This window comes from Bacillus sp. ISL-47, assembly GCF_018613175.1.
Classification (GTDB): Bacteria; Bacillota; Bacilli; order Bacillales; family Cytobacillaceae; genus Cytobacillus.
In genome coordinates this window covers 1-57,671 of the sequence record NZ_JAGGQS010000026.1, presented here as the reverse complement: position 1 = coordinate 57,671, position 57,671 = coordinate 1, and the positions used below count along the sequence as shown (strand labels likewise).

At 41.6% G+C, this 57,671-nt stretch carries 57 protein-coding genes (1 of these 57 running past the window's edge); all 57 read right to left on the bottom strand.

The genetic code is table 11. From position 1 onward, the window contains the following. Positions 1-623: the 5' portion of a protein-glutamate methylesterase/protein-glutamine glutaminase gene (locus J7I93_RS10320; protein ID WP_214725782.1), read on the bottom strand. It extends 478 nt beyond the left edge of the window; only the first 623 of its 1,101 coding nucleotides appear in the window; the start codon lies at positions 621-623; its stop codon lies beyond the left edge, outside the window. A 5-nt stretch (positions 624-628) separates the two neighbouring features. After that, positions 629-1,504, bottom strand: coding sequence for a MinD/ParA family protein (locus tag J7I93_RS10315; RefSeq protein ID WP_214725781.1), 876 nt, complete (start codon positions 1,502-1,504; stop codon positions 629-631). Beyond that, on the bottom strand, positions 1,501-2,670 hold the full coding sequence (flhF, locus tag J7I93_RS10310; protein ID WP_214725780.1) for a flagellar biosynthesis GTPase FlhF: 1,170 nt from the start codon (positions 2,668-2,670) through the stop codon (positions 1,501-1,503). The genes J7I93_RS10315 and flhF overlap by 4 nt, the downstream gene beginning before the upstream one ends. After that, positions 2,667-4,703, bottom strand: coding sequence for a flagellar biosynthesis protein FlhA (gene flhA, locus J7I93_RS10305; RefSeq protein ID WP_214725779.1), 2,037 nt, complete (start codon positions 4,701-4,703; stop codon positions 2,667-2,669). Before flhA ends, flhF begins: the two co-directional genes overlap by 4 nt. Before the next feature lie 112 nt (positions 4,704-4,815). Beyond that, on the bottom strand, positions 4,816-5,901 hold the full coding sequence (flhB, locus tag J7I93_RS10300; RefSeq protein ID WP_214725778.1) for a flagellar biosynthesis protein FlhB: 1,086 nt from the start codon (positions 5,899-5,901) through the stop codon (positions 4,816-4,818). Between the two features lie 4 nt (positions 5,902-5,905). Next, the gene (gene fliR, locus J7I93_RS10295) at positions 5,906-6,682 is read right to left on the bottom strand and encodes a flagellar biosynthetic protein FliR (RefSeq protein WP_214725777.1); all 777 of its coding nucleotides are present in this window, start codon (positions 6,680-6,682) and stop codon (positions 5,906-5,908) included. A gap of 4 nt (positions 6,683-6,686) precedes the next feature. Beyond that, complete coding sequence (gene fliQ / locus J7I93_RS10290) at positions 6,687-6,956, bottom strand: flagellar biosynthesis protein FliQ (protein WP_110065678.1); 270 nt, start codon at positions 6,954-6,956, stop codon at positions 6,687-6,689. A gap of 17 nt (positions 6,957-6,973) precedes the next feature. Further along, positions 6,974-7,639, bottom strand: a complete 666-nt coding sequence (gene fliP / locus J7I93_RS10285; RefSeq protein WP_214725776.1) for a flagellar type III secretion system pore protein FliP — start codon at positions 7,637-7,639, stop codon at positions 6,974-6,976. Continuing rightward, positions 7,636-8,298: a flagellar biosynthetic protein FliO gene (locus J7I93_RS10280; protein WP_214988124.1), complete on the bottom strand. Its 663-nt coding sequence runs from the start codon at positions 8,296-8,298 to the stop codon at positions 7,636-7,638. The genes fliP and J7I93_RS10280 overlap by 4 nt, the downstream gene beginning before the upstream one ends. A gap of 29 nt (positions 8,299-8,327) precedes the next feature. Continuing rightward, positions 8,328-8,690, bottom strand: coding sequence for a chemotaxis protein CheY (locus tag J7I93_RS10275; RefSeq protein ID WP_053436464.1), 363 nt, complete (start codon positions 8,688-8,690; stop codon positions 8,328-8,330). Positions 8,691-8,712: 22 nt separating this feature from the next. Further along, a complete protein-coding gene (gene fliY / locus J7I93_RS10270) occupies positions 8,713-10,017 on the bottom strand; it encodes a flagellar motor switch phosphatase FliY (RefSeq protein WP_214725818.1) in 1,305 nt (434 codons plus the stop codon). Then, positions 10,004-11,005: a flagellar motor switch protein FliM gene (gene fliM / locus J7I93_RS10265; protein ID WP_214725775.1), complete on the bottom strand. Its 1,002-nt coding sequence runs from the start codon at positions 11,003-11,005 to the stop codon at positions 10,004-10,006. Before fliM ends, fliY begins: the two co-directional genes overlap by 14 nt. 40 nt (positions 11,006-11,045) lie before the next feature. Further along, on the bottom strand, positions 11,046-11,474 hold the full coding sequence (fliL, locus tag J7I93_RS10260; protein ID WP_214725774.1) for a flagellar basal body-associated protein FliL: 429 nt from the start codon (positions 11,472-11,474) through the stop codon (positions 11,046-11,048). Continuing rightward, complete coding sequence (locus J7I93_RS10255) at positions 11,464-11,685, bottom strand: flagellar FlbD family protein (RefSeq protein WP_214725773.1); 222 nt, start codon at positions 11,683-11,685, stop codon at positions 11,464-11,466. Before J7I93_RS10255 ends, fliL begins: the two co-directional genes overlap by 11 nt. 52 nt (positions 11,686-11,737) lie before the next feature. Further along, positions 11,738-12,586, bottom strand: coding sequence for a flagellar basal body rod protein FlgG (gene flgG, locus J7I93_RS10250; protein ID WP_214725772.1), 849 nt, complete (start codon positions 12,584-12,586; stop codon positions 11,738-11,740). A gap of 76 nt (positions 12,587-12,662) precedes the next feature. Beyond that, positions 12,663-13,052, bottom strand: a complete 390-nt coding sequence (locus J7I93_RS10245) for a TIGR02530 family flagellar biosynthesis protein (RefSeq protein WP_214725771.1) — start codon at positions 13,050-13,052, stop codon at positions 12,663-12,665. Between the two features lie 105 nt (positions 13,053-13,157). Next, a complete protein-coding gene (gene flgD / locus J7I93_RS10240; RefSeq protein ID WP_214725770.1) occupies positions 13,158-13,613 on the bottom strand; it encodes a flagellar hook assembly protein FlgD in 456 nt (151 codons plus the stop codon). A 12-nt stretch (positions 13,614-13,625) separates the two neighbouring features. Beyond that, entirely contained in the window at positions 13,626-14,885 is a 1,260-nt protein-coding gene (locus tag J7I93_RS25525; protein WP_214725769.1) for a flagellar hook-length control protein FliK, read from the bottom strand. Between the two features lie 307 nt (positions 14,886-15,192). Then, positions 15,193-15,801, bottom strand: a complete 609-nt coding sequence (locus J7I93_RS10230) for a MotE family protein (protein ID WP_214725768.1) — start codon at positions 15,799-15,801, stop codon at positions 15,193-15,195. An 8-nt stretch (positions 15,802-15,809) separates the two neighbouring features. Then, positions 15,810-16,253 (bottom strand): flagellar export protein FliJ, encoded by a 444-nt coding sequence (fliJ, locus tag J7I93_RS10225; RefSeq protein WP_214725767.1) that lies wholly within the window; start codon positions 16,251-16,253, stop codon positions 15,810-15,812. Between the two features lie 3 nt (positions 16,254-16,256). Next, positions 16,257-17,573, bottom strand: a complete 1,317-nt coding sequence (fliI, locus tag J7I93_RS10220) for a flagellar protein export ATPase FliI (protein WP_214725766.1) — start codon at positions 17,571-17,573, stop codon at positions 16,257-16,259. Continuing rightward, complete coding sequence (gene fliH, locus J7I93_RS10215) at positions 17,570-18,355, bottom strand: flagellar assembly protein FliH (protein ID WP_214725765.1); 786 nt, start codon at positions 18,353-18,355, stop codon at positions 17,570-17,572. The genes fliI and fliH overlap by 4 nt, the downstream gene beginning before the upstream one ends. After that, entirely contained in the window at positions 18,339-19,355 is a 1,017-nt protein-coding gene (gene fliG, locus J7I93_RS10210) for a flagellar motor switch protein FliG (RefSeq protein ID WP_214725764.1), read from the bottom strand. Before fliG ends, fliH begins: the two co-directional genes overlap by 17 nt. 13 nt (positions 19,356-19,368) lie before the next feature. Further along, entirely contained in the window at positions 19,369-20,967 is a 1,599-nt protein-coding gene (gene fliF, locus J7I93_RS10205) for a flagellar basal-body MS-ring/collar protein FliF (RefSeq protein ID WP_214725763.1), read from the bottom strand. 176 nt (positions 20,968-21,143) lie between these two features. After that, positions 21,144-21,449, bottom strand: coding sequence for a flagellar hook-basal body complex protein FliE (fliE, locus tag J7I93_RS10200; protein ID WP_214725762.1), 306 nt, complete (start codon positions 21,447-21,449; stop codon positions 21,144-21,146). A gap of 12 nt (positions 21,450-21,461) precedes the next feature. After that, positions 21,462-21,914, bottom strand: a complete 453-nt coding sequence (flgC, locus tag J7I93_RS10195) for a flagellar basal body rod protein FlgC (protein ID WP_214725761.1) — start codon at positions 21,912-21,914, stop codon at positions 21,462-21,464. A gap of 2 nt (positions 21,915-21,916) precedes the next feature. Beyond that, on the bottom strand, positions 21,917-22,312 hold the full coding sequence (flgB, locus tag J7I93_RS10190) for a flagellar basal body rod protein FlgB (RefSeq protein ID WP_214725760.1): 396 nt from the start codon (positions 22,310-22,312) through the stop codon (positions 21,917-21,919). Between the two features lie 424 nt (positions 22,313-22,736). Then, positions 22,737-23,516 (bottom strand): GTP-sensing pleiotropic transcriptional regulator CodY, encoded by a 780-nt coding sequence (gene codY / locus J7I93_RS10185; RefSeq protein WP_214725759.1) that lies wholly within the window; start codon positions 23,514-23,516, stop codon positions 22,737-22,739. A 142-nt stretch (positions 23,517-23,658) separates the two neighbouring features. Beyond that, positions 23,659-25,065 (bottom strand): ATP-dependent protease ATPase subunit HslU, encoded by a 1,407-nt coding sequence (hslU, locus tag J7I93_RS10180; protein ID WP_214725758.1) that lies wholly within the window; start codon positions 25,063-25,065, stop codon positions 23,659-23,661. Between the two features lie 18 nt (positions 25,066-25,083). Beyond that, positions 25,084-25,626: an ATP-dependent protease subunit HslV gene (gene hslV, locus J7I93_RS10175; protein ID WP_110065700.1), complete on the bottom strand. Its 543-nt coding sequence runs from the start codon at positions 25,624-25,626 to the stop codon at positions 25,084-25,086. Between the two features lie 74 nt (positions 25,627-25,700). Then, positions 25,701-26,603, bottom strand: coding sequence for a tyrosine recombinase XerC (xerC, locus tag J7I93_RS10170; protein WP_214725757.1), 903 nt, complete (start codon positions 26,601-26,603; stop codon positions 25,701-25,703). A 62-nt stretch (positions 26,604-26,665) separates the two neighbouring features. Further along, positions 26,666-27,973: an FADH(2)-oxidizing methylenetetrahydrofolate--tRNA-(uracil(54)-C(5))-methyltransferase TrmFO gene (gene trmFO, locus J7I93_RS10165; RefSeq protein ID WP_214725756.1), complete on the bottom strand. Its 1,308-nt coding sequence runs from the start codon at positions 27,971-27,973 to the stop codon at positions 26,666-26,668. A gap of 222 nt (positions 27,974-28,195) precedes the next feature. Next, on the bottom strand, positions 28,196-30,271 hold the full coding sequence (gene topA / locus J7I93_RS10160) for a type I DNA topoisomerase (protein ID WP_214725755.1): 2,076 nt from the start codon (positions 30,269-30,271) through the stop codon (positions 28,196-28,198). A 694-nt stretch (positions 30,272-30,965) separates the two neighbouring features. Further along, entirely contained in the window at positions 30,966-31,841 is an 876-nt protein-coding gene (gene dprA, locus J7I93_RS10155) for a DNA-processing protein DprA (RefSeq protein WP_214725754.1), read from the bottom strand. Between the two features lie 139 nt (positions 31,842-31,980). Beyond that, positions 31,981-32,883: a succinate--CoA ligase subunit alpha gene (gene sucD, locus J7I93_RS10150; RefSeq protein WP_214725753.1), complete on the bottom strand. Its 903-nt coding sequence runs from the start codon at positions 32,881-32,883 to the stop codon at positions 31,981-31,983. 137 nt (positions 32,884-33,020) lie between these two features. Continuing rightward, complete coding sequence (sucC, locus tag J7I93_RS10145; RefSeq protein ID WP_214725752.1) at positions 33,021-34,181, bottom strand: ADP-forming succinate--CoA ligase subunit beta; 1,161 nt, start codon at positions 34,179-34,181, stop codon at positions 33,021-33,023. 324 nt (positions 34,182-34,505) lie between these two features. After that, the gene (locus tag J7I93_RS10140; protein ID WP_214725751.1) at positions 34,506-34,802 is read right to left on the bottom strand and encodes an EscU/YscU/HrcU family type III secretion system export apparatus switch protein; all 297 of its coding nucleotides are present in this window, start codon (positions 34,800-34,802) and stop codon (positions 34,506-34,508) included. Further along, the gene (locus tag J7I93_RS10135; RefSeq protein WP_214725750.1) at positions 34,799-36,703 is read right to left on the bottom strand and encodes a hypothetical protein; all 1,905 of its coding nucleotides are present in this window, start codon (positions 36,701-36,703) and stop codon (positions 34,799-34,801) included. Before J7I93_RS10135 ends, J7I93_RS10140 begins: the two co-directional genes overlap by 4 nt. Positions 36,704-36,714: 11 nt before the next feature. Continuing rightward, positions 36,715-37,494, bottom strand: coding sequence for a ribonuclease HII (locus J7I93_RS10130; RefSeq protein ID WP_214725749.1), 780 nt, complete (start codon positions 37,492-37,494; stop codon positions 36,715-36,717). 86 nt (positions 37,495-37,580) lie between these two features. Beyond that, a complete protein-coding gene (gene ylqF / locus J7I93_RS10125; RefSeq protein ID WP_214725748.1) occupies positions 37,581-38,453 on the bottom strand; it encodes a ribosome biogenesis GTPase YlqF in 873 nt (290 codons plus the stop codon). Positions 38,454-38,522: 69 nt separating this feature from the next. Then, a complete protein-coding gene (lepB, locus tag J7I93_RS10120; protein WP_214725747.1) occupies positions 38,523-39,074 on the bottom strand; it encodes a signal peptidase I in 552 nt (183 codons plus the stop codon). 507 nt (positions 39,075-39,581) lie between these two features. After that, a complete protein-coding gene (gene rplS, locus J7I93_RS10115; protein ID WP_009330779.1) occupies positions 39,582-39,926 on the bottom strand; it encodes a 50S ribosomal protein L19 in 345 nt (114 codons plus the stop codon). Between the two features lie 167 nt (positions 39,927-40,093). After that, positions 40,094-40,834, bottom strand: coding sequence for a tRNA (guanosine(37)-N1)-methyltransferase TrmD (gene trmD / locus J7I93_RS10110; protein WP_214725817.1), 741 nt, complete (start codon positions 40,832-40,834; stop codon positions 40,094-40,096). Continuing rightward, positions 40,834-41,355: a ribosome maturation factor RimM gene (gene rimM / locus J7I93_RS10105; RefSeq protein WP_214725746.1), complete on the bottom strand. Its 522-nt coding sequence runs from the start codon at positions 41,353-41,355 to the stop codon at positions 40,834-40,836. Before rimM ends, trmD begins: the two co-directional genes overlap by 1 nt. A 14-nt stretch (positions 41,356-41,369) precedes the next feature. Then, complete coding sequence (locus tag J7I93_RS10100; RefSeq protein WP_214725745.1) at positions 41,370-41,756, bottom strand: YlqD family protein; 387 nt, start codon at positions 41,754-41,756, stop codon at positions 41,370-41,372. A 412-nt stretch (positions 41,757-42,168) separates the two neighbouring features. Next, positions 42,169-42,399, bottom strand: a complete 231-nt coding sequence (locus tag J7I93_RS10095) for a KH domain-containing protein (protein ID WP_009330783.1) — start codon at positions 42,397-42,399, stop codon at positions 42,169-42,171. 11 nt (positions 42,400-42,410) lie between these two features. Then, complete coding sequence (gene rpsP / locus J7I93_RS10090; RefSeq protein WP_026585563.1) at positions 42,411-42,683, bottom strand: 30S ribosomal protein S16; 273 nt, start codon at positions 42,681-42,683, stop codon at positions 42,411-42,413. 120 nt (positions 42,684-42,803) lie between these two features. Then, positions 42,804-44,156, bottom strand: a complete 1,353-nt coding sequence (ffh, locus tag J7I93_RS10085; protein ID WP_214725744.1) for a signal recognition particle protein — start codon at positions 44,154-44,156, stop codon at positions 42,804-42,806. 12 nt (positions 44,157-44,168) lie between these two features. Beyond that, complete coding sequence (locus J7I93_RS10080) at positions 44,169-44,501, bottom strand: putative DNA-binding protein (RefSeq protein WP_214725743.1); 333 nt, start codon at positions 44,499-44,501, stop codon at positions 44,169-44,171. 431 nt (positions 44,502-44,932) lie between these two features. Beyond that, positions 44,933-47,716, bottom strand: coding sequence for a VWA domain-containing protein (locus J7I93_RS10075; RefSeq protein WP_214725742.1), 2,784 nt, complete (start codon positions 47,714-47,716; stop codon positions 44,933-44,935). Then, on the bottom strand, positions 47,700-49,472 hold the full coding sequence (locus J7I93_RS10070) for a vWA domain-containing protein (protein ID WP_214725741.1): 1,773 nt from the start codon (positions 49,470-49,472) through the stop codon (positions 47,700-47,702). Before J7I93_RS10070 ends, J7I93_RS10075 begins: the two co-directional genes overlap by 17 nt. Before the next feature lie 7 nt (positions 49,473-49,479). Then, positions 49,480-50,346: a DUF58 domain-containing protein gene (locus J7I93_RS10065; protein WP_214725740.1), complete on the bottom strand. Its 867-nt coding sequence runs from the start codon at positions 50,344-50,346 to the stop codon at positions 49,480-49,482. Next, positions 50,346-51,350, bottom strand: coding sequence for an AAA family ATPase (locus tag J7I93_RS10060; RefSeq protein ID WP_214725739.1), 1,005 nt, complete (start codon positions 51,348-51,350; stop codon positions 50,346-50,348). Before J7I93_RS10060 ends, J7I93_RS10065 begins: the two co-directional genes overlap by 1 nt. A 5-nt stretch (positions 51,351-51,355) precedes the next feature. Continuing rightward, positions 51,356-52,957: a hypothetical protein gene (locus J7I93_RS10055; protein WP_214725738.1), complete on the bottom strand. Its 1,602-nt coding sequence runs from the start codon at positions 52,955-52,957 to the stop codon at positions 51,356-51,358. A gap of 50 nt (positions 52,958-53,007) precedes the next feature. Continuing rightward, entirely contained in the window at positions 53,008-53,856 is an 849-nt protein-coding gene (locus J7I93_RS10050; RefSeq protein ID WP_214725737.1) for an ABC transporter permease, read from the bottom strand. After that, a complete protein-coding gene (locus tag J7I93_RS10045; protein ID WP_214725736.1) occupies positions 53,853-54,788 on the bottom strand; it encodes an ABC transporter ATP-binding protein in 936 nt (311 codons plus the stop codon). Before J7I93_RS10045 ends, J7I93_RS10050 begins: the two co-directional genes overlap by 4 nt. Further along, the gene (locus tag J7I93_RS10040; RefSeq protein ID WP_214725735.1) at positions 54,785-57,166 is read right to left on the bottom strand and encodes a hypothetical protein; all 2,382 of its coding nucleotides are present in this window, start codon (positions 57,164-57,166) and stop codon (positions 54,785-54,787) included. Before J7I93_RS10040 ends, J7I93_RS10045 begins: the two co-directional genes overlap by 4 nt. Positions 57,167-57,671: the final 505 nt, after the last annotated feature.

Here is a 57,671-nt window from a genome sequence, read left to right as displayed (position 1 = left end):
GGAGCATTCAGGTCTCCTGGGAGCTTTGTTAAAACCTTTTGAAGGGCTCTTGGGCCGCCGGTTGATGTGCCGATACAAATAATTCGTTTATCATGTGTACTTGATTTAATAGCAGCACCAATTGATTGATCAATAGACTTATTTAGTTCTATTTTACTATAATTCCGCTCGATTTCCTTACGATTTTTTCCAAGAGAAGAAATAATACCCAGATTCGTTATATTGGCTTTGCTTGCCGACACGACTTTCTCTGCTAATTCGGCTTTTATTTTATGTAAATCCAGAGAGAGCGTTCCTGATGGCTTCGCAATAAAATCCACTGCACCATATTCCATGGCGGCGAATGTATTATCAGCGCCTTCCTTCGTAGTACTGGAAAGCATCACAACCGGAACTGGCCGTGATTTCATAATAATCTTTAAAGCTGCAAGCCCATTAAGGACAGGCATTTCAACGTCCATGGTTACAACATCCGGATTTAATTCTTTTATCTTCCTTAGTCCGTCTTCTCCATTTCTTGCTGTGCCCACAACATTCAGTCGGGGATCCTGAGATAAAAAATCGGCAATAAGCTTCCTCATAAAGGCCGAATCATCTATAATAAGCACGTTGATTCTCTTCATGTGATTCACTGCCTTTCAAAAAGAAATTTCTTTAGCTTTGATATAAATTGGTAGGAATGATTTTTCCCTGCTGCCGAATCGGCTGGCCGGCAGCCCATTTTATCAGCCATATGTTGAATAGCTTTCGCAGCAGGAGATTTTTCATGGTAGAGGATAAAAGGAATTTGTCTTTTTACCGCCTGCTGGATGTATCGGTCATCAGGCAGAATACCAAGTAAAAAAGATTCTCTTCCTAGGAATCTTTTTAAAACATCAGAAAGTCTTTTAAACGTATCCTGACCTTCCTTTTCTCCTTGTGCCCTGTTTAAGACTATATAAAAAGGGATACTGTCATCCAGCAGATGTATTTGCTTCATAGCCGAATAGGCATCAGTAATCGAAGTAGGTTCAGGTGTTGTAATCACTGCAATTTCCTGTACTGAGAGGATGAATCTTGCTGATTCCTCAGTAATGCCCGCACCCATATCAAAAATCACATAATCATAGTTTCCCATGAGGGCAGCCAACTCCTCAGTAAATCTTGAAATTTGTTCATCCTCAAGTTTTACTATATGGGAAAGCCCCGTTCCCCCGGCAATATAGCGGAGTCCATTTGGGCCTTCTGCTACAATATCGTTTAAAGATCGATTCTTTTCAAAAAAATCGGCTATAGAGTAAGTAGATGTTCTTCCCATTAGGATATCAAGGTTGCCCATTCCAATATCCATGTCAAATAATAAAACTTTATCGCCTTTTTGGCACAGGGAAATAGAAAAATTCAAAGAGAAATTTGATTTCCCCACGCCCCCTTTTCCGCTGACAACTGCTATTGTTTTGGACATGGGGCGTTTGCTGCTTTCCTCGAGCAGCCTCGCTCTCAGCTTCTCTGCCTGGTCGTTCATTTTATCGTCCCCAATAACTGCTTTACAATAACATTTGGCTCTGCAGCAAGGATATCATCCGGGACATCCTGGCCATTTGTTATATATGCTGCACCTTTTTTATATTTATGGATTAAGTTATACATTGCTCCATAGGTTGAGGTTTCGTCTGCTTTCGTAAAGATCAGCTTATCAATATCGATGATGGAAAATTGCCTGTAGATATCCTCCATATCCCTCTGTTTCGCTGTAAGCGAGAGAACTAAAAAGGTTTCCATATCATTTTTAAAATCAATGACATTTAGCAAATCTTCTACATACTGTTTATTTCGGAAATTCCGGCCAGCTGTATCAATTAAAATTAAATCATTTTCTTTAAGCTTTTCTGCTGCTTGCTTGAAATCTTCTATTGTATAGCAAACCTCCAGAGGAACATTTAATATTTTGGCATAAGTTTTTAATTGATCGATAGCCGCTATTCTATAGGTATCTGTTGTAATAAACGCAACCTTTTTTTTATGCTTAATTACACACTCTGCTGCCATTTTTGCAAGTGTGGTTGTCTTGCCGACCCCAGTTGGCCCTGCAACATTGATATATTTTTTGGTAAAAGATATTCCCCCAAAAGGAATTCCATCTATCTCTCTCTCCAGCTCTGTTTCCGTCCACTCCAACACTTCAGAATCCCCTGCACCTGCTCCGCTCTGATGCCATTTTTCAAGCAATGCGACAAGAGCTTGATCCTGAAGGTTTTTCTCCAGTTCTTGCTCATTAAGAATGGCCTGAACTTTCTTGATTGCTTCAGGATAGGATGGACCGCTTTGTTGGGTGGCAGCCAAATTGGACATCATTCTTTTCAGGTCGCTAATTTCCTTTATCATTTCATCCGATGGCTTGATATCTGATTGCAGGTTTGCTTTTCTTGTTTGTTCCTCTGCTTTCTTCTGAGATTGGTATGAAGAAGTCCTTTTCTGTGGAGAAGCAGGATTTATTAGAGGCTTCTTCTCTATTTCACGTTTTGGATCTACCGCTGCCATCACTTCTATGCTTCTTTTTTTAAAAAAGCCGAGTACTCCGCCAGTATGAACAACTCTTGAATTTAAAATAACAGCCTCATTCCCAAGCTCTGCCCGAATTTGTTTCATTGCATCAGGCATTGAAGATGCTATATATTTTTTTACCTTCATTCAACATTCACCACCCCAACACTTTGAACCTCCGCATTTGCTTCAAGCTCGTTATAGGAAAGAATCGGTATTTGCGGAAAATACCTTTCCGTTAATTGCCTTACATACATTCTTACAGCCGGTGAACATAGCACGATCGGTGTCTGCTCCATTAGCGAAAGCTGCTCCACCTGTGAGGCAATGGACTCCAGTATGTTCTGGGAGGCTGCTGGGTCAAGAGATAAATAATTCCCATGCTCGGTCTGCTGGATGCCATCTGCAACTAATTTTTCAACCTTGCCGGAAAGGGTCACCACTTTTATCGAGTCACCCTGCTGTGAAAACTGGTTTGTGATTTGCCGTGCCAAGGACTGACGGGCATATTCTGTGAGCAAATCTGTATCGCTCGTCGTTTTAGCAAAATCAGCAAGCGTCTCAAAAATCACAGGAAGATTCCGTATTGAAATGTTTTCTCTTAAAAGTTTAGCCAATACCTTCTGAACTTCACCCACTGATAACGGATTTGGCGTAATCTCTTCGACAAGGATCGGATAACCTTCCTTCACATGATCAATCAGCTGCTTTGTCTCCTGTCTCCCTAACAGCTCATGGGCATTGCTCTTGATCACTTCTGTAATATGTGTCGAAACTACAGAAGGTGGATCTACAACCGTATAGCCAAAGATCTCTGCCTGTTCCTTCATTTCTTCGGTTATCCATTTAGCCGGTAAACCAAAAGATGGTTCTATCGTATCTATCCCTTCAATGCTGTCATCCTCAATACCGGGGCTCATCGCCAGGTAATGATCAAGCAAAAGCTCCCCCCGTGCCATTTCATTTCCTTTAATTTTCAGCCTATATTCATTCGGCTGGAGCTGAATATTATCACGAATTCTTACAACTGGAATAACTAACCCGAGTTCGATAGCCAGCTGCCTGCGGATCATGACAATCCTGTCAAGGAGATCCCCGCCCTGATTAGCATCAGCAAGCGGGATAAGTCCATAGCCGAATTCAAATTCAATCGGATCCACATTCAGCAGATTAACCACACTTTCAGGGCTTTTCATTTCATCGGTCTCTAGTTCTTCCTCCATTTCCAGCAATTGTTCTTTGTCCGGCTCAGGAGTTCGGGCTATCATATAACCTCCAAAAATTAATAAGCCGCCGATTGGCAATGTTAGAACAATGCCAATTGGGGTGAGTAATCCTAAAAGAATAATGGTTCCGCCAGTTACATATAGCATTTTAGGATACGCAAACAACTGTGAAGTAATATCTTTGCCAATGTTTCCATCAGATGCTGCCCTCGTAACAACAATTCCTGTTGCGGTAGAAATCAGAAGTGCCGGTATCTGGCTGACAATTCCGTCCCCCACCGTTAGCATCGAATATTTTACAGCTGCCTCTGCAATCGGAAGCCCCTGCTGCATCATCCCAATGATAATTCCAAACATTAGGTTAATGAGGGTAATGATGATACCCGCGATGGCATCCCCTTTTACAAACTTGCTCGCACCATCCATGGAACCGTAAAAATCGGATTCCCGGCTAATTTTTTCTCGCCGTTCACGAGCTTCGTGCTCTGAAATCATCCCTGCATTTAAGTCGGCGTCAATACTCATTTGTTTTCCTGGCATAGCATCAAGTGTAAAACGTGCTGCAACTTCAGAAACCCTCTCAGATCCCTTTGTAATAACAACAAACTGAATGATGACGAGTATTAAAAATACAACCAGCCCGACAATAACATTTCCCCCCGTAACAAAAGAACCAAATGTCTCAACGACTTTCCCTGCTTCCCCTTCAGAAAGAATCGAACGGGTTGTTGATACATTCAAGCCCAGCCGGAATAAAGTCATTAACAATATTAAGGAAGGAAAAATTGAAAACTCAAGCGCTTCTTTCATGTTCATTGCTGTTAACAGAACCATGAGCGCAAGTGCAATATTAATGATAATCAGTACACTTAAAAGCCAAGGTGGAAATGGAATAATAAGCATTGCTACAATTAAAATTACACTCATCAAAACGGATAAATCTCTTAGTGGCATAAATTTCTCTCCTTACATGAAAAAGCAGAAGCGTCTTGGCCGCCATTTTTCATGCTTCCAAAGACAAGCTATCACTTAAAGATGCCTATGGGATTTGGTTTATTTACTAGAATCAAATTTTGTTTTTTGTTCTGTATACATAAGCAAGAATCTCAGCGACCGCTTTGAAAAACTCTTCCGGGATTGCATCCCCTATCTCCGCCTGGCTGTATAGCGATCTTGCAAGCGGCCTGTTTTCAACTGCGATCACATCGTGTTCTTTTGCAATTAATTTAATCTTTTGTGCAACAAAGTCTACCCCTTTTGCTACCACAATGGGTGCGTCGCTCTTTCTTTCATCATAAGTTAGGGCAATGGCATAATGGGTTGGGTTGGTGATGACAACATCCGCTTTTGGAACCTCCTGCATCATTCTTCTCATCGCCATTTCCCGCTGTCTTTGTTTAATCTTAGACTTTATAAGGGGATCTCCCTCAATATTTTTGTACTCATCTTTCACATCCTGTTTGGACATGCGGATGTTTTTTTCAAAGTCATATTTCTGATAGAGATAATCCAGTACCGACAAAAACAAAAGGGCAGCGGATGCTATTAATCCCATCTGGACTGTCAGGCTGGCAATCGTACCCATCGCCGCCCCCACTGATTTTTGAGAGAGAATAAGAATTTCATCTATCCTTAGCCATAAAACAGTAAATGCTGCCATTCCTACAAAAGCAATTTTCAATATGGACTTCAGGAGTTCTACAATGGCCCTCATAGAAAAAATACGTTTAAAGCCTTTGATCGGATCCAGCTTTTCAAGCTTTGGCTGTATTGCTTCAGTTGAAAAAAGGACACCGACCTGCATGAAATTAGCTGCAACACCGGCAACCATAGCAATCAGCATAATCGGCCCCAGGAAAAGCACCAATTCTTTTAAAATATCAAGAAAAATAACCTGTATGTTCGCTTCCGTTAATTCCATCATCATATAATCGTTAAATGAATGGATAAAAATATAGAGAATAATATCCTTCAAATACGAGCCTGCAAACAGGAGAAAAAGAAATACAGCCAATAATACAAATGCTGTATTGACATCCTGGCTTTTGGCAACCTGCCCTTTTTTCCTGGAATCCTGCTTCTTTTTCGGTGTGGCTTTTTCTGTTTTCTCTCCAGCAAAATACTGCAGATCCAATGATAACAATAACTTCATATCATCATGAACCTCCCATAAGATCCATTAGTCCTCTCATCGTATCCAGCATTGCTGCAAAGAGCTGAGATACTGCAAAGAGCAATACACTCATGACAGCGATGAGGATAATGAAGCTGACACCAATTTTCAAAGGAAGCCCCACGACGAATACATTTAACTGCGGTACCGTTCTTGCTACAACCCCAAGTGCAACATCCACAAGGAAAAGACTTCCAACAACAGGTATGGACATTTGAAAAGCAATGATGAACATGGTATTTAAAGCCCTTATTACATATTCAGCCATATTTTCGTCTCCTAAGGGAATCCAGGGCAGCTCCAACGGGATAAAACTGTAGCTGTAAAATACGCCATCCAGCATGAGGTGGTGGCCATTTACCGTCAATAAAAAGAATAACGCAATTGTATATAAATACTGTCCCATCAGCGGACTTTGAGCACCTGTTTGCGGGTCAATCACATTCGCAATCGCAAACCCCATCTGAAAATCAATGAATCCTCCAGCAATCTGGATGGCTGAAAGCATTAAATAAGCAATAAAACCGATCATCAGCCCGACCAAGGCTTCTTTTATAATCAAAAGAAAATACGTTCCGCTGATTTCAAGTGATGGCACTTCCATTCCCAAAAACATAATCCAGGCCAGAAAGAAACCAAGGCCTATTTTATGTGAAGCAGGTATGGATCGGTATGAAAAAAGGGGCATCATCAAAAAGAAAGATGTCACCCTCACAAAAATAAGTAAAAAAGCAGGGAAAGCTGGCAAAAAATCTAACATGCCATCAACCTACAAACCTGGTCAAATTGGAGAAAATTTCATTCGCGTATGAAAGCATATGGCTAAGCATCCAGGGGCCAAAAAAAACAACACCCACAAGAACTGCTACGATCTTCGGTATAAATGCCAATGTCTGCTCCTGTATTTGGGTTGTAGCCTGAAAAATACTGACGATCAAGCCGACCACAAGCGCCAGGATAAGCAAGGGGCCGCAAATTAAGAGTACGGTGATAATCCCTCTTTCTGCAATGGATATTACTGTTTCTGGAGTCATTTTGAAAGTTCACCTGCTTAAAAGCTTTGTAAAAGAGATTTAACTACAAGATACCAGCCGTCTACCAGCACAAATAACAGAATTTTAAACGGCAATGAGATCATGACTGGCGGAAGCATCATCATTCCCATTGACATGAGGACGCTCGCAACCACCATATCAATGACAAGAAACGGAATAAATATCATAAATCCGATTTGAAAAGCAGTTTTAATCTCACTAATGGCAAAAGCGGGCACAAGGGCCGTTAAGGGAATATCTTCAATGGAGGTAGGAGCTTCTGCCTTGGAGTATTCAAGAAACAAAGCCAAATCCTTCTGTCTCGTATGTCCGCTCATAAACTCTTTAAAAGGCATGGAAGCTTTTTCATACGCTTCTTCCAGATTAATTTCTTCATTAAATAATGGTGTTAGAGCCTGCTCATTTACCTCCTGGAGTGTAGGTGCCATGATAAAAAATGTCAGGAACATGGACAATCCGATTAAAACCTGGTTCGGTGGCATTTGCTGGGTAGCAAGCGCCGTTCTGACAAAGGAAAGAACAATTACGATTCTTGTAAAGCTGGTCATTAAGATGAGAATACTGGGTGCAAGAGATAGGACAGTAAGCAATAAAAACAGCTTTACAGAGGTTGAAACACCCTCTGGAGAACTGCTATTGAAAAATTCCATAAATTCATTCATCGTTCGTCTGGCCCTTTCTTCTCTATCTCATCAAACAGCTTTCTTCTGCCCTTTTTGATTTCATCAAGCTGCTGCCCGAGCAGCGCACTGAATTTAGGGTTGTTTTGATCACTGTCACTTGTTTGTCTTGTTCTTTTCATCACCTTTGTCACAATATCGCTTGGGCGGATGAGCTGTTCCATTTTGTCATTGTGCTCTGTGATGATCTGACTGTATTCTTCCGAATCGTCAATTTCCTTTAACAGCTGTATATTCTCGCCTACCCCCACTACAAGAATCCGGTTGCCTACCTTTATTAACTGGACAGATCTGTTGGAACCCAAAGCAGTACCGCCCAAATTTTCAACAATCTGCGAACGATTGTATACCTTGCTTTTCTTATTAATGAATCTTAGGAGGATATATAGAAGGCCCACAGTGAAAATTGTTGCCAGTATCATCTTAAAGAAGTCCCAAAATGTCAGGCCGACAGTTCCCCTTTCCTGCTGTGCCGGCATGCCTTCTTTTGATGATATTCCTTCTTTTCCGCATTCCTTGGGATTTTCCATGCATTCCTTTACACTATTATTTAATTGTTCTGCGTGGGCCAGCGGCTGTATGCCCAGCAGAACAATTGATATAAGGAGCAGCAGAGCAAGCATTTTTCTTACATTCAACACAATTTTGCACCCTCTAAAAATAATAGTCACTAGCCCAATGTCTTGCCGATCGCTTCCAGTACTCTATCTGCCTGGAATGGTTTAACGATAAAGTCCTTTGCTCCAGCCTGGATTGCATCTATAACCATTGCCTGCTGCCCCATTGCAGAACACATAATCACTTTTGCACTCGGATTTATTTTTTTTATTTCTTTCAATGCAGTTATTCCATCCATCTCCGGCATTGTAATGTCCATTGTGACCAAATCCGGCTGAGTTTCTTTGTACTTTTCAACAGCTTGGGCACCATCAGCAGCTTCGCCTACTACCTCGTATCCATTCTTTGATAAAATATCTTTGATCATCATACGCATGAAAGCTGCGTCATCTACAATTAAAATTTTGTGTGCCATATTTCTTTACTACCTCCATGAATTATCTGAGTTTTTTAATACGATCGCTCTGGCTGATAATATCTGTAACGCGGACACCGAAGTTTTCATCAATGACCACTACCTCGCCCTGGGCAATTAACCGGTTGTTCACCAGTATGTCTACCGGTTCACCAGCAAGCTTGTCCAGCTCAATAATTGATCCAGAAGCCAGTTCAAGAATTTCCTTTACCGAGCGTTTTGTTCTTCCAAGCTCAACCGTTACCTGAAGCGGGATATCCAAAAGCATATCCAAATTTTTTGTTCCAGTTTCCTGCATCTGGTATGGTTCGAAACTCGAGAAAACCGCTGGCTGAACATTCGGCTGTTCACCAACCTGATATGCCCCTCCTAAGTGCTGCGGGCTCGAATGCTGCGCTTCCTGTGGCACAGATGCCTGATGCTGTGGATATGGGGCCTGATTCATAGCATGCTGTGAGTATGTTGCCTGACCTGCTGCATTTCCTGCTTGGGCAAAGGTCAGTCCATAGCTTCCTCCGTGTGTCTCCGGCTGGTTTTCAAAACCTTGATGGTGCTGGGGTATTTCCGGTTGTGTTTTGGGCATTAACCCTTCTTCAGCCAAAGTGCTTGATGCTTCACTTTCTGGAGCCTGGACCGGATTTAATAATTCGTTTACAAGACTTTTTCCAAAATCGAGTGGAAGAAGCTGCATGATATTCGAGTCTATTAAACTTCCGATTTTAAGCCGGAATGAGATCCTGACAAGCATGTCTTCAGACGGCAATCTTTCTGTGCCTTCTCCTTGAGGCACGTCAAGGATATCAATTGCAGGCGGTGAGATATCTACTTTTTTGCCGAAAATTGTAGACATCGAAGTCGCTGCTGACCCCATCATTTGATTCATGGCCTCCTGGACCGCACTTAATTGGATTTCTCCCATGAGCTCCGGCGGGTTGGTTCCATCTCCGCCAAGCATCAGATCTGCAATAATTGCCGCATCCGATTGTTTAATCACTAATAAATTGCTTCCGTAGAATCCTTCCGTATAATTCACCTGGATCGCCACATATGGATGCGGAAACTCTTCGGATAATTTTCCGCGCAGGACAATTGAAACGGCTGGTGTTGTAATTTCTACTTTCTGATTTAGTAAGGTAGATAATGCCGTAGCAGAACTTCCAAAGGAGATGTTGCCGATTTCTCCTAATGCATCCTGCTCCATATGGGACAAGTAATCTTCAGTCTGAAAAAATTCCTCCTTAAAACCTGTTAAATCATCCTCATTATCATCGGCTCCCCTTAAGAGAGCATCAATTTCATCTTGTGAAAGCATATCATCGCTCATTATCCCCATCTCCCCCTTTCACGGTATCCAAAATTTGTATCGCTAATTTTTTGTTCATTTTACCAGGCTGTCCCAAAAATTTCGGAATATCGCCAATTTTTATAATCAGAGGCTGGTCTATCACCTGAGTTAATTCAATCACGTCACCTACACCAAGGGATAAAAAGTCCTGGATGGCTATATCTGAGCTTCCAAGTTCACAAATGACAGGAACTTCTGCTTTGTGTATGTTCCGTTCAATCTTGGCGATTACTTCAGGCTCTCTTTCCTTTTTGTCGGTCTGCATCCAGTAATGGACGGACAGCTTAGGAATAATGGGCTCGAGCACAACATGAGGAATACAGATATTGATCATTCCGCTTGTTTCCCCAATGGTTGTATTTAACGAAATAACCACAACTGTTTCATTTGGCGATACCATTTGCAGGAATTGCGGATTCACTTCAAAGTCAGCCAATAGCGGATCGATATCTGCTATTGTGCTCCAAGCCTCCCTAAGATTTTCAAAAGCCCTTTCAAATGTGGCCGACATAATTTTTGTTTCAATCTCTGTTAAATTATCCACTTTGTTAATGCTTGAGCCTTTGCCGCCCATTAGCCTGTCCATCATGGCATAGGCTACGTTCGGATTTATTTCCATAAGGATTCTTCCATTCAGAGGCGGAACTTCAAACACATTCAGAATTGTCATTTTGGGGATGGACCGGATAAATTCCTCATATGGTATCTGATCAGCAGAAGCGACAGAAATTTGCACATAGGTTCTTAACTGCGCTGAAAAAAAGGTTGTTAAGAGACGGGCAAAATTCTCATGTATTCTCGTTAGACTCCGTATCTGATCCTTTGAAAACCTTAACGCTCTCTTAAAATCATATACTTTTACTTTTTTCTCTGACTGCTCTTTTTTCAGCTCATCCGCATCCATTTCACCTGTTGATAGTGCTGATAAAAGAGCATCGATTTCACTTTGTGATAAAACCTCACCCGACATGAATCCTCACCTCCGTCAATTGCAGTTTCTTATTTGGGTATCACTGGAGGAGAGACTCGGTAATGTACACCTTAACGATCTTTCCTTCTTGCATTAAGCCGTTTATCTTGTTTTTCAAATCTTCCTGCAGCTTGATTTGGCCTTGTTTCCCCTGAATATCCTCAGCTTTCATTTCAGATAATTCCTGAATGATTAGATTTTTCACCTGAAAATCTCTTTTTTCAAGTTCCGTTTTGGCTTTTTTGCTCTCAGTCTGGATTTTGAAAGAGATCCTGATATAATCGTCACTTGCCAGGTTCGCTGTAACCTGGGGAATATCCACCGAAGCCTCAAGCACTTCATCAATAGTCGGCTCTTTAGTTCCCTCATCCCCCGTAAATTTCATCACTACCACAAGGGCAATAGCTCCTACCAGGGTGATCGCAACAAGCATAATTAACATAATCATTAATAGCTTATTATTCTTCATTTTCATTTCCCTCCACCAGCTGTTGCCCCAGAAGATTGACAGATTGATAGAATTTTATAATCAATTGCAAAACCGTATCTTCTGATTCCTTTACAACATACTTCTTGCCGTTTGCGAGCGTAATTGTCGTATCTGGAAAAGACTCTACTATTTCTATGTACAACGCATTTAAAATAAATCCTTTGCCGTTCAGGCGAGATACTTTAATCAATGTCTTTATCAGGGCTAAAAATTTTTATTCTCAGCCCTGTCCCTCCCTTAACTTATCGTTTTAAATTAACAAGCTCCTGCAGGATTTCATCTGATGTTGTTATGATTCTTGTGTTAGCCTGGAAACCGCGCTGGGCTGTGATCATTTCAGTGAACTCTTCGGATAGGTCCACGTTGGACATTTCAAGGGCTCCGGCAACGATAGAGCCTGCACCCGTATCACCTTCTGCTATCCCTTTTAATGGTTCGCCTGAATTTGTTGTTTCTTGGTAATTATTGCTGCCTACTTTTTCTAGACCACCGGTATTTGAAAACTTTGTAATAGCTATTTGTCCAGCAGTCTGCAATTCTCCGTCCTTATCAACATATGAAATGGTACCGTCACTTCCAATGCTGAAGCTTTTTGAATCAGTAGGAATATTAATCGGTGCTTCCGTTTCCGTAACTACTCCATTCACAATGGTTTTCACACCTACTAAATACTTACCTTCTGCGTTTACTATGTCTCCACCGGAATCAAGATAAAAGTTTCCGGAACGAGTATAGGTGCTTCCTACTATTAATCCACCACTGCCATTTGCAACTTCAAAAAATCCATCTCCTGAAATGGCAAGGTCCAATGATCTTCCTGTTGTCTGTAAACTGCCTTGTGTGTGGATCGTATCAATTGTCGATAACTGTGATCCAAGACCGACCTGCTTAGGGTTTACTCCACCCTTAAGAGGTGCTACAGTTGTCGGGGCACTTGCACCAGAGATGCTCTGACTCACCATATCCTGAAAAGTCACTCGGCCTTTCTTATACCCAAAAGTATTCACATTCGCAATATTATTGCCTATCACATCAAGCTTTGTTTGAAAGTTTTTCATTCCGCTTATTCCTGAATACATTGAACGTAGCATTAGTTGGTTGCTCCCCTCGTTTTGCTGCTTCTGTCAGTCTGCAGCTTAGGCTTCCTGTGAAGGTCCAGCCTTAAATTTATTGGTCCAAAATAATGGTTCCATTGATATTTGTGAAAATTTGCGTCCCGGCTTCTTCACGATCCATCGCCGTAATCACGGTATTATTTTTTACACTGACAATAAGTGCCGCATCCTTTAGCAGTACAAGTGATTCCTTTACGCCCATCTTTTTGGCTTCCTGCAGCTTTGTTTCGATTTGATGCCACCGTTCATTAGTTATGTGTATTCCTCTTTGATGGAGCCTCTGTCTGGCATGTTTGCTGACTATTAGCTTGCTGTCAGTCTCCAGGGCTGTTTGCAAATGCACTGAAAAACGATTTTGTGTTTGTTTTCCTGAATGGACGCCATTTGTCTTTTGTGTGATTACTGGCTGTGTATGGATCGGACGAAACATAAATTTATCCATCCAACCGCTTCCTTGTGTTTAATTGAATTAAGTTTATCCGTGAGGATCCAATACTATTACTTCAGCACCCCGCTTGAAAATATCCCCTTATCCCGGTTAATCTTTTTACGAGTCATTCACCTGAGAAATATTTGCAGGTTCCAGCTTTGTTCCGTCTTCCAGTATAAAAACTGCTCTATTATCTTTAAACTGGATGGAAACTATTCTTCCGTTCCCTTCTTCAATGCTTGGAGTCTGATTTGAATCACTTGTTTCAGTCAGTTTATGCCAGGTTACATTCTTGCCCAAAAATTGATTGTAAGACATCAGCTGATTTTGCTCCTGGAACATCACAAGTTTTTCCATTGTCTTATTCATATTAGTCATTTGCTCCAGGGATGAAAAGGTTGCCATTTGGGCAATAAAATCCTTATCCTGCATAGGATTCATCGGATCCTGATTTTGCAGCTGTGTCATTAGTATCTTAAGAAAATCATCTTTGCCTAAAATATCCGAGCCTGTCTTGCGACTTTGGCTTTGATAGTTTGATAGCATTAAAGATGAATCAATTGTATTTGCCATTTCCTATCACACCTATACTTCAGTATTGAGAAGTGCTTCTTCAAACGAGTTATTAAATTTGCTTTCAGTCTGCGGGTTTTTATTTTCTTGATTTTGCTGCTGTCCCTGTCCCTGATGCTGTGGATCTTTATTAAATGCACGCTCCTGCTGGGTCATTTGCTGTGAAATTTCAATTTTTTCTACCTGTAAGTTTTGCAAACTGAAAGCCTGTTTAAGCCCATTTAATTGCGAATCCAAAATCTCCTTTGCAGATGCAGTCGATGTTAGTATTCTCGCGATCATCGTCGAATCCTTTTGGATTAGCTCAATACGAAGGGCTCCAAGATGGGCTGGATTCAGCTTTATAAAAAGCTTTTGCGCGCCTCCCGTTTTCAGGAAACTACTTTTCGATAAAATGCTTTCAAATTGCTGAATCAATTGGTCTGCGGTAACAGCCTTTCCCTGCTGGTGCATCATCAGAAGTTGTTCAGGCTTTGAAAATTGCTGGATTTGGATATGTCCTTGTAACCCGCCATCAAATCTTGACAGTATTTTTGAAAAAGAATCTCCAGTATTTTCAAGTCCTGCAGAGTTCTTTTGCTTATGCTGGCTTATTTCGTCTATAAACGGGGTGAAAATTTTTTGTAACGTTTCAGCTTTATCAAATGAACCCTTCCTATTCTTTAATAGTCCCTCAAGCTTTGCCTGGACATCTTTCAAAAAAACCTTTAAATTATTCGAGCTTCCGATAGAATCCTGATATGCTGTGAGCATGTCAAAAAGCTTTAAAGCTTTTAATATTTGTCCAACTTCCTTCCCTTTTATCAGGCTGAATTCCTGTACATCCAGCAATGAGATGTTTGCAATCAGGGCATCAATCTTTACCTCTGCAGAATTACTCTCAATTGCTTCATCGTATACATTCTCTAATCTGATGTTTGGGCTAAGGTTCTCTGCAAACCCTTCCAGCCCCCTAAGCAGTTCTTCCATTGATAGGTTTAATTGTTCGGCTATTATACTCACATTATTTGTACCTGTTTGCAGTGCAGCTTGTTCAATGAGTTCCTGCCCATTTTTCAATTCGGATAAATCGATAAGCCCCAGAAACTGACTTAATTCTTCTAATTCCTCACTCAACCTTTCCTCTTCGGCCAAATTTGCAGCCATGCTTTCCCCGCCGCTTATCAAAGTTGAAAACAAACTGGCAAAACCGCTGGCCTTTTCTCCTGAAAAGGAAGCTTTATTTCCCGAAGAGAATTGTGAATGTATAATGCCTAACCCGCCAATTTCCACTTTTCCACCCCCTTTCACCCCTCTTAATTGCTCTTTTCGTATAGATTGTTGTTTTTACTTAAGAACTCTGCCCGTTGATTTCAGCACGAGGCACTCAGCGAACCACGGAGCTACCGGGAGCCTCCTCGACGCTCCCGAGTCTGCGGGGTCTCCCTTGGAACGCTACTCCCGTAGGACGTTGAATAAGCTTCTCCGAACGGACACCTCGTTGTAAGAAAATGCGGCAGCATTTTCGCGGGATTAGCGCCTTCCGCTCCAATCAACTCAGTGATTAAAATTGGTTCGAACTTTGCGAAAACAGCGTTTATCAATTATTTTGAACGTTACTCTCTTTAGCTGCAGTGAGCAGTGCCGTATAGTGCGCTGCATCTTCAGGATCCATTTTCTCCATAATCGCAGCCAGTGTATCAGCCTTTACATTTGATAAGATCTTTACAGCTTCTTCATCCTTCATTTCTGTCAGGATAGGTGCTGCTTTTTTGGCAGAGATTGATTCATAGGTTTTCACTATATCTTTAAATGCCCGTTTATTTTCTTCCTTGATAGCTGTCAGTTCTTCGATTTCCTGTTCCAGGCGCTGTTTTTCCAGCCCCGCTCTCTCAATTTCCAATTCTTTGCTGTCAAGCTGGCTTTCCAGCTGTGTTATCCTTGCTTCACGATCCTTGATTTCTGCTTCCAGTTCAATAAGCTGTGATTCCATAACCTCTGAATTGGAGCTTTCTCCATTAAAAATAGAAGAAAGTAAGGGTACCTTTTGGCCATACTCCTTAGCCGTTTCAAAGACGTTATTGCCTGATAACGTAAAAACCAAGAGCGCTACAGTTACAGCAAATAGAATCGGAATGAAGAAAGCGAATAAAAACCATTGAAATTTACTTGCTTTTTGAGATGCTTGTTCTTCTGGCATTCTATCCATTTAACCACCTAATTTCCCCGGTTCATAAAAAGCTGAATCGAGATATCATCCATTTGCCTGCCTTCTGTTTGTTTTAAGTTTTCCACGAAGCTGGCTAAATCTTTTTCTTTCATTTTTTCATATTTTTTTACTTCAATATTCTTTTCCATTAGTTTTTCTTGCTGAAAATTCATCTGGCTCCGTGCATTGGCTACCATTTTTTGATAGTGATCAATTGTTTTTTCCAGGCTATTTACAAAATGCTGATGGTGCCTGATTTCCTGTACTGGCAGTCCTATCGAAAGCCTTGATTGCTGATAGGCTTCCAGATCTTCCTTCTTTTTAAGGAGCTCATATAATTTCCCTGCTGCTTCTTCAAAACGCTTTACTGCCTGCCTGTATACATCAAATGCCTGATCTTTTTCTCTTTCTTTAATATGAAGAATTTTATTGAATTTAAATTGATACTGCATCTGTTATACTCCTTTTCCAGCTATTCCTTTCAGTTGGCCGACGCTTTCCAAGATAGAAATTTTTTCATGTGTTTCTTGTTTTAAGAAAGAGATAATGGAAGGATATAACCGGATTGCTTCATCGATTTCTAAGGAAGACCCGCGCTTATAGGCGCCAATATTAATTAAATCCTCAGCATTTATATAGGTGCTCAGCAATTCTCTGACTTTTTCAGCTGATTTGATATGATCAGAATCTGCAATATGATTCATTACCCTGCTTACACTTTTAAGTACATTTATGGCTGGGTACTGGCCTTTATTGGCAAGCGCCCGATCCAGAACATAATGCCCATCGAGAATTCCCCTGACTGTATCTGCAATTGGCTCATTCATATCATCCCCGTCAACCAATACAGTATAAAATGCAGTAATGGAACCATATTCATTAGTGCCCGTTCTCTCCAGAAGCTTAGGGAGAACAGCAAATACGGAAGGTGTATAGCCCTTTGTGGTCGGCGGTTCACCGACTGCAAGCCCAATCTCCCTCTGTGCCATCGCCACCCGTGTAACTGAATCCATCATGAGCATGACATTTAAGCCTTTATCCCTGAAATACTCAGCAATGGCGGTTGCTGTATAGGCGCCCTTAATCCTCATGAGTGCTGGCTGGTCAGAGGTAGCCACCACAACGATCGATCTTCTCAAGCCTTCAGGCCCCAAATCCCTCTCGATAAATTCACGGACCTCTCTGCCCCGTTCGCCAATTAGAGCTATAACATTTAAATCAGCATTGGTATTTCGGGCAATCATACCGAGAAGTGTACTTTTCCCTACTCCGCTTCCTGCAAAAATCCCAACTCTTTGGCCATTTCCTACAGTCAGCATACTATCAATCATCCGCACACCAACTTCAATAGGCTCTGAGATCGGAGGCCTTTTTAACGGGTTTGGCGGAGATTGCTCGGTTAGTACAGACGTTAGGCCTTTTGGTAGCTGGGAGCCATCGAGAGGCTGCCCCAGAGAATCAATAACCTGACCAATTAAAGCCGGTCCGACTTTAACCTCAAGAGGCTTGGATGATGCTTCTACCAGACAGCCGGGAGAGATGTCCTGAACATCGGTATAAGGCATGAGAATCACACTTTCATGTTTAAAGCCGACAACCTCTGCTAGGATTTTTCTTGTGCGGTCCTTTCCAATATGGATACAGCAAACATCTCCAACTGAGCTTTCGGGCCCTTGGGATTCAATCATTAACCCTACTACTCTCTTTACTCTCCCAAATCGCTTATAACTATCAATTTTATCAATCTGATCGAGCAGTTCATCCAGCTTCATTGCTCCTCACTCTCCAGAAGTTCGAAAAGCCTTCTTTTAATTTCCTCCAGCTGGCTATCTATGCTGGCTTCAATCCTTCCGTTCGCAGATTCTATTATGCAGCTTGTATGGCTGAGTTCCTCATCTGGATAAATGTATAAATCCGTTTCTTTTGGAAAGACCATAATCAGCTCTTCCTTGTGTGACAGCAGCAGCTCGTAATGGACTGGATTTACATGGAGCTGAATTTCGCTGTATTCCCTTGCTTCTTTTAGCGCCTTTTTCACAATGGAAAGAAATTGGTCGCTATTTTGATCAAGAACTTGACCAAGTATTCTTCCTGCAGCTTTCATACCTAAATTCAATATCGTCCGTTCTGACGATGCAACATGGAGATGATAGTCTTGTTTTGCTGAATGAACAACCTCTTTAGCTGATTGAATCAGGCTCCTATAATCTTCAAATCCGCTTTGCCTTCCTTCATCAACCCCAGCAGCAAAGCCCTGTTGGCGGGCTTCCTCGAAGACAGCTTGTTTTTCATGTTCAAGCTCTTCCCTTTGCTGATTGATATGGTGGTTGATTTTTTCGGCTTCTGCTCTGGCAGCCTCAACTATGTCTGCTGCTTCCTGGCGTGCCGCTTGCAGCATTGCTTCGATTTGCTCATCTGTTCTTCTAAAATTTTGCTCTTGAGCTTGATCTGGTGTTTTTTGATGATTATCCAGTATTTTTATTGAGATAACTTTCTTTTCCCCTTGGACTGGCTTGGGGGAGAGTGATTTTATTAACCTAGACAATAATATCATCTCCTCCGCCGCGGGCGACGATGATTTCACCTGATTCTTCCAATCTGCGGATAATACCAACAATTCTTGATTGTGCCTCTTCAACATCCCTTAGCCTTACAGGACCCATATACTCCATTTCATCCTTAAAGGTCTCAACCATTCTTGAGGACATATTTTTAAAGACAATTTCTTTCACTTCATCACTGGAGACCTTCAGTGAAAGCATAAGATCTTCACTCTCACAATCGCGAATCACACGCTGTATAGCCCGATTATCTAGCGTAACAATGTCTTCAAACACAAACATTCTTTTCTTGATCTCCTCAGCTAGTTCAGGATCCTGAATTTCCAATGCATCCAAAATAGTTCTCTCTGTAGCGCGGTCAACCCCATTAAGCACATCGACAACAGATTCGATGCCCCCTGTTTGCGTATAGTCCTGTGTGACAGTTGAGGAAAGCTTTCGTTCCAGAATTTGTTCAACCTCGTTAATGATTTCAGGAGATGTGCTATCCATTACAGCAATCCTCCTGGCAATATCCGCCTGCATTTCCTGGGGCAGCTCTGATAAAATTTGCCCGGCCTGCGGCGGGTCGAGGTAAGACAGAATTAACGATATGGTTTGTGGATGTTCATTCTGTATAAAATTTAATATTTGAGCTGGATCTGCTTTTCTGGCAAAATCAAACGGCCTGACCTGCAGAGAAGACGTAAGCCTATTGATGATGGCTGAAGCCTGCTCTGTTCCCAGGGCTTTTTCAAGTACTGTTTTCGCATATCCTATCCCGCCCTGTGATATATAATCCTGAGCCAGCGCAATTTGGTGAAATTCTTCAAGAATCTCTTCTTTGGCAAAAGAATCAACTTTGCGTACGCCTGAAATTTCAAGTGTTAATTTTTCAATTTCTTCTTCACTTAAATGTTTATAAACGGAGGACGCTACATCAGGACCAAGTGAAATAAGAAGAATAGCCGCCTTTTGTTTACCTGTTAACTCTTTCTGATCTCTTTTTGGCAATTTTTATTCCTCCTTAGTCTTCAGCAATCCATGTGCGAAGCAATTTCGCAAAATCCTCAGGCTTTTCCTTTGCCATTTTTTCCAGCTGCTTTCGCCTCATTGTACTTTCTGTTTCATGTTCTTCATTTACATCAGGAACATTGAATGTTTCCTGTACCTTTGCCGCCATCTCTCCCTCTTCCTGCCGCTGGTTCTTTCTGGCTTTAACAAATAGGAAAATTAATAGGGCGATTATTAACAGCAGCATTCCTCCTACAGCATAAATCCACCATGGCAGTACAGGAACAGCTTCGTTCGGGAATTCTACCTTGCCATTAAACGGCTGGACTGAGACGACAATTTTGTCTTCAATCACCTCATCTGTTAATTCAGCTTCAGCCGCGTCTTTATTAATAGTCGTGCGGACAATAGTACCAAGAATTTGTGTAATATCATTGATTCTTTCCTGTGGAAGTGAGGCTGGATCATCCGCATTCGGCGGCTCAACCATTACCTGGATTCCCAAATCCCTTACTTTGTATGGACTTTCCACAATTTCTTTTCTAATCTTATTCACTTCATTGTTGATCGTTTCTTCTATTCGTTCGTAATCACCGTTGGAGGTGTTCCCTTCCAGATATTCGGATCCGAGTGAATCTGCCGGACTTTCTCCTTGCGGATTACCCCCAACCGCTTCCCCATTGCCAGTAAATGTTTCAGTAATTTTTTGGGCACTGATTGCTATGCCCTCCATATTTTCTTCATCAACTGGCGAAACGAGGTTTTCTTCTCTATTTTCTTGGGTAAAATCAATATCGGCAGTCACTGAGACTACCACTTTGTCTTGCCCCATCAGGGTGCCCAGCATATTCTGGACTTGGCGCTGAACATCTCTTTCAATTTCCTTCTTTATTTCATGCTGGGCAGCAAACGTGCTGCCAGGTGAAGAATTTTGATTATTTTTTAAATCAAAGTACTCAAAAAACTGGTTCGTAATGACGATATTATCAGTGGGAAGATTTGGTATACTTTTCGCCACCAGGTGATATAGCGCCTGAATCTGTGATTCTTCAAATTGATAACCTGCTTTGGTATTAAGGACGATGGATGCAGATGCCTCTTCAGAAAGGTCATTTACGAAAATCCCTTTTTCAGGAAGGTTAATCATTACTTTTGCATCGTTGACACCATCAATGCCTTTCATCAGGTTGGCAAGCTCCGTTTGCATGGCATCCAGTTTCAGAACATTGAATTCATTTTCAGTCATGCCGATTCCAGCATTTTGGCTGAAGAATGAATAATCAATGCTTCCTGATTTAGGAATTCCTTCGGCAGCAAGCTCAACTTTTAGAGTGTCCACTACCTCTTCCGGTACTTTGATGGTTGTACCGCCATCTGTTATTTCTGATTGAATCCCTCTGCTATCAAGGCTCTCTTTGATTGTGCCTGTTTCAGATGGGGTCAAATTGCTGTATAAAGGAACTAGGGTTGTCCTGGTTGCCAGAATTGATGCGGCTGCAATCAGCAATATAAGGAAAATAGCGGAACCGATAAATATATTTTTCTGCTTCTTTGTTCTGCTGCCCCAATATTCTTTTACTTTTACTACATATCTTTGAAACGACTCATTCATCACAATCCCCCGGTTATTCTGTCTAAGCTAATAACCGCAACTCACTAGTTTTTAGCTTTAATCATATGTAACGCATTAAAAAATTGAAAAGCCAGCCCATAAATTGGACTTATTCAGCTTTTCAATTTACGTGGCTTAAATCTTTCCGAGAAGCTGCTGCAGCTTCAGCGTTTCTATTAAACTTGCATTCTCATTGCTTCCTGATATGCTTCAATTACTTTATTTCTAACTTCAAGAGCAGCCTGCATGGTGATGCTCGCTTTTTGTGAAGTAATCATTACCTGATGGAGATCAATATTCTCTCCTCTTGCCAGTTTTTCTGTCATCACATCTGACTGGATTTGGGCTTCATTAATTTTTTCAATTGATTGCTTTAATACCGACGAAAAACTCTGCTGTGCTTCGAATGTTGTATATGTATGGGTCTTTGCGTTTTCAGTCTGTTTTAGAGAATGTACAGGATTAAAAGTTACTTTATTCATTCATTACTCTCCCTATTTGCCTATTTCTAGTGCTTTCATCATCATACCCTTTGAGGCATTAAAAACAGTTACATTGGCTTCATAGGATCTTGTTGCACCAATTAAATCCACCATTTCTCTTAGCGGATCCACATTTGGCATCTCAACGTATCCATTTTCATCCGCGTCAACATGGGTGGGGTCGTAAACCATTTTAGTCGGTGTTTCTCTGTCTTCGATAATTCTGGACACTTTTACGCCGTTGCCGCCTGAAATCCCTCTCCCCATACTCATTGCCATATTCAAAAAGGAGGAGAACTGTCCTTCATTCGGCTCCAAAATAACTGACTTTCTTCTGTAAGGCCCTTCCCCGGTTACACTCCTGGTTGAGTCTGCATTTGCCATATTGGATGAAATCACATCCATACGAAGTCTTTGGGCTGTTAGGGCAGATGCTGTGTTATTCATACTGTGAAATATGGACATTCTTATTTTCCTCCCCTTATAACATTCTGCAGACTTGAAAATTTCCCGCTCATTCTTTCTATCATTGCATTGTAATAAATTTGATTTGTCGCTAAATCCGACATTTCTTTATCAAGATCCACACTATTTCCATTATGGTTATACGAAACATTCCTTTTTGTGACCAGACCCTGTGCAGAAGATGCGCTGCCGTTAAAGTCATAATGCCTCGCATCGCTTTTATTTGCTTCCAAAGATCCATTAACTGCCTGTTGGAAGGCTTCTTTAAAACTGGCATCCTTCGCTTTATAGTTTGGTGTATCAGCATTTGCAATATTATGTGATATGACCTTTTGCTTAAGTGACGAGTAATCTAAAGCATGTTCAATTGTGGATATGGTTCCTGAAAACAGTTTCAATGCTCACACCTCAAATTTTAATAACTACTGGTAATTATTGTAGAAATTTGGTGATAATGGACAAATTATGTCATCATAAACATTATTGTAATGAATATGAAATAATATGTCTATGTACATCAGGTTAATTTTAATGATTCTTTAGTCCTATTTTCGACAAATTTTTAAAATATGCTGAAAGTTATATTTAGATTATCTAGATATTTCCATATTTTATGATCCCTTTCCTATAATAGCTTTCACCGCCTTCGTACCCCGAGTCTATATAAGACTTTTGAATCATTCATCTATTTTTCACAAAATGAATAATGGAAGAAGATGAGTCGTTTTACTTACCAATTTATACATAATTACATATATTTACCATATTAATTTGTAATTTTTTTGTAACAAAAAAACCCGCCATTTTTGACGGGTTTTCTTTTTAGTTTGATTTAAGTTTTTCTAGTTCAACTAAGAATTTATCATTTAATACCTTTATATAAGTACCCTTCATTCCAAGTGAGCGGGACTCAATAACTCCTGCACTCTCAAGTTTTCTAAGAGCATTGACAATTACAGAGCGCGTAATTCCAACACGATCGGCAATTTTTGATGCAACAAGAAGTCCCTCGTTGCCGTTAAGTTCTTCGAAAATATGTTCAATTGCTTCGAGTTCACTGTATGATAGGGAGCTAATAGCCATTTGTACAACTGCTTTGCTGCGTGCTTCCTCTTCAATTTCTTCTGCTTTTTCACGAAGAATTTCCATACCAACTACGGTAGCACCATATTCAGCAAGAATTAAATCATCATCATGGAATTGCTCCTGCAATCTGGCAAGGATAAGCGTACCAAGACGCTCACCGCCACCGATAATTGGCACAATTGTTGTTAGACCATTAGCGAAAAGGTCTTTATTCTCAATTGGGAATGCAGTGTATTCACTGTCTACATCAAGGTTAGACGAAGTTTCCTGGATATTGAAAAGGTTTTTCGTATATTCCTCAGGGAATTGGCGATCTGCAAGCATTTGCTTCATTCGCTCATTTTCAATTTGCTGGTTAACAGCAAATCCCAGCAGCTTCCCTCTGCGGCTCACTACGAAAATATTCGCTTCGATTACATCACTTAGTGTTTCTGACATTTCTTTGAAATTAACCGGTTTTCCGGCTGCTCTTTGGAGCATTGCATTAATTTTTCTTGTTTTTGTTAATAAATCCATTGTATTTCCTCCTATTTGCTACAACCAATAAACATATATTTTGTTAAGATTAACTATCTTATTGCTTCAAATTATTATGACTAAATTCAGGCTTCTTTTTTTCGTCTACCCTTTCACTTGCCTCATCAAACAAAAGCCATTATCAAAGGATAAATTGACTTAAATCTTTGTTCCGTGAAATGGCTCCAAGCTTATCCTCAACATATTGAGGAGTGATTGTAATTTTTTCCATGGTGATATCTGGCGCTTCAAAGGATAAATCCTCAAGGAGCTTTTCCATAATGGTATGAAGACGTCTTGCTCCGATATTATCCGTATTTTGGTTAACGTCGAATGCGAATTCAGCAATCCTACGAATAGCATCGTCAGAAAATTCAATTTGTATACCTTCAGTTACCAATAAAGCTTCATATTGTTTTATTAGAGCATTATCAGGCTCCACTAGAATTTTGTAGAAGTCCTCCACTGTAAGCTTAGTAAGCTCTACACGGATTGGAAAACGTCCCTGCAATTCAGGTATGAGGTCAGAAGGCTTCGCCATATGAAATGCTCCAGCAGCAATAAATAGAACATGGTCTGTTTTGACAGAACCATATTTAGTTACTACCGTAGAACCTTCTACTACAGGCAGAATATCTCTTTGGACACCTTCCCTTGAAACGTCTGCTGAAGAACCTCCGCTGTTTTTGCTTGCGATCTTATCGATTTCATCAATGAAAATAATTCCGGATTGTTCAGCACGGAATACCGCCTCCTGGCTGACCTCATCCATATCTATCAGCTTTTGTGCTTCTTCATTTGTTAATATCTGTCTTGCTTCACGCACCGTCAGTTTTCGCTTTTTCCTGCGCTTAGGCATCAGACTGCCAAGAGCATCCTGCATGTTCATACCCATCTGCTCCATCCCGGAGCCCTGCAGCATATCAAACATGGAAGGCTGCTGTTCTTCCACTTCAACAGTGATAACCTCATCTTCAAGTTCACCAAGAGCTAGTTTTTCTTTAACAATCTTGCGCTTCTCCTGCAGGTTAAAATCTTCTGTCTGATATGAATCCTGCTGCTGCTGATCATTTCCACCTCCGAATAGCATTTCAAGAGGGTTTTTATAATTAGCTGCCTTTTTTGCTCCAGGTACAAGCAGTTCAAGAATTCGGCGGTTTGCACTTTCTTCCGCTCTTTCTTTAACACTTGACATTTTTTCTTCTTTAACGAGTCGTACAGAAGTTTCCACAAGATCTCTGACCATTGATTCAACATCTCTTCCCACATACCCTACTTCTGTAAATTTTGTTGCTTCGACTTTAACAAAAGGGGCACCAACCAATTTTGCCATACGGCGGGCAATTTCCGTCTTACCTACACCAGTAGGCCCAATCATCAAAATGTTTTTTGGATTGATTTCATCACGTAGGTTTTCTTCAAGCAAGCTGCGGCGGTAGCGATTTCTAAGAGCAACAGCAACAGCCTTTTTTGCATCTTTTTGTCCAATGATAAATTGGTCCAGACGGTCAACAATCTGGCGGGGAGTTAAATTTGTTCCTTTACCCATGTAACAGCACTCCTTTTGTTAGAGTTCTTCCACAATAATATTGTTGTTTGTATATACACATATTTCAGCGGCCATTTCAAGAGACGCCTTTGCAATTTCTTTTGCAGATAAATGTTCGCCTGCAAACCTCTTTAAAGAGCGCCCAGCTGCCAGAGCATAGTTGCCACCTGATCCAATTGCCAATATCCCATCATCCGGCTCAATGACTTCACCCGTACCTGAAATCAGCAGCAAGCTATCGGTGTTCATGACGATAAGCATCGCTTCGAGCTTGCGCAGAACTTTATCGCTTCTCCACTGTTTAGCAAGCTCAACAGCAGCTCTCTCCAGGTTTCCATTGTATTCTTCCAGCTTTCCTTCAAACATTTCGAACAATGTAAATGCATCGGCCACCGATCCTGCAAATCCTGCCAGTACCTTACCATTAAAAAGCTTTCTCACTTTTCTTGCTGTGTGTTTCATCACAACTGCATTGCCAAAGGTTACCTGGCCATCACCGGACATCGCACATTCTCCATTATGATGCACAGCAAATATCGTGGTAGCATGAAATTCAGACATGAAAGACTCCTCCTTTGGAGCATAATGCTTTTTTATTTAATCTGCCGTATTCAATCGTATGAATCAAATAACTATTAAGCCCGTGGATGATGGGCCATATAGGTCTTCTTTAAATATTCGTTTGTAACATGCGTATATACTTGGGTTGAAGATAAAAATGCGTGTCCCAGCAATTCCTGGACTGTTCTCATATCGGCTCCATTTGCCATCAAGTGTGTCGCAAACGTATGACGCATCATATGAGGGTGAATCTTGCCGGTTAATGTTGATTTTTCAATAAGCCTGTTTAGAATTTCTCTGATGCCTCTTGCAGTCAGTGGTCCACCGCGTGCATTCAGAAACAAATTTTCTGTTAAGCTCCCTTTAGACAATAATTCCTTACGCCCTTCTGTTATGTATGTTTCGAGTGCATCTTGCGCAAAGCTGCCAAATGGAATATACCGTTCTTTGCTGCCCTTGCCATGCACTAGTACAGTAGATAAGTACATATCCAAATCCTTTAGACGAATTTGACTGCACTCACTTACACGCATACCTGTTGCATATAGCAATTCCAATAGTGCTTTGTTTCTTTGCCCAAGTGGAGTGCTTTCATCACAGGCCTCAAACAGCTGCTGCAATTCTTCTTCATAGAAAAATTCAGGCAGCTTTTTTTCAGCTTTTGGAATCGAAACAAGGGCGAAAGGATTTTCAGCCACCAGTTCTTCTCTCAGCAAAAATCTAAAAAAGCTTCTGAGGCTTGATATCTTTCGGGCTACTGATTTGCGGGCCAGTTTTTTTTCAAAAAGCTTGGTCAGAAATACCCGGACATCTGCATATTCAACCGTCTTCAAATCTGGGATCGCTTGTTCAGACATGAACATAAGAAATTCCCTAATGTCATGTTGGTAATGTTCAATAGTATATTGTGAATAGTTTTTTTCAATTTGTAAATATTCAATAAACAACTTTAAATAAACGTTCACATTTTGGTCCATCTACATTCACCTCGCATGGGCTACTAAATAGTAACACAATTCAATAGCCCATGCAACATAATTTACAAATTTTTCACAAAGTTCTGAATTGTTTGTAATGCTCTTTCAGCATGCTTTTCATTTCTTTCTTTTTTCCCTCTAATCTTTACCGGCAAATCAGGGAATAACCCAAAGTTTGCATTCATAGGCTGAAAGCTTTTTGGATTTGCAGTTGTAATATAGCGTGCCATGCTGCCAATCGCCGTTTCATGCGGGAATTCGATGGGATCTTCCCCTCTTACAAGCCTTGCAGCATTAATGCCTGCAACAAGCCCGCTGGCTGCAGATTCCACATAGCCTTCTACACCAGTCATTTGTCCGGCAAAGAAGAGGTCATTGCGGTTTTTAAACTGATACGTTGCACGCAGCACTTTTGGAGAGTTGATAAACGTATTGCGGTGCATCACTCCATACCGTACAATTTCTGCATTCTCAAGTCCCGGTATGAGGCGAATTACTTCTTTTTGAGGACCCCATTTCAAGTGCGTCTGAAAACCAACAATATTATAAAGCGTGCCTGCAGCATCATCCTGACGCAGCTGAACGACTGCATAAGGTCTTTTTCCTGTTTTGGGATCTTCTAAACCTACTGGCTTCATCGGACCAAACAGCATGGTTTTCTTTCCCCGGTTCGCCATTACCTCAATCGGCATACAGCCTTCGAAAAAGATTTCTTTCTCAAACTCTTTTAATGGAACCGTTTCAGCAGTTGTCAGAGCCTCATAAAAACGGTCAAACTCTTCCTCTGTCATCGGGCAATTCAAATATGCAGCTTCTCCCTTGTCATAGCGTGATTTAAGATAGACTTTATTCATATCAATCGAGTCTTTTTCGATGATTGGTGCAGCTGCATCGTAGAAATAAAGATAATCTTCCCCGGAAAGCTCTTTCAATTTTGCAGATAAAGCTTCACTTGTAAGCGGGCCAGTAGCGATAACAGTTGGCCCTTCTGGAATATCTGTTACTTCTTCATTTATTACAGTTACATTTGGGTGGTTCTTAACCTGTTCCGTGACACGCGCGGCAAAATCATGGCGGTCAACTGCAAGCGCTCCGCCAGCCGGAACTGCACTGCTGTCTGCCGAATGAATGATCACTGAATTTAGCTTACGCATTTCCTCTTTCAGTACTCCAACAGCGTTTGTTAAAGTGTTGGCACGCAGTGAATTGCTGCAAACCAGTTCTGCAAATTTATCCGTATGATGTGCAGGAGTCTGCCTGACGGGCCTCATTTCATACAAACGAACTTGAATGCCCCTGCTGGCAAGCTGCCATGCGGCCTCACTGCCAGCAAGCCCTGCACCTATTACATTTACTGCTATATCTGTCATAATACGAACCTCCACAAATACTTATGATCATTATGATCCAATTAAAATTTGATATTTAAAAACAGTCTCTCTTACTTTACCCTGTTCTTATTCATTTTGCCATTTTACAATACGTTTTAAAAATAAAAAAGTTTCAAGCATTATAAAGAGGCAAAAACGTCATTTGGAAAGAATATGGATTTCACATCCTGCAATAGAAAAGAGTGAGCATTAAGCCCACCCTTAACTTTGCTTTTCTTCTTTGTAGTCGCATTCAACGCATTGAACCTGGACACCTTTTTTGAGTTTTTTCTCAACAAGCAAGTTGTCGCATTTTGGACAGCTTCTCGGCAGTGGCTTATCCCATGAAATGAAGTCACATTCAGGGAATCTGTCACAGCCGTAAAAGATCCGGCGTTTCTTGCTTTTTCTTTCTATTATATTTCCTTCTTTGCATTTCGGGCACTTGACTCCAATATCCTTAACGATTGGTTTTGTATTGCGGCAGTCCGGGAAATTGCTGCAGGCCATGAACTTGCCGTAGCGTCCCATTTTGAACACCATCGGACTTCCACATTGTTCGCAATCTTCTCCTGCAGGTTCATCTTTGATTTCAACTTCCTGCATTTCCTTTTCTGCTATTTCCAGGCGTTTTTCAAAGTCGCTGTAGAATTCATCAATGATTTGTACCCAATTCACCTTGCCTTCTTCAACATAGTCCAGGTCTTTTTCCATTTTCGCGGTAAACTCTATATCAAGGATTTCCGGGAAAAACTCTATCATCAGCTCATGAACAATTTCTCCAAGCTCAGTCGGAATAAAACGTTTGTTATCCAGAGCGACGTATCCGCGTTTTTGGATTGTATCAAGAGTCGGGGCAAAGGTTGACGGGCGCCCAATACCTTGTTCTTCAAGCGTTTTTACAAGCCTTGCTTCTGTATACCTTGGAGGAGGCTGGGTAAAGTGCTGCTTGGGTTCAATATCCTTCTTTAAAACCTCATCCCCTTCCTTTAGGTCAGGGAGCATATTATCCTTTTCTTCAGCCTGGTCATCCGTACCCTCTACATATACTTTCATAAAGCCAGGGAATTTAACTTTGGAGCCAGTAGCCCTGAAAATCACTTCCCCATTCTTTAGATCCACACTCATTGTATCCATAACAGCTGGCGCCATCTGACTGGCGACAAACCTTTCCCAAATAAGCCTGTATAATCGAAGCTGATCACGTGATAAATATTCTTTTAAACTTGCTGGTACCTTTAACGTACTAGTTGGACGGATCGCCTCGTGAGCATCTTGGGCATTGCTATTTTTCTTTTCTTTTTTCTTTTCACTTTGCAAAAACTCTTTGCCATAAGAACTTTGAATATATTCTGCTGCTTCGCTTTGGGCAATCTCGGAAATTCGAGTCGAATCCGTTCTCATATAGGTAATTAAACCGACCGTTCCTTCTTTTCCAAGGTCGATTCCTTCATAAAGCTGCTGGGCCAGCATCATCGTTTTCTTGGCTCGGAAATTTAGTTTTCTTGCCGCTTCCTGCTGAAGAGAGGAGGTTGTAAACGGAGCAGCTGGATTCCGTTTCCTTTCTTTCTTTGTAACAGAAGCAACTTCAAATTTATTTCCCTTCATTTTACCCAATATATTTTGGACATCACTTTCTGATTTTAATTCAACTTTTTCATTCTCCAATCCATAAAAAGCTGCATCGAAAGCTGTTTTTCCTTTTAAGAACTCCCCATCAATCGACCAGTATTCTTCCGGTATAAAGTTCTTTATTTCTTTTTCACGGTCGATAATCAACCTGACTGCGACGGATTGAACCCTGCCTGCACTCAAGCCTTTTTTCACTTTCTTCCATAATAAAGGGCTGATATTATAACCAACCAGTCTATCAAGAAGCCTTCTTGCCTGCTGTGCGTCAACCAAATCCATATTAATCGGCCTCGGATGCTTGAAAGATTCTTTGATCGCATCCTTCGTAATTTCATTAAAAACGACGCGGCATTCCGAGTTAATATCCATATCCAGGCTATGGGCCAAATGCCAGGCAATAGCTTCCCCTTCGCGGTCGGGGTCAGCCGCAAGGTAAATCTTCTTAGCTTTTTTGGCCGCTGTTTTCAGTTCTTTTAGAACAGGGCCCTTTCCACGAATGGTTATGTACTTTGGTTCAAAATTATTTTCCACATCTATGCCCGTTTGGCTCTTCGGCAGATCCCTTACATGCCCCATGGAAGCTTTAACCTTATATTTTTTTCCAAGATAACGCTCTATCGTTTTCGCCTTTGCAGGTGATTCAACGATTACAAGAAACTCTGACATCAATAGTCCTCCTTGAGAGGGAATTTTAACATTCAGGACATAATCAATTTTGAAGGACTGTAACTTGCCTTTCTAAGATTGATCTTTTATTGTAGGCTGAATGGCATTATATATATATCTTAATTTTGGAAAAGCATTTTTTCCTAACTCCGGATTCGAAACATTCATTTAATCTGCAGATATTTACCTTTTTCAATCGGGCAGCTTGCATTTCTATCCAGCTATACTGCACCTGTCAGTTAAATATTCATTATTATTCTATATTCTATTCAGGTTTGTCAAACATAATCGGCTTATTTGGAAACCGTTTTCAACGGTTCCGTTAAATTTTTCATGACTCAAACATTCATTTCCTCTTACGGATACCTGTTGCAAAATGTATAACAGTTTTAATAGAATTTCAACCTTTTTGTAAAAAATCCTTTAAATAAATACACAAAAAAGAGTTTTTTTTGCGAAATAGAGAGCCATATTCCACCGGCCTAAGGCTCACTATCCAATGCTTAGTAAAGCTGTTTTCGCTTTAAGCAAGTAGTGAGAGAGGCTGATTTCCGCTACAGGATGGGCGCTTCCCGCGGCAGTTTTAGCAGCTTCCCAGAGAAGTCTCCTGAAACTCACTTCTCCCGCAGTTGTTAAGCACCTTCCACACAATAAACACTTTCTCTAATTTAGAGAACACTCTTTCTTAAATAGCTTAGTAAATCAGTTCCTCAAGTATATCTTCTGCAGTTTTGACTAGCTTGGCCCCCTGTTGTACTAACTCATTTGTCCCCGCTGAATAGGCACTAAAAATACTTCCCGGAATTGCAAAAACTTCCCTCCCTTCTTGAACAGCATAGTTAGCAGTAATGAGGGAACCGCTTTTGCTTTTTGCCTGGATAATCAAAGTGCCTCTGCTAATGCCGCTGATTATTCGGTTTCTCATCGGGAACTGCCATCTTGACGGCCTTGTATTAGGCGGATATTCAGAGATAACTAGATGATTGTTCATCATTTCATAAGCGAGTTTTTGATTGGCCTGGGGGTATATATGAAAAAGTCCTCCCGCAATGACGCCAATTGTTTTTCCTCCATTTTTGATTGCTTCTTTATGGGCAATCGCATCTACACCTGCCGCAAGGCCGCTCACAATGACAACTCCGTTTTGGATAAGTTTAGGGAACAAATATTCAATGGCCCGCTCACCATACTCTGTAGCCTGCCTCGAACCGACCACTGCAAGATGCGTTCCAGTTTTCAGGAGACCTGCATCCCCTTTTGCATATAAAATCCAGGGAGGCTGGTAGGTTTCTTTTAAAAGCACCGGGTAATCTTCATCAAAGAGGGTGATTATTTTAATGCCATTAGGAGAGTATTGACGAATTTGTTCCTGAATTCGATTTGAATGAAGATCATGAAGAGTTTCTGAAAAGGAAGCCTGATTTTTAATGAATTGGGGGTTTGAATTGTAAAACGGATCATTGTAAAGGAACTTTAATTGCGGATCTTTTTTTAGGATGCTAAAAATCATACTCCAGCTCACGCCTTTGCAATGATGCAAATGAGCCAGCTTCATATTGAATTCTTTCATGGGGAGCCTCCTTAGTTTTAGAAAAAAATAAAAAAGGTGCTTGAGAAGGGATGTAAGTGAAGGGAAATGCAGGCGGGTTTAACAATGTAGAAATAGCCCCCCATTATACAGGGGGACTATTCTTATAGAAATCAGTTAATTAATGAGTTTTACACTTATCATAAAGGCCTTTTTCTTTTAAGACCTTAATGAGAGTTTCACCCAGAACAGATGGAGTATCTGCTACTTGAATTCCGCACTCGTTCATTACACGGATCTTTTCGTCAGCAGTTCCTTTGCCTCCGGAAATAATAGCGCCAGCATGGCCCATGCGTTTTCCAGGAGGTGCAGTACGTCCGCCGATGAAGCCTACAACAGGTTTAGTCATGTTAGCTTTAACCCACTCTGCAGCTTCTTCTTCCGCAGTTCCGCCGATTTCTCCGATCATGATTACAGCATAAGTCTCAGGGTCTTCATTGAATGCAGACAATACATCGATGAAGTTTGTTCCATTAACCGGGTCTCCGCCGATTCCAACAGCAGTAGATTGGCCAATTCCAGCCTGTGATAACTGGTGTACTGCTTCATATGTCAACGTTCCTGAACGTGATACAACCCCTACATGTCCTTTAGTATGGATGTATCCTGGCATGATACCAATCTTACACTCTTCAGGAGTGATAACGCCTGGGCAGTTTGGTCCTACAAGGCGAGTTTTCTTGCCTTCCATGTAACGCTTAACTTTGACCATATCCAATACAGGAATATGCTCTGTGATACAGATTGCAAGATCAAGTTCAGCATCTACCGCTTCAAGAATTGCATCTGCAGCAAACGGAGCTGGAACGTAGATAACAGAAGCGTTTGCACCTGTTGCTTTAACTGCTTCCTCCACAGTATTGAAAACGGGAACACCCTCTACTTCTGTGCCGCCTTTTCCTGGAGTAACACCGCCGACAATTTGAGTGCCGTATTCAAGCATTTGCTTTGTATGGAAAAGGGCAGTTGAACCTGTAATCCCTTGAACTATAACTTTAGTATCTTTATTAATAAATACGCTCACGTTAATTCTCCTTTCTGGTTTCCAGAGATGCCCTTCCGGGTCGCCAGAACTTAAGCCAAGCAAGTTGCAGAAATAATAAATCCTGCTTCAGGCTGGTTTAGTGCTGCCGCACCTGAACGGCCGCTCATTTTATAGTTTTAACCTACTAATGAAACGATTCTTTGCGCGCCGTCAGCCATTGATTCAGCTGCGATGATATCAATATCAGATTCAGCAAGGATCTTCTTGCCCAATTCAACATTTGTGCCTTCCAAACGGACTACTAAAGGCACGTTTAAGCCTACTTGCTTCGCTGCTTCTACTACTCCAGTAGCGATGACGTCACATTTCATGATTCCGCCAAAGATATTAACAAAAATACCTTTTACGTTTTTGTCAGAAAGGATGATTTTGAAAGCTTCTGTAACTTTCTCAGCTGTAGCTCCGCCCCCAACATCAAGGAAGTTGGCCGGGTCTCCGCCGTAATGCTTAACAATATCCATTGTGGCCATTGCCAAACCTGCACCATTAACCATGCAGCCGATGTTTCCATCTAGGGAAATGTAGCTAAGATCATATTTTGAAGCTTCAATTTCCTTCGCATCTTCCTCTTCCAAGTCACGAAGAGCCAGGATGTCTTTTTGACGGTAAAGAGCATTTGAGTCAAAGTTTAACTTCGCATCCAATGCCATTACCTTTCCGTCTCCTGTTACAACAAGCGGATTGATTTCAGCAATGGAGCAATCCTTGTCAATATAAGCTTTGTATAAGCCCATCATGAATTTTACAGCTTGTCCTACAAGCGCAGTTGGAATATTGATATTGAAAGCGATTCGGCGTGCCTGGAATCCTGTTAGACCAAGAACTGGATCGATTTCTTCCTTGAAGATTTTTTCAGGTGTTTTTTCTGCCACTTCTTCAATTTCTGTACCGCCCTCTTCAGAAGCCATTAAAACAACGCGTGACGTTGCACGGTCCAATACTAAACCAACATAGTATTCCTTTTTAATGTCACAGCCTTCTTCAATAAGCAGGCGCTTTACTTCCTTTCCTTCCGGGCCAGTCTGGTGTGTCACAAGCGTTTTCCCTAAGATCTCACTTGCATATGTACGTACTTCTTCGAGGTTTTTGGCAACTTTTACACCGCCAGCTTTTCCTCGTCCTCCAGCATGGATTTGCGCTTTAACAACACAAACTTCTGTGCCTAGTTCCTTGGCAGCTTCCACAGCTTCCTCAACTGTAAAGGCCACTTTTCCGTTCGGAACTGCTACCCCGTATTGTCTGAGGACTTCTTTACCTTGATACTCATGTATATTCATTTCCCATCCTCCTATCTAACTCTTCAAAAAATAGACTGCGCTTTCATTTTATAAAATGACACTACCCTTGTCTACCATTAACTCTAAAATATTATATTTATTTAAAAATTAAAAATATTAAAATGCCGCTAAACCCTTGTATTCAATGTGATTTATGACATCACCAACAGATAAATTATTTTATTAAAATAAAGAAAATTGCCTTTAATGGCAGTTTTCACTTTGTGCAGTTTTTATACTTTTTCATGATTATTCATGATGTAAACGCTATCAATTTCACTGTTCTTTATGACTGGAATACAAATATTGGTTTAGCAGTATATATTATTTCCCTGCATGCTTTTTGCCTGCTTCTTGATCGGCCCTGTAGATAAAAGCAAAAACCTCAGCAACTGCCTGAAAGAGTTCTTCAGGTATCCCTTCATTTATATCGAGTTTTCCAAGAAGCTCAACCAAAGTAGAGTCTTCCTGGACGGGAACGTTGTGTGCCTTTGCTTTAGCGAGAATGTTTTCAGCAACCACGCCCCTCCCCTTTGCCGATACTTGAGGAGGAGCATGCCCCTGTGGATCATATGTAAGTGCAACAGCTTCTTTTCTTAGACTATTATTCTCTTTTTTCATACTCTCAAATCCACCCCGGTAAATTGGTTTACTTTTACAAGAGAAGAAAATGATTCCCTCTTTTTTAAGGAATCGCCAGCTGTCACCGCGTTTTGAAAGGTAACAGTCGACAACTTATAATTCAGTTTAGCCAGGCTTTCCTTTAATTTACCAGTTAGTGGAGCTGCCAGTGACTTCATCGCCTCATGCTCGTTAATAACAGATATATTTATAATTCTGTTTTGGACATGCAGGTCAACGATGGTTTCCTTTAGATGCTCCAGGTTTAAATAAAAAAGCACCCGGCAATGGCTGGGGTCGATTTCTCCCGTTTCTGTTTTTCTGCCGCTCCACTGCATCGTCAAATCAGATACTTTTCCCCATAATGGAACAGGCATCTGAAAGACAAAGTGCTGCTGTGGCCCAGCTTCCTGTGAGAGAGCCTGGAAGCCGGTTATTTTATGCAGAAGCCTTTCTGCAGCATCTTTAGCTGAAAACGGCACTTCTTCCCTTAAAAGGCCTAAAAGCAGGGGTTTAAGCGATTCCCATTTTGCAGCAGTCCCATCTTCCGCTTGTTTCAAAAAATTAACCATATCATGTTCATGGGATAGCCCCAATGCCTGAATCAGTTTTTTTAATTGGCCTTTAATAATTTTCTGGTCAACCCTAAAAATACTTTCAGGCTGAATACTATTTTTCAAATCTGCCAGTATAGCTTTTTCCTGTCTTTGGAGCTTAGAAGACAAGGATTTATTCTCTTCTGCCAGAAAGCTGCCAAGCTTACCTGATGCCAGTTTCAATTCCGGTTCACCGAACATGGATAAGTAACGGTTATCTGAATTGCTGCCTTTATCGTTCAAATATAAAAGCATGGCTTCTTTTAATAAAGGCATGGTCACTTTGTTTTCCACAGGAAATGATATTTGGCCTGTTCGAATACTGCTTAAAATCCTTTGAATATCACTTAGAGCTTGTGATTGTCCGCTAGACACCTGAAAATCGCTCATTCCCCTGATCAGCTTTGCCAGATTTAAAATAAACTCTTGCCTCTGTCCGGATTGGTTTGTTTGGAGCAGTCCCTTTATGCAATCCATAATTGGATGCTTCCCAGAGGGGTGGTTTCTTAGGCTCAAGCGATCTATTGCCTGCTTTAATGCCGTTTCCTCATTCACAGACCCTTTTACTAGTTCCAGAGCCTTCAGGATGTTAAAAGCCGCAAGCGAGTTCGCCTGGCTCTTTGTGCTCAGCCATTCGGCTGCCAGTCCGGCTGCAGCAGCTGCACCCGTTTTTTCTCTTGCAGTCTGTGTAAAATCATTTAATAGGATCCTTATTTTTTGGCCTATTGCAGTTATACCGTTGTGATTTAACTCCTGCAGCAGTTTATCCATAAGAACTGAAACTGAATCACCATTATTAACTGAAGATAAGGCTAAAAACACATCTTTAGTATAGGGCAATTGCCTGACGATTAACTCCTTCACTGTTCGAAGTCCGTCTTCAAAGGATTCACCTTCACTAAGCCAATCGGAAGCCAGCTGCAGCGTTTCAACTGTAATTGGAAGCTGTTCCTTTAAAAAATATTGGACAAGCAATTTATTTTCTTTTGATGCCGGCAACGCAAGCTGGGCAAGAAGACTTCCAATCGGTGAAGCCATATCGGCTTTCCCTGCTGATTCCATCACTTTGAGCCGAATCTTCCCCTCACCAGGCTGTACTTTAAACCAATATCGGCTATTGGCTGATAATGATATTTCAAGCTGCGCAATTGCTTTATGAGACCCAATTTGAACCTCTGCCGTCTGATTTGGAAATAGCTTAACAATTTTTCCGCTAACTATTTGGCCAGGCCTAAAGGAGACGGATTTTCCCGAGTAGACTTGGTCTTGCCTTATTAATGTCTTGATCATCTCAGACGGCTTCATTTCTTCACCTTCTAATTGCTTTCTGTAATATAATCCTTGACAGGAGCGAAGCTTTTTCGGTGATGCGGAGTTATGCCATGTATTTTAATGGCGTTAAGATGCTCCTTTGTGCCATAACCCATGTTATGCGCAAATCCATATTGCGGGCAGCTTGCTGCGATTTCAGCCATCAGACGGTCTCTCGTGACCTTGGCAATGATCGATGCTGCCGCAATCGATATGCTTTTGCCGTCTCCCTTAATAATCGCTTCCAAGGGATATGGCGTTAGAAGCTTAACCGCGTCCACCAAGAGAAAGTCGGGCTTGGGATTCAACCCTTCTATCGCTGACAGCATCGCCTTTTTTGTCGCCTCAAAAATATTGATGCGATCGATTTCCTCCGGTTCAATTAGGCCAATGCTAATGGACTCAGCTTTAGCCAGAATTTCTTCATAAAATTCATTTCTTTTTTGTTCAGAAATCTTCTTTGAATCATCAAGGCCTGGCAGAAAAAAAGATTCCGGCAAAATCACTGCTGCGGCCACGACAGGTCCAGCAAGCGGCCCTCTGCCCACTTCATCAATGCCTGCAATAAACCGAAAGCCTTGAGTCCTGTATCTGTTTTCAAATTGTGTCATTTCAACATGCTTCTCATAAATCTTTTTTTGCAGCTCCTGCCGGCTATTCCACTGATTTAAAAGCTGCTGTACACCTTTCCTGTCATCGTTTTGTATAGAAAGAATAAATGGATCGTTCTGAATGTCAATCGTATTGAGTTTCTCTTCAATCTGGCGAATCGTTAACCTTGCCATTTCTATCTCCTTTTCCCATTAATGTATGTATCGGCATTTCTTCAAAAAAATAAAGGCCTTCCACTATTAGAAGGCCTCATTTTTACTTATTCGGCTTCACTTTTCTCAGCCATTTCCTGAGGAAGCTCCAATGTAATTGGCCCCAGTTTCTCTGAACGGAATTCTCTTATAACCAATTCAGTTACTTTATCATAATCAATTTCCCCGCCGCCCATCAGACAGCCTCGCAGTTTTCCAATTTTATCAAACAGCTCTACAATATCTGCCGGGAACTCTTCAAGCTGATAACGGTCTTTCATCCTATCCGGATACCTTTTTTCAAGGAAGCGCAGAGCATACACAACAACATCCTGCAAATTCAAAATGGTATCTTTGATTGCTCCTGTCAGGGCAAGCTTAAGCCCAACTTCCTGGTCTTCAAATTTAGGCCAGAGAATTCCTGGCGTATCCAGCAGTTCCAGTTCCTTGCCTACTTTTATCCACTGCTGGGCTTTGGTAACACCGGGAGTATTTCCTGTCTTGGCAATATTCTTTTTAGCAAGTCGGTTGATCAGAGTTGATTTTCCGGCATTCGGAATTCCCACGATCATCGCACGAATCGCTCTTGGTTTAACACCCTTCGCTTTCATGCGGTCAAATTTTTCTTGCAGTATATCCTGTGAGGCAGTCACAATTTCTTTCATGCCCTGTCCTGCCTGCGAATTTATGGCTATGGCTCTGACACCTTTTTCTTTAAAATATTTTATCCACTGATTTGTAGCTTCTTTATCTGCCATATCCGCTTTATTCAGCAAAACAAGACGCGGCTTATGCTGAATGATTTCGTCAATCATCGGATTTCGAGAAGAATACGGAATTCTTGCATCGACAAGTTCAAAGATGATATCTACCAGCTTTAGTTTTTCTGTAACCTGCCTGCGGGCTTTCGCCATATGGCCGGGAAACCATTGGATGGTCATGGCTGGCACCTCCTGCTTTAAGTAAATGTTCAAAAAGGAAGATAAGTCCGGTCCTTTTGAACTGTTTCTTTAATTCACAATCCGAATATCTTCTATTGGCCAGTAAATAACGCCGGCATCACCTAATACATCTTCCAGCGGAACAGGCCCAATATGGCGGCTGTCCTTGCTGAACCGACGGTTATCGCCCATTACAAACAAATGCCCTTCCGGCACTGTTTCCTGCCCTATTTTTTCTTTAAGCGTAAACGGTTCTGTTAATGGACCGTCTATAACCTGCTTTTTATACGCATCTAAATAAGGCTCTTCGTACGCTTTCCCGTTTACAAAAAGCGTATCATCTTTGTATTCGATCTTATCTCCAGGGAGCCCGATCACTCTTTTAATGTAATCCTTGTTTTCAGGCGCATGGAAAACGATAATATCAAAGCGTTCAGGCTCTCCGATTTTATAGCTGAATTTGTTCACAATCATTCTGTCCTGGTCATGCAAAGTAGGCATCATGGACAAACCGTCGACCACAATCGGAGCAAATAAAAAATATCTTATAACTGCCGCTAACAGGACTGCGATCACAAGTGCCTTTGTCCATTCCCACAACTCATTTTTCTTTTTCGCCATTCAATTCCCCACCATTCTTCAGTCAAAAATTATCCTTAGGCCCGTCTGTCCTTCAGGGAAACGCTCTGCATCTCAAATTATTGCAGGAAGTGTTTTCTATTTTTTATTTTACAAAAATTTGTCTCAATAAACACGATGGGAATCTGATTTATATATTATTTAACATTTATGTAATATTATTAGCATAAATAAGAAAAGCGCAAAGCGCCCGAATATAGGCGACAAAGCCCTCGAGCCGATGCATCTGGAGCTGGATAGTTATCGAAGATCAAAAGTTAATGAAAGAAAAAGGAGCTTGATAATCAAGCTCCTTCTTTTCTCTCATTGTCCAGCTGCAGCGCCTAGCCCTCGAGGTCATAAGCCAAATCACTCCAGAGGCTAACGCCTCCTGCGTGATTCGTCTTATGCTTGTCGGACTTGCACAGGATGTGCTGACGTCGACGTTCGCCACAGGACGTGGCGGTTGTTAGTCGACGATCATTTGTGGCGCTTTCGCTTTTCGATTTATTAGCGAATTTCTTTGATACGAGCTTTTTTACCGCGTAGGTTACGCAAGTAGTAAAGTTTCGCACGGCGGACTTTACCGCGGCGGATAACTTCAAGCTTCGCAATCTTTGGTGTGTGTACAGGGAATGTACGCTCAACGCCTACACCGTAAGAAATCTTACGAACTGTGAAAGTTTCGCTGATTCCACCACCACGACGCTTAATCACAACACCTTCGTATACCTGAACACGCTCACGTGTTCCCTCAACAATACTAACGTGTACACGTACAGTATCACCTGGACGGAAAGAAGGAAGGTCTGTACGAAGTTGTTCTTTTGTGATTTCTTCGATTAATTTTTGCATCGTTTTCAACTCCTCTCAACAGACGCTCTTGCACAACCTTTTGTTTGCAGCGGAACATCTTTATCAGACGCAAACTGAACAAGTTCAGCCTAAGTCACAAAAAGTATCATACCATACATGGACGGCAACTTCAATGTTATTTATCTTCTTTTTTAACTTTATTAGAGTTACCTGTTGATTTCTGCTCTTATTTCTTCAAGCCATTTTTTCTGATCTTTTGTTAAATCGGCTTCCTCAAGCAAATCGGGGCGCCTTAAGTAGGTTCTTCTTATCGATTCCTTCCCCCGCCAATCTTCGATAAGCCGATGATTGCCTGACATTAAAACATCCGGCACCTTAATCCCACGGAAATCAGCAGGCCGAGTATAATGAGGATGCTCAAGGAATCCGGTGCTGAACGAGTCTTTCTTATGGGATTCTTCATTGCCCAGAACACCTGGAAGCAAACGCACAACGCTGTCGATTACAACCATCGCCCCCAGCTCGCCGCCGGTAAGAACAAAATCCCCAATCGAAATCTCATCGGTTACAACATGTTCCCGAATTCTTTCATCGTACCCTTCATAATGTCCGCAAACAAAAATTAGATGGTCCAGCTCGGCCAGTTCTTCTGCTTTCCGCTGTGTATACCGCTCACCCTGAGGGCAAAGCAAGATAACCCTTGGTTTTGTCTCTCCTTCGCCCCGGAGATTGTCCACAGCATCAAAAATTGGCTGCGGTTTTAATACCATTCCTGCTCCACCGCCATAGGGATAGTCATCCACTGTTTTATGCTTGTTATCCGCATACTCCCTAAAATTGACGACATTATATTCCACTGCACCATTATCAGCTGCTTTTTTTAAAATGGAATGCCCAAAAACGCCATCAAACATTTCCGGAAAAAGTGAAAGAACATCAATCTTCATCATGAAAGCAGCCCTTCAATCGGGTTGATTACTATTCGCTTCTCTTTCACATCTACTTCTTTGACAACATCCTCAATATATGGAATCAGAATCTCTTTACCGCCTTTTCCTTTAAGCACCCAAACATCATTGGCTCCAGGCGAAAGGATTTCTTTGATTTTGCCTACCTCTTCCCCTTCAAGCGTTTCCACCGTACAGCCGATTATCTCATGATAATAGAACTCATCTTCCTCGAGAGCCCCCAGCTGATCTTCAGATACTTTCAAAATGCCGCCCTTCATTTTTTCAATCTGGTTTATATTTTCGTACCCTTCAAAGGTAAGCAAATCAAATGTCTTATGAGTACGATGGGATTTCACCGTCAGCTCAATAGGTTCTGTTTTAGAGTCCGGCATAAATAAGTATAGCTTGCTTCCCGGCTTATATCTTTCGTCCGAAAAGTCTGTTTTGGATATCACTCTTGCTTCTCCTTTAATGCCATGGGTGTTTACGATTTTCCCAACATTAAACCATTTCTGCATATTAACGATCACCTCTAGCGGATTTCATCAACAATACCATCTTTAATGATAATTGTTTTCCCTTTTTCTATGTCTTCCCAGCGAGAACCCTCTTCAACCTCGATAATCGCCTGGATTTCCTTTTCTTTCAATTCGCTCCCTAGTGGTAGCATATGTAATTGTTCTATTTGGAAATCGAGCAGTTTAACTTTTTCCTGCCTCATTTGAATTTCCTTTTCAAAATGCTTCATTAAACTGGCCGGGTGGATTTTTTTTGTTTTTTCCTGCTTTTTCAACTCAAATCGGAGCTGGTCGCATTCTTTCTGCAGCTGCTGCTTTTTTTCAGCATACCCCTCCAGCAATTCTTTCTTGCTATTCTCTGTTAACACCTGTTTGACTGTTACTGATTGAATAATTTTCATCTACAGCGCCTCCCAAACGCAATAGCCGGAAGCAAACCCGGCTTCCCTGACAATCATGTCGATTCTTAGTTGGCGATGTTTATTTTTTGTTCTTTTTCTTAGATTGATGTTTTATTTATCTATTCTGCCCGTTGAATTCCGTTTCAGGCACTTGCTTTCCGCGGGGAAAAATGAGAGCCTCCTCACTTCCCGCAGGACACTGAATAAACATCGCACGAGAAAATGCGAATGTATTTTCGAGGATCAAGTACCTTCCGCTTCAATCAACTCAGTGGTTGTTGTACCTAGTTTTAAGTTTAGAAGCGATGAACATTCAGAAAGCAGCATTTTTTTAATTGTAAAAAAAGGAGGGGAATCCCCTCCTTTTTTAGTGACATCCAGTTCTGGCCGCTGGAGGCCATAACTTTCAGTGTTATTCTATGATCTCTAAAAAGATCTTCTTTTGTTCTGACGAACCTGCTGCATAAACAACAGTCCGTATTGCTTTCGCAACGCGCCCTTGCTTCCCAATTACTTTCCCCATGTCATTCTTGTTGACAGAAAGCTGATAGGTTACGCGCTGATCCTCTTCTTGGACATTCACTTGAACATCTTCCGGAAAATCAACAAGGGGCTTAACAATCGTTTCGATAAGCTCTTTCATCTTATAATGAATTACTTACCGTTTTTAGCGTTATGGAATTTCTCCATAATGCCTTGCTTAGAGAAAAGGTTGCGTACTGTATCAGATGGCTTTGCACCAGTCTGTAGCCATTTAAGAGCCAACTCTTCATTGATATCAACGATTGCTGGTTGAGCAACCGGATTGTAAGTTCCAACTGTTTCAATGAAACGTCCGTCACGAGGAGAACGAGAATCAGCTACAACGATACGATAGAAAGGGTTTTTGTGAGCACCCATACGCTTTAAACGAATTTTTACTGCCATAATAAATAAGCACCTCCGAATAGTTTCACACAAGATAGTATAATATCAGATAGTTAATTAGTTTGTAAAGGTTTTTTTCTTTACATGTTATGAAAAGGGTATAAAAAGCTTTCCGACGGCTTAAAAAGGATTAAAAGGAAGCTTAAATCCGCCCTTTTTCTTTCCCTTTTGCTGCATGCCAGCCATCTGCTTCATCATCTTTTTCATATCTTCAAATTGCTTCAGCAGACGGTTTACCTCAGGAACAGTCCTTCCGCTTCCTTTTGCAATCCGTTTGCGGCGGCTTGAATTGATAATTTCCGGATGAGTTTTCTCTTCCTTTGTCATCGCTTTAATAATCGCTTCAACGTGAGTAATTTGCTTCTCGTCAATTTGAATATTATTCAAGCCTTTAATTTTGTTGGCACCAGGCATCATTTTCAAAAGCTCGTCAAGCGGCCCCATATTGCGGACCTGTCCAAGCTGATCCAAAAAGTCATCAAATGTGAAGGAAGCAGTGCGCATTTTCTGCTCGAGCTCTTTCGCTTTTTCTTCATCCACATTGGCCTGTGCTTTTTCAATTAAGGAAAGGACGTCGCCCATACCTAAAATACGGGAAGCCATCCGTTCTGGATGGAATGCTTCAAGCGCATCCAATTTCTCGCCAAGACCGACGAATTTAATTGGCGTGTTCGTTACGGATCTAATGGATAATGCAGCTCCGCCACGAGTATCGCCATCCAGCTTTGTCAATACAACCCCAGTCAATCCAAGCAGTTCATTGAAGCTCTGGGCAACATTCACTGCATCTTGACCTGTCATGGCATCTACAACAAGGAATATTTCATCCGGATTAGAAAGCTCTTTGATTTGCTTAAGCTCATCCATGAGTGCCTCATCCACATGCAGTCTTCCCGCCGTATCGATTAGAACATAATCATTATGTTCTTCCTTGGCCTTTGCGATGGCCTGCTTTGCAATTTCAACAGGACTGACCTGATCACCAAGGGAAAAGACTGGCATATTCAGCTGTTTGCCAAGCGTTTCAAGCTGCTTAATCGCAGCAGGCCGGTAAATATCTGCAGCTACCAGCATCGGATTGCGGTTGTACTTTTTGCGAAGCAGGTTCGCAAGCTTTCCAGTTGTTGTCGTTTTACCGGCGCCCTGAAGTCCGACCATCATAATAACAGTTGGCGGACGATTCGAAACAGCAATCCTGCTCTGCTCTCCGCCCATCAGTTCCGTTAATTCCTCTTTAACAACCTTGATTACCTGCTGGCCCGGCGTCAGGCTCTTTAGCACTTCCTGGCCGACAGCGCGCTCGCTTACTTTTTTGACAAACTCTTTGACGACTTTGAAGTTAACGTCCGCTTCCAATAAGGCGAGACGGACTTCACGCATCATTTCTTTTACATCCGCTTCATTAATTTTTCCTTTTCCGCGGATCTTCTGGATTGTATTTTGCAGTCGGTCGGCTAATCCTTCAAATGCCATATATGCCGCCTCCTAATCTAATTTCTCAAGCTCTGCTACTGCTTCAGTCAATGCCTCCGCGGAAGGGTATTCTTCCTTCAGCATCTTTTTCATGTTTGCAATCAGCTTACTGCGCTCTTGAAATTTATGAAATAATAACAGCTTTTCTTCATACTCTTCAAGCATTGCTTCTGTACGTTTAATGTTGTCGTAAACCGCTTGCCGGCTAACTTCATATTCCTCGGCAATCTCTCCAAGCGAAAAATCATCCAGGTAGTACAGGGACATATAGCTTCTCTGCTTAGGAGTCAACAACGATTGATAAAAGTCATAGAGGTAATTCATCCTCGTTGTCTTTTCGAGCATCCCTATTCCCCCTTGTTAAGTGAAAAGCCTTTACAAAGTAAGTTTACATAGAAGTGCATGGCATGTCAAGAAAATATCTTTACATGATAGGCAAGGCCACTGAAAAAGTCCATAAAGGGTTGCCTTGTTAGATTGGCCGGTTGATTTCCACTCCTGGATGCTTCGCTTTCCGCGGGGCGTGAGGTGAGCCTCCTCAGCGCTAAAGCGCCTGCGGGGTCTCACCTGTCTCGCTGTTCCCGCAGGACTTTGAATAAGCATCCTCGAATATTCATTTTCGAGGATGCTCGCACCTTCCGTTCCAATCAACCTATTGCTGTTAAACCGGTAACCTTTTAAGGGACTTGGCCTTTCTTTGTTTTATAATGGAGATAATCCATTCGAAATGGAATTTTGAATGCAGAGAAGCAAAAGCATAGCATTTCGCTCCGCTTCTACTTATTTTTTCTGTTTTTCGCATCCAGCAGCCTTTTCATACGCTCTTCCCGTTCTTTCGGTGTGAGTGTTTCAGGCTGTCTTGATGGAGTTTGCTTTTTCCTTTCTGGTTTAACGATCGGTTTTTCTATTGAAAGCTGATCTTCTTGACCCGGAGCTTTTTCAGCTTTAACTGTCTTTTGCCGGGCACGTTTCAGCTTTGCAAACTTTTCTGTTTGTCCACGATTTTCTACTTCTGCTTTCTTTCTGTTTTTCTTTATAATTCCTCCAGCTAGACCTATCAAGCCGAATCGCCTTATAGCTATTTCAGTGAAAAAGAGCAGAAACGCCGCCAAGATCAGCCATTCGCTGATCGGCTGTTTTGTACTGGCAGGGGTCTTTAACGGGCGAAAGCTGTCTTTTTCAGCCTCAAGTCCTTTGCCCCCTGTCAGCTTGGAAAGTTCCTCCAAATGCTCTTTATTGGCTCCCTTTTGCAGATATTCTGCTGAATACGGAATGGTAAAGCCAGTCTGATGGATATGGACATTTCCATTTTGATCTGTCTGTTTAATGTTCAAAAAATACATCCCAGTGCTTTCGGGCAGGATCGCTTCATATTTACCCGGGGCGATTAGCCTTGTATTCGCTTCAATCTGCTCGCCTGTTTCTGAAACAATGGAGGTCTCTATAGGGAGTGATACGCTATTTGCAGACTCAAGGTTTAGCACCGTACTTCCATCCCTTTTTTCAATGGAAATCCTGTAGGGTTCACTTTCATACTGCGGCAAGGTCTTTGTAACAAGCTGATTAATAAACAAAGGCCATTTTTCCCAGCGCGCCCAATCCCCTGACCATTTTCCCGAGAAGTCCGATGTAAAGGCAATTGTCCTGCCAATACCGTACTGCCATTCAGCAAGAACAGGATCTTCTTTTTCGCTCAATACCGGAACCTGCGAGCGCGGCTTTGCAGTTGCAGCAATATAGGCATTCATTTGAGGAACACCATTTTCAAAAAGTGCTGACCACTCTGGATATGGCTGAACACTTGGGTAGAAGGGGTTATCCTCTATATAGGTTCTTGTTGCCATCACGGTTTCGCGCGATAATATGCTCGGAATGACTGATGAATCTGTAACATCATAGTATCGTCCCGACCCCATTGCAGCAAGATCTTCAAGCAGTCCTCTGTCAGCATCCTGCCCAAGGGCAACAGTGGAAAGTGTAATGTTTTTCTCTTTGCGGCTTTCAATTAATAATTCATAGTCCCTATTCGTTGCAGACTGTCCATCTGTGAGCAAAATAATATGCTTTCTTTGAAGCTTCAGATCTTCCAGCTCCATGAAGGCTTGTTCAAGAGACGTAAAGATTTCAGTGCCCCCGCCGGGGGTTATCGACCTAATCTTATCAATTGCCTTCTTTTTATCCTTCAGCGGCTCTGTTTCAAGGATTTTCCATGGCCGGTCATCGAATGCAATGAAACCAAGCGTGTCTTCTTCACGAAGCAGTTCCACTGAGCGGGCAGCAGCTTCCTTGGCCAGTTCGATTTTGCTTCCTGCCATACTTCCTGATCGGTCCATTACAAGTACAATTCCCAATGAAGGCATTTCTTTCTTGCCCTTAATATCCATTTCCACGGGAAGCAGTTTTTCAATTGGTGTTTTGAAATAGCCTCCTAGCCCGAAGCTTTCCTCACCGCCCATCATTATGAAGCCGGTACCAAATTCTTTCACTGCTTTTTCCATTAAATTCATCTGATTTTCCGAGATAACGGTCGCTGGCACATTGTTAAAGATAATGGACTGATATTGCAGATATCCCGACAGAACTGTCGGAAGTTTTTCAGGCTGAACAGTATCTGCCTCAAGGCCTGAACCATCCAGAAGCTCCTCAATATTTCCCGATTCAGTCCCCTCCACAATCAGTACCTTTGGAGTTCCTTTTACATTTACAACCGAGTGCAGTGAATTATTTTCTGTAAAAGTATCCTGAGCAGCTGCTATTTCAGCCTTATATACCGTTAGTCCGGCTGTATCTGCTTTATGGGTAAAGGTATAAACGTTCTTTCCTTCATTTACTCGAACGGATTCCTTTAAAACCTCTTTATGATTAACTGAAAGGCGAATGTCAGCTTTTTTACTGGTATTGCTTGTCACTTCTACCGTGATAGAAGCCTCTTCTCCCAAATAGAGTGAAGGAGGGACAGAAAGTTCTGAAATAGATACATCTTCACCTGAGGTTGATTTTAACAAAACATGATCCACTTCTATTTTCCGATTTTTTAAAATGGAGGCTATCTCCATTCCGTTGCCTGAAGTTTCATTGCCATCTGACAAAAGCACGATTCTTCCAGCTGAATCTCTTGGCATCAATGATGCTGCGAACTGCAAGCCAGCCTCCAAATTGGTTTGCGAATCATCCACTTTCCCATTAAATTGGGCTACAGCCTCCCGATTCCTCCCCAGATTCTGTTCAAGGGCCACATTTTCGCCAAATGCGGCAACCGCATACTGATCATCGCTTTCCTTATAGCTGACACTATTTTCTATCCAGGCAAGCGCTTCCCCGTTTTCACCAATACTCGCTGAACGGTCAGCAAGGAAAATGACGGTCTCTCCCTTTACCGGCAGCAGAACCTGCGGAACGATCAGTGCAAAAATTAAGAGAGAAAAAATCACCAGCCTCAAGCCGGCAATCCAATAGTCTTCTTTCCCCTTAGCCCGGTGTTTCCATATATACAAAGTAATCAAAAGTACAACAGGAATAAACAACAAAAACAGGAAGGGATATTTAACCTCTATGCCCACGGCGGTATACCTCCCATTCCAAAGCAATTAAAATAAGAGCAGTTAACGCCAGCCAGAACCAGAGTTTTTCATTTGGCTTTTGGGTCATACTGTCTTTTTCTGATGATTTTTCATTCATTGTATAGGACTCTTCAGCTCTTGTATTCTTTTCTCGTTCATCGAGAAGCACGGAAAAATAATAAATTTGATTTTCTGATACAGCCTGGTAGGTTCCAGGAATGGCAGGTGCTTTGAAGTTTTCCTTGCTTAAATTCAAGGAGTACAAATTCTCATCTTTATGATTAAAAACCTCCCAGCGATCCGAACCCTCGCCTACATTAATCCATCGCTCCTCACCAGGCTTGAAATAACCAAGGAAATCTGTCTGCTGGGATAACCATTGATAAGCATTATATAAGAAAATTGGAAAGCCTGGCTGCAGTGGCCAGTCAGTATCGGTCAGTTCAAAATTCACAATAATAATTGGCTGCCCACTCAGCATACCCTTTTGTATTAATGGAATGCTACCGCTTTTCAGTACAGATTCCCATTCTCCATCCAAGGCTGCAGAAGCAGAATCGATAAACACTTTTTCAAAATTAACATATTGAAGGAGAGTATCATCTTCTTCCGTAATCCCTTCATCAAGCTTTACCTTTTCTTTGCTGCTGTTAAAAAATATAAGCGGCTGCTGCGGGAGATCCGGTAGATTACTCCCTTCGGCAAGAACTACTCCCTTAATATCCAATCCGCTAATGTTTCCTGAATCTGTCTGCAATAATTCTGCTCCGATGGTTTGAAAGCCTTTTACAGCAAATGGGTTCACCGTTCCCAATGTGTAGATCTTTGGCTTTGAATCCGTATATATGGAAGCAGCAACATTATCAGCACTGTAGCCATCCTCAATTGAGATAGATGCCTCATAATAAGGTTTTTCAGGCAGCGAAGGGACCTGAACGGTCATTTCCTCATTTGCTTTTAACGATACTTTTTGTTCGAACAAAACTTCTTCCTCATTTTGAACCTTAAAGCCTGTTTCTATCATTCTTGAAGATTGATTTTCTATCACTGCAACTGCTGAAATTTCACCAGCTACTGCTGCAGTGCCAAAGGACTGCAGCGAAACATTTCCTTCGTCCACTCCAATGTTATGTACAACAGTGTATTGGCCAGCCATTTTTTCTTTTATTTTGTCCGGAGTAACTGCGTCGGAAAAGATATGGATAGCTGTGTCCTTCCCTGAGGATAAGGAATCTGCCAATACGAGTGCTTTCTCCATATTTTCATGCTCATAAGAGAGCTCCAGGCTGTTGATTTTTTTGCTGATTTCTTCTGAATCATCTTCCCTGCTTACTAGAATCTCGCTTTTCTCTCCTGCTTTAATCAAAGTTACTTCCTGGCCATTTAGCTTATCTGCCAAATCCAGCATTTCTTGCTTCGCCATTTCAAACCGAGTAGAGTCATCCATTTCGGCTGACATGGAGGCAGAGGGATCCGCAATAAGGATCAGGTGTTCACCCTTTAATACATGTTCAAACCAGAACGGGCGTACAAGGGCAAGCATTAATAACAGCAGGGCTAATATTTGCAGCCAGAACAAAAGATTTTGCTGCAGCTTTTTCAGCCATGGAGAGGCCTGCCATTCGTTTAACACCTGCTCCCATAGCATGTTGGATGAAACTGTCCTTTTCATGTACTGCTTGCGAAAAAAGTAAAATAAAACAACGGCAGCTATGAAAATAGTTAAAATAAAATAAATAGGATTTAAAAATTGCATGTTTTCGTCACCTTACCAGCCCCTTTGCGGGAAGATCCCGGAAAAGAATCGTCTGTAGATCCCTGGCTTCAGGAGCAAAGATATACTGGCCGCCATACCGTTTGCATAAGGCCTCAAGCTGTTTATTATGTTCCTTCAGACGTTTTTCATAGTCAAATAAAATAGAAGGGTTCAAACTGATATTTACTGCTGTCCCTGTTTCACTATCTATTAGTTTCATATCTCCCGTATAGGAAGGGTTCAGCTCTTCATTAGCCAGCACCTGGAAAAACCAAAACTCCTGTTTCATCCCTTTTAATTTCTTAAATAGACTTTCCCAATCTTCAATTGGTTCAAATCCATCCGTTACCAAAATAGCAAGCTGCTGCTTTTTTGATAAAGAGTCTTTCATGCAGCCCAGAAAGTTTTGGGATCCTGCAACGCCTTCGTATTTCTGAATTTCCAGGAAAGTACGCCTGCTGTAAACGGAACCCTTTCTCTTCACTGGATGTATCCCATCAGAAGATATTGCAGCATATAAAAGCCGGTCTTCACCAGCAAGCACCATAAAACTCAATGCGGCCGCCAGCCCTTTTCCATGCTCCCACTTCGATTGGATTTTTGTCATTGAAGAGGTTGCATCCAGATAAACGGCAATGGAAAGTTCCTGTTCATCCAAAAACCGTTTGATATAATGCTTTTGGGTTCTTCCGAAAACATTCCAGTCAATTTGGCGAATATCATCACCAGGCTGATAGGCCCTAAAATCGGAGAATTCCATGGAAGAGCCAAACTTATTAGACTGTCGTGATCCTGCATGAATTCCCCTTTTTCTGGTTTTAACAACAACCCTTCTTTTTTGAAGCCTTCCAAGCAGAGCCTGTTGATTGTTCATCAGCTTTTTGCTCCCTGAACGGTTTCGCTTATTAGTTCCCCAATGATTGAATCAGCAGTAACTCCCGCTGCTTCACCTTCAAAGTTCAAAATCAAGCGATGCCTTAGAACAGGATGTGCAACTTGTTTAAGATCGCCAACAGAAACATGGTATCTACCGGAGCACATTGCCCTTGCCTTTGCCATATTGATTAAGCTCTGAAGCCCGCGAGGCCCGCTGCCATATTGAACAAAATTCTTTACTATTCCCGGTGCCTCTTCTGACTCAGGGTGTGTTGCAGTAATGATCCAAACCGCATAATCCAGTATTTCATCTGAAACAAGGATTTCCCTGGAAAGCCCTTGAAGTGTAATAACTTCCTCAAGCCCGGCTACCTTTTTTAGCTGTTTACTTCGAGGCCCTGTTGTTCTTAGTGCAATTTCTTTGAGCTCTTCTTTTGTTGGATATTTAACATTGACCTTGCAAAGGAAACGGTCCGTCTGCGCCTCAGGCAGAGGATAGGTGCCTTCCATATCAATAGGATTTTGTGTTGCCAGTACGAAAAAAGGTTTTTCCATGTTCTTTGTTTCGCCCATAATCGTTACGGTTTTTTCACCCATTGCCTCAAGCAGGGCACTCTGTGTTTTTGGTGTAGCCCTGTTGATCTCATCCGCGAGAATAATGTTTGCGAATAACGGTCCTTTATGAAAACTGAATGTTTGCCTTCCAGCCTCATTAGGCTGAAGAAGCATCGTGCCGGTTATGTCGGATGGCATGATATCCGGCGTGAACTGTATTCTTGAAAAATTCAGATCAAGTACCTCTGATATTGTTTTAATCAGCATCGTTTTCCCAAGTCCCGGCAGCCCCTCAAGAAGTACATGTCCTCCTGCAAGAATACTCCATAAAACATGTTCAACCACTTCTTCCTGGCCGACCATAAATGCTTGAATTTCTTTTTTCACTTTTGCAAAAGTTTCAGCAGCTTGTGCAAATTGCTGTTCTTTTTCTTCCATAACAGACATTGAAGTCACTCCTTGTCAGGATCTATACCCGTGAAATAATTTTTCACTATTTCTTCTAAATCAGCTGGGAGCTTATAACGATCCGTGCTTTGCCTATAAGCTTTTTCATAATTTCCATACACCTCACTGTATGGCCTGATACTTCCTTTCAAAACTGGCCCATCCCCTTCAAATTGCTGTCCTGAGTTACCTTCACCGAGGGTGCCATTATCATTCTCCATGTTCTGCTGTCCTTCCATATGAGATGGAATGGTTAGCAGGTCCCTTGAACCCTGGCCGAGGCCTGCTCCGCCGCCAAGACCGCTGCCCAAACCATTTCCGGAACCGGAGCCGGAGCCTGATCCAGAGCCCGAACCGCTTCCTGAACTTTTTCCGGAACCTGCGCCTGAACCATTATTTCCATTGCTGGAATTATTGCCTGTTTGGTTTTGATTATTTTGCTGCCCTGAATTATTTTGCTGTTGTCCCTGGGGGGAAATAGAACCTGTCCCCTGGCTGCCAGGCTGGCCTGGAGGTGCAAACGCCAATTGGCCAGGAGGCATTCCATTTGCAGCCATTTGCTTTTGAAGGGACAATCCTGAACTTTGCAGTGCCTGCTGCGCTTCAGCCAGCTGTTTTAAAAGTTCTTCCGATTCCATCGCTTCTTCAAGCTGCTCCAAAAGCTTCGATAGCTCTTCTTCCGATAATGGCTCATCACTCCCGGTAAGCTCGCTCAATGCCTTTTTTTGCTCTACACTTAATTCATCCATCTGATCGTTCAGCTTTGACAACTCTTGTTCAATTGCGGCCAAATCTTTTTGAGTCAGCTTGCGGCTTAGTTGATCCAGCCCATTTTTATTCAGGCCTGATTTCATATTTTCCAGAGCCATTGATTTTTCTTTTACTTTAAGCGCTTTTAATTCGAGACTTTTCGTTTGTTTGGCCAATTCCTTTAAAGCCTCGTCAGCTGACTTTTTTTTGGAGATTGTATCCTTTGCCCTTTCTAATGCCTTTTTCACAGCAGGATTCTTTTCTTCCTCGGCTTTTTTCTCCAATTCCTTTTTTGCTTCTTGCACTAGTTTGATTTCCTTCTCCTGTTTTTGTGCCAGTTCCATTTTTTCGCTGGGGATCAAATAAAGCAGCACCGCGGCAGCAAGAAAAGTAAAAAACAGTGAAAGAGGCTTAGGGCAAAGGATGGTTTTCTTCCTTCCTAAGACCTGATCATGCACTTTTTTCATAAACTTTACGGTATCAGCAAGCTGCAGCCTGGCTATAATTCCTTCATCCTGCAAAAAAGAAAAGGATGTAATAACTCTGTCTTCCGCTACGAACCGGTTATATAAGGCGGCCGCTTCTGCTATTCTCGGCCAGCGTTTACGTATTCGGTAGGCGTAGACGAGCAGTGATAATAGAAGGATTGGCCAAACATAATAGCCAAGAAAAGGAATGGCAATAAACCTTGCAGCAGTAATCAGAAGAAATGACAAAGCCGCTGCTAACGCAAGGAACACCTGCGATTCCCTAGCAATTAGCTGAAGCAGCATCTGCCGTCTAATCGGTTTTAAGAGTTTTAGATATTGAATGCGCTCTTCCATTGGTTTCATTCCCTTATTAAAGATCTCGGGCATCCCTCCCCCCGCTATAGGGAGAAAGAAATTGCCCGAACTTCCCTATTCATTTAGCCCTTTTTCATATTGGGGCGGAGTTTTCTGATGCTGAGCAGCAAAGCTCCTATGAAAATCACAGTATACGAGATTAAATAAGATATCCATAACGGAAACTCAATGCCTGTTGATCGGGTTATTTCATTCGTTATCTCGGGTTCAAACGTACTGATCAAAATAATAACAGGGTTCAGCATTGCCGGGAAATAGGCCAAAGGGTTTGTCGGCTGAACCGCTGAATAATTGTAAGCATTGTTTAGCTGCATGAAGATTAAAGCCAGAAAAGCCGTTCCTCCTGCCAAAAATAAAGTAACTCCATAGGTAGTTACCATTGATACAATGGTTTTTCGAATGAGCGTTGAAAACAGTACCCCAAGGCTGCCAAAAGCAAGGATTGTGAATAGATAAAAGCCCATTGTCGTGAGCAATTGTCCAGGGGAAACACCGCCAAATAAAAATACAAAGCTATAGAGCGGCAGACTTGCCGCGATAAGCAGAAGCAAATACGAAATAGATGAAATCAGCTTGCTCAATATAATACTTGCGGAGCTTTGGGAAGTAGTCAGCATGATGTTTAATGTTTGCCTCTCCCTTTCACTGCTGATGACTCCTGCGGTTAATCCCGGTGTAATAAAAAGAATTAAACCAAGCTGCAAAACAGAAAGAATCATAAACATCGTACGGCTTTGTTCCGGTTTAAAAAAGCCCTGCATGTTATTTGACAATGATTCTATAAATATAAAACCAACGATTATTAACCCAAGAGCAAGCAGGTAAAAGAGGACGCCCAGGTAGCTCTTAAAGTTACGGAAGCGGAGCTTAAATTCTTTATTCAGTACAGGATTTACCACTAAATTCTTCATGTCAGCTCAACCCCCTTTGTAATTTCCATGAAGACATCTTCAAGGTCTGTCTCCACTTCAGAAAAGCTGGTAATAGCCAGATTATTAAGTATTGCTTTTTTCAGCATAGCTGTTTGTTCTTCAACAGTTCCTTTGTATATAAATTGGAAGGACAAGCCGTCCTCCAGCACTGCCAATTTAGAGACATTATGGTCATCCTCAAAAAAGGAGACCGCATGATCAGCCCCATCATGGACTTTCACAATAATTAGCCTCTCCCCTCTTAGCTGAGCCTGTATATCAGCAACTGTACCCTTGGCCACCAATTTCCCTTTGTCTATAATGCCGATAATATCGCACATCTCGGCAAGCTCCGGTAAAATGTGGGAAGAAATTAAAATCGTTTTACCCATGCTCTTCAGTTCCTTTAATATTTCCCTCATCTCCACCCTTGCACGTGGATCTAGGCCTGAGGCGGGTTCATCAAGAATCAATACTTCAGGATCATGGATGAGGCACCTCGCCAGACAGAGGCGCTGCTTCATCCCCCTCGATAAAAGGTCAACATATGAATCTCTTTTGTGTGACAAATTTACGAGGTCGAGAAGCTGCGGGATCAGCTTCTCCCTCTCCGCAAACGGAATACCATAGCTGGCTCCATAGAAATGCAGGTATTCATCTGCCTTCAACTGGTCGTAAACTCCAAAGAAATCCGGCATATATCCGATCTGTTTCCTTACTTGCTTTGGTTCCTTTTGAACATTATAGCCATTCACATAAGCAGTTCCGGATGTTGGGGCCAGCAGGGTAGCTAAAATGGAAAATGTCGTCGATTTTCCCGCGCCGTTCTGTCCAACAAATCCAAACACACTGCCTTTTTCTATAGTCAGGTTTAACGAGTCAAGTGCAGTAAATTTCCCGTACCTTTTCGTTAAATCAATCATTTCAATCATTTTGCCACCTCCCCTTTAATCGTAATTGCTGGCAATTGAACATAAGGATCGCCCTGGGCTGATTTGTAGAGTTTCAATATGAATTTGCCTTCTTTCGAAATAAATTGGCTTAGATCGTCCTTGCTGGTCAGCTTTAAGCTGCGCTGATCCGGTTCGATCGGCAGCCATTTATCGGTTTTATGATTTTTAACTGAATATTGGACTGCATGGCTATTAATCCTAATAGAAATTTCATCAAGGCTATATGATTTATCTGCCAGCTGTTTTGGCAGATTAAGAATATATTCATATTCTCCGTCCTCCAACATCATTTCTGTATGGGATCCGCCCATTCCTTTTTCATAAATTTGGCCCTGTATTACATTCCAGTCGGGGGCCATCATTCCATCTTTCAAAGTAAATGAACCAGAAAACTCATTTACTGCCTCGAATGGCTGCAATATTAGATTGGTATTGTTTTGCTTCTCATTTTTCTTATCGATTGTTACGTTTATAACTGCATCTTTCGTTATCCCTGCAAGGACTGGCTGTGACACATCTCCAAGCAAAAATGTCGAGGAAGCAAATTCCAGTCTTTCTTTCCTTAACTGGCTGATATCATTATTGCCGTTGTTCGGGTATGATCCATTAAAACTTCCTGCATACGGTCTTGTCAGCAAGGACTGTTTTGTTGTCTTATCTACGTTTATTGTTTCGCCTTTCTTTAGCGGCCCCAATTTAATAGCTTCATTGCCAGACCAAATGTATAATTCTTCAAAATCGTAATCAAACCCATTTGTGATGGTACCTGTTAAGCTCTTGTCTTTTAAAGTCAGGTCAGCCGTAAATTTCTCCTTTATTTCGGTCTGAGCTTTTCCATATATGGTTTTAGAAGACCAATAATCCACCTTAGGAAAAATAATTTCATTGTGTTTAATTTTTTCCGCCATGATTCCGCCCCTTAACGGATCAAAGGTGGAAGAATTGTTTGTATGCACAACAGCATTAAATTCACTTTTAGGCATTGATAGTTTATATTCACCACTTTTATTTGATAATAAGGTTGAGGCCTGATATCCGCTTAAAAGCTGATTATTCACCTTGAAAATCCCCATTTGATTAAGCTGCGGCTGTGATATCCGATCTTTCGCCCCCATCCCAAAGACAGCAGCTGCCATTAAAAATGCAAGCGAAGGGATGACCCACCAGGAATGCTCCCTTTTATCAAGCTTTCTTAGGACAAAATATAAAACAGGTACAATCAAAACAATATAACCCGCAAATAGCCCAATTAACTGCCCTATCGAGAAATTAGATGCAGGAAAGAATTCATTTGCTTCTGCAAATTCCCAATAAAGCTGGTCCAGGTATTCCTGTCCATACGGATTTGACCCTGTGCTGGCACTAGAAGCATGCTTTAAAAAGCCGGCAAACCAGGTGCTGTATCCCTTCCAGGAGGCTAAGGGCTCATCCCCCAGTGAAAAAGCAGTTTGCAGAATCGAACCGCTCCCAAATTCTTTTACCAAGGTAACTGGAAGCTCACCGCTTTTCGAAATAATAGCGGAATCCTTATCTACCGGGCCTGTAAAAAAATTCAGCTCATCAAAGTCCCGCTGTGTATCTTTAGTGCTCTGCAAGAAATCAGCTGCACCAGTTGTTTCATTTTCAGCTTTCATTGGAAGCAATGAATATAGCTCCCCATAGGATTGGCTTGCATCCGGCGCTGCCCCAGCAATTAATACTCCACCGTTATAAACCCAATCCTTAATTGCTATTTGCTGCTGTTCACTCAGCTGAGAAACCCCATATTCATCCACCAGCAAATAATCAAGCGTTTCCAATCCAATAGACTGATTTGGCAATTCTTCTTTTTTTAGTTCAATCATCTGAATAGACATGGAAGGTAGCGTCCTAAGTTCTTTTAATCGGTCATATTTTTCACTTAAGACTCCAACAGCCTTAGAACTCATATCTATAAACTTTGGTTTTATGGTATCTTCGCCTTTGAAGCTAACTTTTTTTCCATTCTTCCAATCTCCTTGATAAAGAGTCAGCGAAGGGATATTTTGATAAATGGAGGGGTGATCCTCCGTCATACCTGGCATGGAAACCAAGTATTCTTTCATGCTGCCTGCCGGAAGCTCCACATCCACCGAGATCGCACCGCCGGTATTATAGGAAGGATGATAGCTTATTAACAAATCACCGCTAAAAGACTCTCCCGTATTTTCAAGCTTTATCCGCAGCGGAAATCCCTTTCCCCGCTTTACCTTTCCGCCAAATCCTTCATCAAGCGTAACTTTGATCTCTGTGTTTCCAGCCCCTGCGGTTTGCAAGGGACTGACCATGAGGAATAAACATAAAAAAACCATAATGATAATATTAATTTTTCTGCGCAACCCAATCTCCCCCAATTAAAAATATAAACATGAATTGAAAATGGCCCTGACTCTTTTTTCTTTATTTTGGGACCAGTTTAAACCCGTAAATTAGCTGCTATTAAAAACAAATGGCTATTTTCAATACTCATTGACAGCTTCCATAAGTATAGACGCAAGCAACTGACAAAAAGTTCCTGACCATCTTGGAATTTAACCATTGAATGAAGAAATTATAAGAGAAACCTGGAAACCATCAGTGTTTTTAGTGTAATTTTACACTTTTACTATAGATTGTCAATATATTTTGATATTTCTATTAATAAAGTTAGTTAATTTAATTGCTGTTTTCGCAAACTTTGCAGCTTTATAAACAAGTAGTGAGAGGCTGATTTCCGCTCCAGGATGCTTAAGCTTCCGCGGGGCGGGCGTTCATCGTTATTCAACCGGATTAAATCCCTTTTTCTACGAATAAAAATTCCTTATAAAAGATAATTGATGCACAAAAAAACGGCTCAACGTCAAA

What these genes read in the sequence shown, in the direction of transcription:
- J7I93_RS10315 (WP_214725781.1), bottom strand. Translation starts at nt 1,504, where the DNA reads ATGAACGACCAGGCAGAGAAGCTGAGAGCGAGGCTGCTCGAGGAAAGC.
- flhF (WP_214725780.1), bottom strand. Translation starts at nt 2,670, where the DNA reads ATGAAGGTAAAAAAATATATAGCATCTTCAATGCCTGATGCAATGAAA.
- flhA (WP_214725779.1), bottom strand. Translation starts at nt 4,703, where the DNA reads ATGCCACTAAGAGATTTATCCGTTTTGATGAGTGTAATTTTAATTGTA.
- flhB (WP_214725778.1), bottom strand. Translation starts at nt 5,901, where the DNA reads ATGAAGTTATTGTTATCATTGGATCTGCAGTATTTTGCTGGAGAGAAA.
- fliR (WP_214725777.1), bottom strand. Translation starts at nt 6,682, where the DNA reads ATGTTAGATTTTTTGCCAGCTTTCCCTGCTTTTTTACTTATTTTTGTG.
- fliQ (WP_110065678.1), bottom strand. Translation starts at nt 6,956, where the DNA reads ATGACTCCAGAAACAGTAATATCCATTGCAGAAAGAGGGATTATCACC.
- fliP (WP_214725776.1), bottom strand. Translation starts at nt 7,639, where the DNA reads ATGAATGAATTTATGGAATTTTTCAATAGCAGTTCTCCAGAGGGTGTT.
- J7I93_RS10275 (WP_053436464.1), bottom strand. Translation starts at nt 8,690, where the DNA reads ATGGCACACAAAATTTTAATTGTAGATGACGCAGCTTTCATGCGTATG.
- fliM (WP_214725775.1), bottom strand. Translation starts at nt 11,005, where the DNA reads ATGTCGGGTGAGGTTTTATCACAAAGTGAAATCGATGCTCTTTTATCA.
- fliL (WP_214725774.1), bottom strand. Translation starts at nt 11,474, where the DNA reads ATGAAGAATAATAAGCTATTAATGATTATGTTAATTATGCTTGTTGCG.
- flgG (WP_214725772.1), bottom strand. Translation starts at nt 12,586, where the DNA reads ATGCTACGTTCAATGTATTCAGGAATAAGCGGAATGAAAAACTTTCAA.
- J7I93_RS10245 (WP_214725771.1), bottom strand. Translation starts at nt 13,052, where the DNA reads ATGGATAAATTTATGTTTCGTCCGATCCATACACAGCCAGTAATCACA.
- flgD (WP_214725770.1), bottom strand. Translation starts at nt 13,613, where the DNA reads ATGGCAAATACAATTGATTCATCTTTAATGCTATCAAACTATCAAAGC.
- J7I93_RS10230 (WP_214725768.1), bottom strand. Translation starts at nt 15,801, where the DNA reads ATGGATAGAATGCCAGAAGAACAAGCATCTCAAAAAGCAAGTAAATTT.
- fliJ (WP_214725767.1), bottom strand. Translation starts at nt 16,253, where the DNA reads ATGCAGTATCAATTTAAATTCAATAAAATTCTTCATATTAAAGAAAGA.
- fliI (WP_214725766.1), bottom strand. Translation starts at nt 17,573, where the DNA reads ATGAAGCTGGATGAACTGCTCGATCAGATTGATAAAATTGATAGTTAT.
- fliH (WP_214725765.1), bottom strand. Translation starts at nt 18,355, where the DNA reads ATGATATTATTGTCTAGGTTAATAAAATCACTCTCCCCCAAGCCAGTC.
- fliF (WP_214725763.1), bottom strand. Translation starts at nt 20,967, where the DNA reads ATGAATGAGTCGTTTCAAAGATATGTAGTAAAAGTAAAAGAATATTGG.
- fliE (WP_214725762.1), bottom strand. Translation starts at nt 21,449, where the DNA reads ATGAATAAAGTAACTTTTAATCCTGTACATTCTCTAAAACAGACTGAA.
- flgC (WP_214725761.1), bottom strand. Translation starts at nt 21,914, where the DNA reads ATGTCCATATTTCACAGTATGAATAACACAGCATCTGCCCTAACAGCC.
- codY (WP_214725759.1), bottom strand. Translation starts at nt 23,516, where the DNA reads ATGGATTTATTAACAAAAACAAGAAAAATTAATGCAATGCTCCAAAGA.
- hslU (WP_214725758.1), bottom strand. Translation starts at nt 25,065, where the DNA reads ATGGGTAAAGGAACAAATTTAACTCCCCGCCAGATTGTTGACCGTCTG.
- hslV (WP_110065700.1), bottom strand. Translation starts at nt 25,626, where the DNA reads ATGTCTGAATTTCATGCTACCACGATATTTGCTGTGCATCATAATGGA.
- xerC (WP_214725757.1), bottom strand. Translation starts at nt 26,603, where the DNA reads ATGGACCAAAATGTGAACGTTTATTTAAAGTTGTTTATTGAATATTTA.
- trmFO (WP_214725756.1), bottom strand. Translation starts at nt 27,973, where the DNA reads ATGACAGATATAGCAGTAAATGTAATAGGTGCAGGGCTTGCTGGCAGT.
- topA (WP_214725755.1), bottom strand. Translation starts at nt 30,271, where the DNA reads ATGTCAGAGTTTCTTGTAATCGTTGAATCACCTGCAAAGGCGAAAACG.
- dprA (WP_214725754.1), bottom strand. Translation starts at nt 31,841, where the DNA reads ATGAAAGAATTCAATATGAAGCTGGCTCATTTGCATCATTGCAAAGGC.
- sucC (WP_214725752.1), bottom strand. Translation starts at nt 34,181, where the DNA reads ATGAATATACATGAGTATCAAGGTAAAGAAGTCCTCAGACAATACGGG.
- J7I93_RS10140 (WP_214725751.1), bottom strand. Translation starts at nt 34,802, where the DNA reads ATGAAAAAAGAGAATAATAGTCTAAGAAAAGAAGCTGTTGCACTTACA.
- J7I93_RS10135 (WP_214725750.1), bottom strand. Translation starts at nt 36,703, where the DNA reads ATGAAGCCGTCTGAGATGATCAAGACATTAATAAGGCAAGACCAAGTC.
- J7I93_RS10130 (WP_214725749.1), bottom strand. Translation starts at nt 37,494, where the DNA reads ATGGCAAGGTTAACGATTCGCCAGATTGAAGAGAAACTCAATACGATT.
- ylqF (WP_214725748.1), bottom strand. Translation starts at nt 38,453, where the DNA reads ATGACCATCCAATGGTTTCCCGGCCATATGGCGAAAGCCCGCAGGCAG.
- lepB (WP_214725747.1), bottom strand. Translation starts at nt 39,074, where the DNA reads ATGGCGAAAAAGAAAAATGAGTTGTGGGAATGGACAAAGGCACTTGTG.
- rplS (WP_009330779.1), bottom strand. Translation starts at nt 39,926, where the DNA reads ATGCAAAAATTAATCGAAGAAATCACAAAAGAACAACTTCGTACAGAC.
- trmD (WP_214725817.1), bottom strand. Translation starts at nt 40,834, where the DNA reads ATGAAGATTGATGTTCTTTCACTTTTTCCGGAAATGTTTGATGGCGTT.
- rimM (WP_214725746.1), bottom strand. Translation starts at nt 41,355, where the DNA reads ATGCAGAAATGGTTTAATGTTGGGAAAATCGTAAACACCCATGGCATT.
- J7I93_RS10100 (WP_214725745.1), bottom strand. Translation starts at nt 41,756, where the DNA reads ATGAAAATTATTCAATCAGTAACAGTCAAACAGGTGTTAACAGAGAAT.
- J7I93_RS10095 (WP_009330783.1), bottom strand. Translation starts at nt 42,399, where the DNA reads ATGAAAGAGCTTATCGAAACGATTGTTAAGCCCCTTGTTGATTTTCCG.
- rpsP (WP_026585563.1), bottom strand. Translation starts at nt 42,683, where the DNA reads ATGGCAGTAAAAATTCGTTTAAAGCGTATGGGTGCTCACAAAAACCCT.
- ffh (WP_214725744.1), bottom strand. Translation starts at nt 44,156, where the DNA reads ATGGCATTTGAAGGATTAGCCGACCGACTGCAAAATACAATCCAGAAG.
- J7I93_RS10080 (WP_214725743.1), bottom strand. Translation starts at nt 44,501, where the DNA reads ATGCTCGAAAAGACAACGAGGATGAATTACCTCTATGACTTTTATCAA.
- J7I93_RS10070 (WP_214725741.1), bottom strand. Translation starts at nt 49,472, where the DNA reads ATGCAATTTTTAAATCCTATTTATTTTATTTTAACTATTTTCATAGCT.
- J7I93_RS10065 (WP_214725740.1), bottom strand. Translation starts at nt 50,346, where the DNA reads ATGAACAATCAACAGGCTCTGCTTGGAAGGCTTCAAAAAAGAAGGGTT.
- J7I93_RS10060 (WP_214725739.1), bottom strand. Translation starts at nt 51,350, where the DNA reads ATGTCTGTTATGGAAGAAAAAGAACAGCAATTTGCACAAGCTGCTGAA.
- J7I93_RS10055 (WP_214725738.1), bottom strand. Translation starts at nt 52,957, where the DNA reads ATGCCCGAGATCTTTAATAAGGGAATGAAACCAATGGAAGAGCGCATT.
- J7I93_RS10050 (WP_214725737.1), bottom strand. Translation starts at nt 53,856, where the DNA reads ATGAAGAATTTAGTGGTAAATCCTGTACTGAATAAAGAATTTAAGCTC.
- J7I93_RS10045 (WP_214725736.1), bottom strand. Translation starts at nt 54,788, where the DNA reads ATGATTGAAATGATTGATTTAACGAAAAGGTACGGGAAATTTACTGCA.